We start from the raw sequence: 57671 nt of genomic DNA on the forward strand, positions 1-57671 counted from the left end.
CTTAACCTTTTTCTACCCTTAACCTTTTTCTACCCTTAACCTTTTTCTACCCTTAACCTTTTTCTACCCTTAAAACCGCCACCTTATAGCAATTATGGCTTCTATTTCTGCTGCATCAAATACCCGGAAGGGAAGATCCTACTTTTATCGAAGCCGATGCCAGAACACTGGAAGACTCCAATACAAGCATAGGTAGACTTAGGTGATTGATTAAAAAAAACCCTTTAAACGTTGCAAGAAATTAATTAAAAGAAAATACAATCAGAGAAATACAATTCTGGATAGAGAACTGACCCAGTTAGGTTCAGATGTTTATTCTCCTTCTATCCAGAAGTTCCTGCTGTTTACCCCTGTTCCAGCCACCACTTGAGGACTTGGCCCTTCCAACCTGCTGCACGTAACCTGTGATCCGGTCATACCATTCAACATCATCCCTTTCACCGCATCGGGCGCAGGAATCCTGAAGCCCCCTCATGAGGGTCTTGCACCTGAGACAGAAGCTCAGGGCGTTGCTGTAGGCCCAGAATCCTATGTCACTACCCCTGCAGATTTTCCGTGTGAGGCCCTCAAGGGCAGCGGGGTCGGGTTTTGCCTCGCCGAGCCAGGCGTTGAATATATGGCCGCCTGGTGTGAGGGGGTGGTACTTCTCCTCGATCTTTATCTTCTGTACAATATCCACCTCTGCATTCACGGGCGTGTGGCTTGAATTGGTGTAATAGTAAGCACCACTGGTACCCTGGAGCACAGCCTCCTCAGGGTAGTGCTCATGGTCGAGCATCGCGAACCTGTGGGCAGTGGACTCTGCAGGTGTCTGGAGCACGCTCCACCTCCAGCCTGTCTCCTTCTTGAGTTCAGCTGCGCGCTCATTTATGTGCTCCACAACCCTGAGGCCGAACCTGTTTGATTCAGGGTCCTCTATACCTGAGCCCAGGTGGTACTCCAGCATCTCATTGAGTCCTGTGAATCCAAAGCTCATTGTGGCATTCTCTATCCTGTAGTAGCGCTCACCATCTATCTCCTGGGAGAGGAATGGTAGAAGGTGGTAGTCATCCAGGCAGTGCAGGGCCTGTTCTCTCCTTATCCTCAGGACCTCAACCGCCATGTCAATGTACTCATCAAGGTACTCAAAGAGTTCATCGTCATCCCTGGACTGGTATGCCACCCTTGGAAGGTTCAGGGTTATGTAGGCAAGGTTACCTGTCCTGAGGCAGTCCTCCTCCCAGTTACCTGTCCAGTTATCTGCGAGGCTTGTCCTGCAGCCCATGTAGTTGGCCATCTCACCCCGGTAATCTGCCAGCATGTTTATGAAGTAGGCTGTCCCGTACTTGGATGCCAGTTCATGGACCAGTCCAAGTTCCTCATGGAACTCACCCTTCAGTGTCTCACGCCTTATGGTGTAGATGGTGTTGGGGAAGAGGTGGGGTTTGCCGTCTGCGTCCCCCTCAAGGAGGACCTCTGTGAACGCCCTTGTCAGTAGCCTGGCCTCCTCTGCGAAGTCACCGTACACACCCACGTGCTCACCCCTGGGTCCGTAGGCTGGTTCCTCCTCAAGGAACTCGGGGACCCCAAACTCAAGGTTTATGCTTGTGAATGGCACCTGGCTGCCCCTTGCAGCGTAGGCCATGTTGAGGTTGAATATGAACATCTGGACCGCCTGTTTGATCTTTTCATAGGGAAGGCCAGAGGCGAAGGGTGCCACGAAGACGTTCCAGAGGCTCATTGCCTGGCCACCTGACATGTTCTGCTGTGATGCCAGCATTATCTCCCCTGCATGGTTCATGAGTGTTTCCAGGTGCTTTGGTGGTCCTGCCACAGATGTATGGTCACCTGTACCGTCAACCCGGAGCCCGTGCCTTATGAAGAGCCTGAGGTCATGCTGGAGACAGTTGAGGGGCCTTGCAGCGAAGAATTCGAGGTCATGTATGTGGATGTCCCCTGACATGTGGGCGTCTGCAAGCCTCGAAGGGAGTATGTGGAGGAGCGCGTACTGCTTGAGGGCCTCATCAGCCACGTACTTGTGCACTGTTTCGGGGTTGTGGATCATGTTGGCGTTGTCCCTGGAACCGTTTTCTATGAGGTTTGTTATGTTGTAGACGGGGATACCGAGACGTGTGTACCTTCTTCGGAGGGTTTCAAGGCCGTGTTCTATGAGTTTGGTGTTCACGACCTCTCTTATCATTGGAGCTGTGAGGTACTCGACGTTCAGTTTCTTGAGTTCCCTCCAGACGTCAGATGCGATTTCCCTTGCAACTTCCTCAGAAGCCCCGGCCTCCCTTACAAGGTTGTCCTCAATCTTTTTCTGGTCAAATGTCTCTATCCTGTCCCTTGATGTTCTCACCCTCATCCTGTTGGCTGCAAGGTACCTGTCTGCCAGTTCCTCATCAACCTTCTTGAGGGCATCATAAACCAGGATCTTTATCTCCTTTGTGGTTATTCCATTGTAGACTGACCTTGCAACCTCTGAGGCCACATTCTCGGAGGTCCATAGGCTGGCCCCCAGGTTCAGGAGGGATTTTACAAGTTTTTCATGGCTGAATTTTTCCCTTATGCCATTATTTTTCAGGACACATGTTTCTGCCTTTGTTGGTATGGCAGCCAGAAGACGTGAATCATCAATCACAGGATCACCATATAGCTCCTTTTAAAGTAATCAGGATGTTTAGTATTATGTTTCTCATCATATAAAAAAGTGTCAATGAGCTAAAAAATGGTCTTTACGGGCATCAGATACTCTAAAGTACTCAATTACAGTATTAAAGCCTTTAAATTTTGAAACTGTTCGCATAAAAGAAAAAGGTAGGGTTGTTTCTACTCCATTCTTATCTGCACGGCCCCTATCCTGGGTGCCAGGACATTGTAGAACAGCGCTGAAAGTGCATAGACTATGAATGCATACAGGAATGCCCCGATGGTTACAATCACCAGTAAAATTAGCCCTGTGATGTAGTCTCCGCCGATGGCTGAAACTATGAATGTTATGATCCCTATGATGAGGCCTATAACTGCAGAAATTGACCCTGTGATGAGTCCAAGTGGTATGGCCTCGATCCTGTCTATACTCATGAAGCCCTCACCGGCCTCTGTGAGTTTCAGTTTTATCGCTGTGATCTTCCCTGAGAGGAAGTTGTAGAGGAGCAGTACAATGGCTGTTCCTATGAACGCCGCTATGAAGGTCATTATGGGTGTTATGACGATGTTGACCACTGTACCAAGTGCCGTTGCAGAGCCGACCGCCGCCATGCTTGATGCTGCTGATGGTTCAACCGTCCTTGCAATGCTGACGATTGCGTTGAAGAATACCCACTGAAGGGGGGATACGAGGAGCTGGTATATGAATGTGATGATGGCGCTGACGGCTGAGAGTATGAGAGCGGTGTTCACGATGTCAAATGATTCTATCTGCTCCATGTCAATGAAACTTAGCCTTATACCGCCAAGGCGGGGTGTGAGGCCGTTGTAAATGAATGCCCTCAGGAATGATTCGACTATGCCAAGCAGGAACGCTCCGACAGGGAGAACCACCAGTCCAACAACTGATATTCCAGTGATCAAGCCCTTCAATACTTTCATTTCAGCTGGAAGTGCTGACCCTATTGCACCGGCAAATATCAGGATCAGGAGGGCAAATAGGAATGCCCATACTGCCCCTATCGATGAGTTCATAATGGTGTAGGGGACAACCCTTACAGATTTTATTTCCTTTGGCTGCATATTATCACCGGCCATATTTATGTGGTTATTGAACATATAAAACTTATGAAAACTTTATTTCAGTGTATTAAACACCATCATTCCCCTATAATCCTTGAATGGTTCAGAGCCAGTTTTCTGACTCCTCAAGGACCCTCTGGACTATCCGTGAGGCTGAACCGGTGTAGGTTTCAGGGTTCATTATCTCCTCAAGGTCATCCTCTGTAAGGTGCTCCATGATATCCTCTCTTTCAAGGACCACGTCCTTGAGGTTCATTCCCTTCCTGTTTGCCTCGATGGCGCACTGGCGTACAGCTGCGTATGCGGTCTGCCTACCCATACCCCTCCTTGTGAGCTCCGCCATGAGCCTCTCGGCCATTATAAGGCCGCCTGTGAGCTCAAGGTTCCTTTTTATGTTTTCAGGGTAGAACACCAGGTTGTTGAGCACGTCAAGTGTCAGTTTAAGTATGTAATCGGTTAGTATGCAGGCCTCAGGGAGGATTATCCTCTCAGATGATGAATTTGTGAGGTCCCTTTCATGCCAGAGGGGGTTGTTCTCGAGTGCAGCCACAACGTAGGACCTTATAACCCTTGCTATACCGCAGATCCTCTCAGCTGTTATGGGGTTCATCTTATGAGGCATTGTGCTGCTTCCGACCTGCTTCTCAGGGTCGAATTTTTCACCCAGCTCCATTATCTCCGTCCTCTGGAGGTTCCTTATCTCGAGGGCTATCTTATCGAGGGTGGTGGCTATGTTTGCAAGGACCATTATGAACTCTGCATGGTTGTCCCTCTGGACAACCTGGTTGGATATGAGGACCGGTTCAAGTCCAAGGATCTCAGATACCCTCTCATGGACCTCAAGGCCATCCTCGCCCAGGGCGGCTGTTGTACCCACGGCACCGGTCATCATGCCCACGCAGAGCCTTTCCCTGCAGGCGTCAAGTCTCTCAATCTGTCTGTGTATCTCATCTGCCCACAGGGCGAATTTCATGCCATAGGTTGTTGGGAGGGCATGCTGGCCGTGGGTTCTCCCCATGCACACAAGGTCCCTGTTCTCATCTGCCAGTTTCAGGAGGACCCTTAAAACCTCAACCAGTTTATCCCTCAGAACCCCTATGGATTCCCTGAGGAGGAGGGAGTTGGAGGTGTCAACAATGTCATTGGATGTTGCACCGAAGTGCACGTATTCACCTGCATCCCCCTCGCACTGCTCTGCCAGGGCCCTCACAATGGATGCTATGTCGTGTTTTGTCTCCCTTTCGATTTCGTTAACCCTTTCAGGGGTAACGAAAGCTGTGCTGGCCTTCCTTGCGATCTCGGCTGCGGCCTCCTCTGGTATGATCCCCAGTTCACCCTCTGCCCTTGCAAGGGCGGCCTCCACATCGAGCATCCGCTGGAGCTTGTTTTCGGCCTCCCAGATAGCCTTCATTTCAGGGGTTCCGTACCTGAACTCAACAGGATGAATGGCCATTTTAACACTCCTCAACCAGAGAACCTGAGCACAAGGCAGAATACCGCCAGTATTATGCTCATCACAACGACCTGTTCAGGTGTGAGTTTCGGTCCCTTCGTTTCCTCTTCAAAGTACCTTACAAGACCTGCTCCACTTGGTGGAAGTGTCTTTTTATCCTTCTTTGCCATGAAAAATCACCATGAGTACTGATAGATAATCTATTATATCTCTGACGGTACCATATAATATAAGTTTAAGTTTATCACCTGATAATAGGGAGGAACTGCACCCTGCTGGATGCGTGATTGACCATGATTGATTACTTCAATGAGCTTGAAAGGGAGACTGAACGCCTCTATGAAATTGCAGGAAAGGCAAGGGCTAAGGGCCTTGACGTTAGCACCAAACCTGAGATACTCCTGGCAAAGGACCTTGCTGAACGTGTTGAGGGACTTGTGGGCCCTGAAGGTATAGCCGAGAGGATAAAGGAACTTGAAAGTGACAGGGGACGAGAAGAGGTTGCGTTCCAGATAGCGGCAGAGATAGCATCCCAGCCAGTCCCTGATGATGACCCCTCTGAAAGGGAGGGACTTGCAGACCAGGCCCTCAGGACCGCCCTTGCAATACTGACAGAGGGTGTGGTGGCAGCCCCCCTTGAGGGTATAGCGAAGGTCAGGATAAAGGAGAACTTCGACCGTTCAAGGTACCTCGCAGTCTACTTTGCGGGGCCCATAAGGAGTGCCGGGGGTACCGCAGCAGCCCTTTCAGTCCTTATAGCCGATTACATACGCCTCGCCATAGACCTTGACAGATACAAACCCATCGATAGGGAGATAGAGAGATACGTGGAGGAGGTTGAACTATACGAATCAGAGGTTACAAACCTCCAGTACAGCCCCAAACCAGATGAGGTGCGCCTTGCAGCCAGCAAAATACCTGTGGAGGTTACAGGGGAGCCAACAGACAAGGTGGAGGTATCCCACAGGGACCTTGAGAGGGTTGAGACGAACAACATACGCGGCGGGGCCCTCCTCGCCATGGTTGAGGGGGTGATACAGAAGGCCCCAAAGGTCCTCAAATACGCCAGGCAGCTGAAACTGGAGGGTTGGGACTGGCTTGAGAAATTCTCAAAGGCTCCCAAGAAGGATGGGGGTGAGGATAAGGTTGTTGTGAAGGCCGACAGCAAATACGTGGAGGATATAATCGGCGGCAGGCCCGTTCTGGCTTACCCCTCAAGGAAGGGGGCATTCAGGTTAAGGTATGGGAGATCACGGAACACGGGGCTTGCGGCCATGGGAGTTCACCCCGCCACCATGGAGCTGCTGGAGTTCCTGGCTGTGGGGACCCAGATGAAAATTGAAAGGCCAGGTAAGGGAAACTGCGTTGTCCCTGTGGACACAATAGAGGGCCCCATAGTTAAACTCAGGAACGGTGACGTCATCAGGGTTGAGGATGTTGAAACCGCCAGGCGGGTGAGATCCGATGTTGAGGAGATACTATTCCTGGGGGACATGCTGGTTGCCTTCGGGGAGTTCCTCAGAAACAACCACGTCCTCATGCCCGCAGGCTGGTGTGAGGAATGGTGGATCCAGACCCTGCTCTCATCAGAGGATTACCCTGAGAGCGACCCCCTGAACCTCGCCCACCACAGGTACAGCTGGAATGATCTCAGGGTGGGGGCTGAGGAGGCCTTCAGGATTTCAGAGGAGTACGGTGTGCCCCTCCATCCCCGCTACACCTACTTCTACCATGACGTGACTGTCGATGAACTCAACAGGCTCAGGGAATGGTTGAACACCGGCAGATTAGAGGATGAACTGTTCCTGGACCTTAAACCCGAGAAGCGAATACTGGAGATCCTTGGCGTTCCCCACAGGCAGGAGAAGTCAGGGGTTATCATTGGATACGATGACGCCTTCGCACTCCTCAACACCCTCAAGGGGCCCCTTGAAGATTCAGATGACACTCTGGAGGCCATTAACAGGGTTTCAGGTGTCAGGATAATGAAGAAGGCCCCCACCTACATAGGTACACGTGTTGGCCGGCCAGAGAAAACCAAGGAGCGCAAGATGAGGCCCGCGCCCCATGTACTCTTCCCCATAGGAAAGTATGGTGGAAGCCGGCGTAACATACCCGATGCAGCAAAGAGGGGCTCCATTGTGGTTGAGGTGGGAAGGGCCACCTGTCCATCATGCAGGGTCAGTTCAATGCAGTCCATATGCCCCAGCTGTGGTTCGAGGACAGTGATAGGTGAACCCGGGAAGAGGAAGATCAACCTTGCATCCCTCCTTAAAAGGGCCGGTGAAAATGTATCCGTCCGTAAGATGGATGAGATAAAGGGTGTTGAGGGTATGATATCCTCTGATAAATTCCCTGAACCCCTTGAGAAGGGTATACTGAGGGCCAAGAATGACGTATACACATTCAAGGATGCGACAATCCGCCATGACTCCACCGATCTTCCCCTGACACACTTCACCCCCAGGGAGGTTGGTGTCCCTGTCAGTAAACTGCGCGAGCTCGGATACACCCACGACTGCTACGGGGAGGAACTTGAGAGGGACGACCAGATACTTGAACTCAAGGTCCAGGACGTGGTCATATCAGAGAACTGCGCCGATTACCTTGTAAGGGTTGCGGGTTTTGTTGATGATCTCCTTGAAAGGTTCTATGGCCTTGAAAGGTTCTACAACGTTAAAACAAGGGATGACCTTGTGGGGCACCTCATAGCTGGTCTCGCACCCCATACATCTGCCGCTGTTCTTGGAAGGATCATAGGATTTACAGAGGCCTCTGCATGCTACGCCCACCCCTACTTCCATTCAGCCAAGAGGAGGAACTGTGACAGCGACGAGGACTCGGTCATGCTCCTCCTGGACGCCCTCCTAAACTTCTCAAAGTCCTACCTCCCGAGCACCCGTGGGGGCAGCATGGATGCCCCCCTTGTTCTCTCAACAAGGATAGACCCCGAGGAGATCGATGATGAATCCCACAACATAGACACCATGCAGATGATACCCCTTGAGGTCTATGAGAGAAGTTTCGAACATGCGAAACCAACAGATGTGCTTGATGTTATAGATAACGTTGAAAAGCGCCTCGGAAAGCCTGAACAGTACAGTGGACTCATGTTCTCCCATAACACCTCCAGCATACATGCAGGTCCCAAGGTGTGCCTCTACAAGCTACTCCCCACCATGAAGGAGAAGGTGGAATCCCAGATAAGCCTCGCAGAGAAGATAAGGGCCGTGGACCAGAGGGCTGTTGTTGAGGGTGTCCTCATGTCCCACTTCCTCCCCGATATGATGGGTAACATCAGGGCATTCTCAAGGCAGAAGGTGAGGTGCACCAAGTGTAACCGCAAGTACCGCCGCATACCACTCAGCGGGGAGTGCCGGTGCGGCGGTAACCTTGTGCTCACCGTCTCAAAGGGCTCGGTTATAAAGTACCTTGAGATATCAAAGAACCTCGCATCAAGGTACCCCATAGACCCCTACCTCATGCAGAGGATAGAGATACTGGAGTACGGTGTGAACTCCCTCTTTGAGAGTGACAGGTCAAGGCAGAGCTCCCTGGATGTATTCCTCTAACCCATAATTCCCCCTACTTCTCTCTTAACCTTCTTGCAGGTGGAGTGTATCCCCTGAGTGAGAGTGACAGTGAAACCACAGTGACTGAGCTCAGGGCCATTGCAAGGCCGGCGTACTCTGGCCTGAAAACCACGCCCAGCGGGTAAAGGGCACCGGCAGCCACAGGGATAAGTATCACGTTGTAGGCGAAGGCCCAGAAGAGGTTCTGCTTTATCCTTGAGATGACCTTATCTGCAAGTTGAAGGGCGGCTGCGGTATCAAGTGGGTCATCGCCAACAAGGACCACCTCACCGGCCTCCTTTGCAACATCAGTTCCTCCTCCCAGTGCAATCCCAAGATCTGCCTCTGAGAGGGCGGGGGCATCATTTATACCATCACCCACAAAGGCAACTCCCAAACCACGTGATCTGAGCTCAGATACCCTTGATGCCTTATCCTCAGGCAGGACCTCGGCGATGACGGTGCTGATTCCCACCTCCCGTGCCACCTTCTCAGCCGTCCTCCTGTTATCCCCCGTTATCATTGCTGTTCTGATTCCCATCCTCTCAAGTTCCCCTACAGCGGCTGCTGCGCCGGGTTTTATCCTGTCAGAGACCGCCATAGCCCCCCTAAACTCTCCATCAACTGCAACCATGACGACTGTCTTCCCCTCTGATTCTAATTTCTCAGCATCCCCCGGGATCTCAACACCGTATTCACCCATTAGGGCCCTGTTACCTGCAATTACCTGGTGGGAATTGATTTTACCCTCAAGACCCTTTCCTGGGATGGCCCTGAACTCTTCAACGTCAGGTATCTTCAGGCCCTCCCTCATGGCCCTCTCTGTGACCGCAACTGCGATGGGGTGCCTCGATCTGGCCTCAAGGGCGGCTGCATACTCCAGCACGTCCCCAAAGATGTCTGTAACTTCAGGTTTCCCCTCTGTAAGTGTGCCGGTCTTATCAAATAGTACGCAGGATATTCTACCTGCAACCTCAAGTGCCTCGCCCTTCTTTATGAGTATCCCAAGCTCGGCACCCCTTCCTATGCCAACAGTCACCGCAGTTGGTGTTGCAAGTCCAAGGGCACAGGGACAGGCCACAACGAGTACCGAGATCAGTACTGTGACCGATATTAGAAGACCGGCCCCCTCAACAAGGTACCAGAATAGAAATGCTGCCAGTGCAACCATGAGGACTGATGGTATGAAATAGGACACCGCCCTGTCGGCGATCCTCTGAACCGGTGGCTTTGATGCCTGGGCCTCATCAACAAGCCCGATAATCCTTGAAAGGAATGTCTCATCACCTGTTCTTTCAACCCTGAATCTCAGCACCCCATCGGTGTTTATGGTCCCTGCGATAACCTCCGATCCCCTGTTTTTAAGTATCGGGAGCGGTTCCCCCGTGATCATGGATTCATCGACATATGATTCGCCATCCAGAACCCTGCCGTCGGCAGGTATCCTGTCACCTGGCCTCAGAACAACCTCGTCACCTTCAACCAGTTCATCAGACCTGACCTCAACCTCCTCTCCATCCCTGAGAATGGTGGCGGTGTCAGGCTGGAGTTCCATGAGCCTCCTTATCGCCCCTGATGTCTTTCCCTTTGCTCTTGACTCAAGGTACCTTCCAAGTGTCAGAAAGGATGCCAGCATCAGGGCTGTCTCATAGAACATGAAACTCGATGGGAGAACCCCCGCGGTGCCAAGTAAACTTGAAAGGAAAGCCACCCCTATACCCATGGAGTACATAACATCCATGTCAAGTGTTCCTGATCTCAGGGCCCGCAGTGCACCGCGAAATATCGGTCCGGATACATATGCAAATGGGACCGCAGAGACCAGGAGCATGAAGAGGCCCTCATTTACCGGCAGATGTATACCAAGGTACATCATTGCCATGAGCGGCAGTGAAACACCAAACCCCACAGCTATCCTTTTCAACTTTGGACCCTGATCCTCCTGGATCTCCTCATCACCCTCGGTTCCCATGAATTCATAGCCTAGATCCTCAATGATCCTCCTGAAATCCTCTGCTGATGTGAGGGATGGGTTGTAGGCTATGTATGCCTTTCCGGCTGCAAGGTTGACTGTTGCATCGCTCACACCCTCAAGCTCCTTCAGGGCCGATTCTATCCTCTGTGCACACATCGCACAGCTCATACCCCCTATGAGAACAGCCAGGTGTTCATTGATTACACTGTAACCTGCTTCCTCTATGGCGGCCTCCATTGATTGGAGCCCCACAGTTTCAGGATCATACTCAACAGAGACCCTGCCCTCAACAAGGTTAACCGCAGCATCAGATACTCCTTCAAGCTTCTTAAGTGACTCCTCTATCTTGAGGGCGCATGCTGCGCACCCCATTCCACCTATCCTTATCGTTATCCTCTTCATCCACTACACCCACAAAGTAAGCGAATATCAGTTGCCTGTGGGTGACACGGGCCTCGAGGTGGCCAGGCACCCCCTTAACACGCGCAAACATCAGTCGCACGGGGACCTGTAGATCACACCATCCCGTATAACCCACTGAATATTTTCAGAGTCTGAAAGTTTTTCAATCTCCTCAACCGGATCGGCATCGGTTATAACAATATCTGCTATCTTACCCTTATCCAGAGTCCCTATACGGTCTTCCCAGCCCATGCACTCTGCTGCATGCACAGTTCCAGCCCTCAATGCTTCCAGAGGCTCCATACCTATTTCTGTAAGATAAGAGAGTTCCATGAGATTCCTGCCATGTTCAATAACCCCTGAATCGGTTCCCATGACTATCCTCACCCCCTTTTCATAGGCTGTTTCCATGTTGTCCCTGTGCACCCTGGCTACTTCAATGGCGTCCTTTCTGCTGTATTCAGGGAGTTCACCGCGCATGGCCTTTCTGCAGTTAAGGCGGGTTACAAGGAAGGTTGGTACAAGGTAGACACCTCTTTCAGACATTTCAGCTGCTGTTACTCCATCGATGTATGTACCATGTTCAACAGAATGCACCCCCGCCCTAAGGGAGTTTTTTATGCCCTGGAGTCCATGTGCATGGACCATAACCCTTTTACCTCTGAATGATGCCTCCTCCACCACTGCAGCAAGTTCTTTAACCGTGAACTGTGTATCCAATGGGGAATCCGTGCTGCTCATAACACCCCCAGTTGCCATGACCTTCACAACATCTGCACCTGCCCTAAGGACCTCCCGGGTCTTCCTGCGCACCTCAGGGATGCCATCACAGATACCTGATGGCAGACCAGGGTATATTCTCTCAATGTTCAGTCCCGAGCGGGTGTGGAAGTCAAAGTGTCCTCCGGTCACTGATAGGGGTGTGACACTTATCTGCATGCGGGGTGACTGGATCATGTGGGTTTCAGAGGCCATTCTGACACCCATATCAGCCAGCCCCGCATCCCTTACCGTTGTAACACCCGCATGGAGTGTTTTACTCATGTTTTCAAGTGCCCTGTAGAAGTAGAGTGAGAGGGGATCTTCAAGTTTGCTCTCCACCCTGAATCCATCCTCCATGATATGCACATGGAGGTCTATGAAGCCTGGTAGAATGAATCTGTCTGAGGCGTCAACCACATCAATACCCTTTATGTGCCTCTCAACAGACTTTATTTTTCCTTTATCTATCAGAATGTATCTTCTCTCATGATCTCCTGATTCAAGGTCTACAAGTTCCCCCTTTACCGCGAACCTCATTGAAACACCTGTTAGAATAATATGAACCTCAAGAAAATTATATATTTTGATTGTAACCTATAATTATATGACAGTGGGTGATGTTATGGGTCTTGCATCATTAGTTGGCGATGAAGAAGGGCAGGGCGCAGCCGAGTACATCCTCCTCTTTGGGGGTGTGATCGTTATTTCAATTGCGGCGATACTGATTTACAGGTCATACTTCCAGAGGAGCAACCTGAACTCTGCACAGGACATCCAGAATGTGAGAAGCAACATCAATGGCTCGGATGCCGCTAATGGGAGTGCAAATAATTCAACATCCCCTGGTCCTGTTCCCGAACCAGAACCCATAAAACCACCAGGTAAACCCATAAAACCGCCTGTGGTTCCACCTGTTGAACCCAACCCAACAATATAGGTGTATTATATTGATTGAAGATGAGGCAGGACAGTCATCATCAGAATACATACTTCTATTTGGGGCCATAATAGTGGTTGCGATCCTGGCGCTTGTAATCTACAGGTCATACTTCCAGAGGAGCAACCTGAACTCTGCACAGGATACCGGTGAGGTTCGGAATAATACCGATACCGGGGAAACCGAGGGGGGTGGTGCTCCTCCCGTAAACAACAGTTCAGAGCCGCCTGTGCCACCATCAGTCCCCTGACCTGATACCATACCATGTAATGATGGATGCTGCCATCACTGCCCCTGCAATGTTCATGGAAAGATCCCTCATGGTATCAGAGTAGAGGATGGCGGATGGCTCATAGTAGACCGCATAGCCTGTAATCTCATATAGGAGACAGAAGAGAACCGCTGCTGACACCATGAATGCAAGTTCATCCCACCCATCCAGCCTCTCAAGTGTATCATCAAAAACCGTGGATGCTGCAAGGACAGCCAGGGACCCTGCAATGAAGTGTTCAGCCATGTTAACTGCCACAGGGTCAATGAGGGTCACTGAAGACTTCAGTGCAAGCTCAGCTGGAGGGTAGAGTACCGCTGCAAGATACAGTGCCTCTTTTTTAGGGGACCTCTGAGCAAATCCTGAAATGAAGAGGAATATCAGAAGACCCGCTATGAGTTTAAATCTGAGATGAGGCACTGAACCTGCAACTATAAATACTGCTGTCCACACCACAAGGAAAATCGAGAAGTATTTCCTGCCCATTTAATGGCCTCCAGGTCATTGAATAGCAGAGAGGATCTGTATCATCCTCTCATGCCAAAGATTATATATGGCTGCAAATTTATTATCTCTGGGTGATCAGCAATGGAATTGAGATTCAGCTGTAAGGCAGTTGCTGCAGGTATAATACTCACAGCAGTCCTTGGACCCGTATTCAGATTCGTGATTCCATCATTCACAGGTATACTATCAATAATCGTGGCGGCAGTGGCATGTGGTTACATTGCAGATGGTGAATATCCCGGTGGTGCCCTCAATGGGGCCATAATGGGGGCTGGTGTGGGGTTGATAAACATCCTGATTGTTTACCTTAAAACTGGATCAATGAATGCAGCCATCCTCTCAATACTCCTCTATGCCCTTGCTGGTGATGTGAGTCTCGGGATACTCGGTGGGGCTGCAGGTAGCGTCCTGAGATCCGCCACTGAATCATGACCCCCTGGTGGATGGGGCGCCCAGACCCTGATTTTCTCATTGCCCTGATTTACAGCTGTTCTTAAGGCTGTTATTGTGGAAAAACTAGATCCTGATTTTTCCCTCCACCGCGTCCACCTCAACCTCCACTGAATCCTTTAGGATGTCGGAGAGATCCGCATCTGGCCTGTCAACCATGGGTATGCCTGCCATTATGGCTCCAGTTGCAATTATTGGCTCTGCATTTGAACATATTATGGCCGCTGGTGCGGTGCCGTTCTTTGACATCTGGAATATGACATAGGATCCAACCGTTGAACCCTTACCGCCGGGTATCACAAGGACCTTTCCGCTCATCTTTCTCCCATGCAGTGGGTGCCTGGGGTCAATAACGGTACCGGTCTGGGGGTCAACACCTCCAAGGAAACTCAGAGGCTTATCTGAAATTATCACGGGACCCTTTCCCCTTCCCCTTGAAATGATTCTGCAGCTGATCTCCAAAGTAACCATCTCCATAAGATCTAACAGTTCAGACAACGTCCTTCTTCATTATCTCCCTTAAAACAGAGGTTGCATAGCATCCCTTCGGTATTGAAAATTCAACTGTGATTCCTTCAGGGCCGCTGCTGGCCGAAACATCCCATATTCTGAACCTTATGGCCCTCCTCATACCATGACTCCCAAGCTTAGGAACCTCTATGGAGTTGAAGTCCGCGAGTGAAACACCCTCCTCCTGGAGTATCCTCCTCTCAATCTCCCCGGGCTTTCCATCTGCCAGTGGCACCTTACTACCGTAGAGTGGCGCTGTTGGGTGTGCCTCAAAATTGAGGATCATCTCCTCAACCTCCCCTGGATCCGGGTCATGGATTATGTGCTGCTCATTGTCTATGATGATGTCACCCTCCACGTAGCTGTTTATGCCAAGAGCCACCCTCTCACTGACCGCCCGGTTGAAAAGGTAGGACTGATATGCATGGACGAACATCCTCTTGAGGGGCTTCGGGAGTGCGTGTACCGCGGTTATATAGGACCTTTGGGAGAGTTCTCCCTTTCTGAGGTCCCTGATGAGGACCCTGAGCATCATCCTCTCATACCTCAGTGAGGCAGGCATGAGTTCATATGCACCCTCAAGGTCCCCCATATCATATGCCCGCCTTGCCTCTGATACTAGCTCGGATTCCCCCTCAATTGGGTTTCCAATGTAGGTGTCCACTGCCCCCTTCACATCACCATGCACCAGTGCCCTGCCAACGAGGTGTGTGATTGCCCTGGGGCTTCCGAATCGCTGCCATCCATAATAGTTTGGAACACCCTTCTCCCGGAGCTCATCCAGGGCCTCCCTGGTCTTTTCAAGGGGCTCATCAGCTTCAGGGTCCCTTATGAGAATCTTAAATCTGTTACCCCTTAACTGGCCCATCCTGAGCTTTTTTTCATTGGATGTGACCTTCAGAAACCTGACATTCCTGATCCGGTCCTCTATTGCCTTAACATCTTCAGGGTCTGTATTGCTGACGCATATCCACTGCCTGGTGACTGCGTTCCTGTCCTTCATCCCTGCGAATCCCATTCTCCTCCGGTCCAGGTGCAGTTCCCTTGCGATGTCCAGGAGGACGTCCAGGGTTGTTCTACCCTCCTTCTCCAGCCATATCCATGTGTTGGGTCCGCTTCCGCTTGGCTTGATTAGTGGTAATTCCTCAACCTGGAAGTCCCTGTTATGTACCCTGATCCTTCCGCCGATTCCCTCTGTTGATGTGATGTAGGTTTCTGCATTAAGCATGATTGTACCTCAAAGCTGGAGACTGAACTGTTAACCTCTAGGTATACGGCTTTATCTTCTATCAACTATGCGTTTTGGTCTTCCCTTGACCCTGTAGAATTCAAGCTCCCCGGGTCCTGTGAAGTTGAACAGTATCTCAAAAATGCCCTCTGTATATGCCTCATAGAGGTCTCTCTTATATTTGAAGAATGCCCTTATAAAGTTCTCCCTTATTATATCCGTGGCACAGTTTTCAGGGTCCTCACACTCCAGCGACACCCTCATTGTTATTGGCCCCTCATCCTCGTCTCCATAGAGGAAGGCCTCGTATTCACCTGTTAGATAATCCATGTTCTCCCTCTGGAACACCGCGGCCTCAACGTCGACCCTGTTGAAGGGGTGTCCTGCCACCCAGAAGGTCTCAGCCTCCCTTTCAGGGTTCATTATCCTCATATGGGTCCTTCCACATTTGCACTTCTCCCTTGAGATTACAACTGTGGTGTCCTCGGTGTCATAGTTGAGGAGGAGGGTTCCTGTTTTCTCACCGACAGGCAGGAGCGTTGTGAGGACTATTCTGCCGCACTCACCATCCTCAACGAAGTCCCTCATTGTTGGATCATAAACGTCCAGGTGCACCAGGTCCTCAGGGACATGCAGACCCTCCTTGATATGGCATTCTCCGCACATGGTCCCCTCGGTGCTTCCATAGGTATTGTAGACTTCCACGCCCCATATTTCCTCCACATAATCCCTTGATTCGGGTGCGAAGCTTTCACCGCCTGCAACCAGTCTCCTTATACTTGAATCCCTGGGGTCAAGTCCCTGTTCCTTCATGCGCCTCGCGAGCCTCAATAGCTTGAATATGCTTGCAACTATACCTGTGGGACGGTAGCTCTCCATTATCCTCACAGGAAAGGTGCATTTACCCTCGGGGATTATGGTCATCCCTATCTTCTGTGCTGCCAGGGTCATGGTATTTGCACCCACATTCATGCCATAGGAGGCGCAGACCACAACCCTGTCACCCCTCTCAAATCCCTGGGATACGAATGACCTTGCGTACTTCTCCGCGTACCTCTGCCAGTCCCCCCATGTTAGGAAGAAGGATTTCGGCCTTCCACTGGTACCGCTGGTCTCATGTATGGTGTATATGTCCTCCCATGGGGCGCATCTGAATTCGAAGTCATCCCTTTCAGGGGGCTGGTTTTCCCTAACGGTTTCACCGGTTATTATCGGGAGCTCCCTTAGGTCCTCATGGCTCCTTATATCTGAGGGTCTGATACTGTTTTTCCTGAACCATTTATTGTAGAATGGGGAGTTCTCATAGGCATAGTTCACGGTATATCTTATCCTCTCCTCTATGAGGGCGTCCAGGTCCTCCCGTTCCATGGTCTCTATTTCAGGGTTGAAGTAGTTCCCCATGACAACCACACCTCCAGTTATAGATTGGAGTGCATGGGATAAAGTTTTAATGGGGTGCATGATGATGAATCATTGGGAAGTCATACCGCAGTCAAAGTGTCAGCGGCCATCAGAATTTATGATGAGAAAATTTGAAGGCCCATAAATCCCTTTAAAACTGAAAATAAATGCCCTGACCGGGACTTGAACCCGGGTAATAGGATCCGCAGTCCTACGTGATATCCGCTACACTATCAGGGCAAAATTAGGTCAATAATGAGGTTGTGGTGATCACCTATTAATATTTTTCCATGCCAGCAGTCACCTCCACACATAAAGCCTGAAGATCACAGTGCCCCGGCAGGCCACAGCGGTATCTATGTTTTCCGCATCACCCATTGAACCGCGGGAGGCAACTGTAACCTCTCCTGAACCGTTATCCATGGTCAGGTTGTAGTTCATCCCCTCAAGGGTCATGTTGAGGAATCCTGATGCCAGTGTGGAATTAGGGGACTCTGCAAGTTCCTCGAGTAATGGTTTATCTGCAGGGTAGGATGCCATCGTATCGAGGACATCTGAAGCTCCCATGGTGTCAGCCACAGGAGCCATGTGGGTGTTGATAACTGATGCTGTAAGTATGAAGACCACCGCAAGTCCAAGGACCGCATCCAGGCTTGATATGTAGCCCCCATCATCCATATGGACACCATTCACTTCCCTATGAGTTTAACAACCATGTCCTTTTTCTCTATGGCTCTCCTTGCTGCCTCCTCAACCTTCCTCTTCATCTCCTCAAAGTCATGGGGTGTTTCATCACCAACCATCTTCTTTATCTGTGTGTAGGCGGCCTCACGGAAGAGGGGTCTGAGCTCCTCCATCTCACCATCCCTTATGAGGAGGGGAACACCTGAGTCAGTGACCCTCCCCACCTCAGCTATGGGGACACCTGCACCTTCAACTGCCCTCATTACATCATGGGCGGCATCCTCAGGCGCTATTATCATTAGTGAATCAATGGATACGCCGAGGGGGTCAATTTCAAGGTCCTCAAGCATTTCAAGTACCCTTGGGTTTACCATTGACCTCACAGCCTCGGCATCGAATTCAAGGCCCACCCCGGTGGTTGATGATATCTCATGGGCATCGCCTCTGAGCCCGCCATTTGTGACGTCGGTCATTGCATGGATCACTTCAAGGAGCCCTGCCTCCATTATGGCCCCGGATGCCCTTATGAAGTTCACATCAAGGGTCTCCCATACAACATCAAAGAGTCCATGGTATATGGCGGCTGTTGTAATGGTACCCCCACCTGAGCCCTCTGTAAGGAGTATAACGTCCCCTGGCTCGGCCCTCTTCCTTGCTGTTGGGGGTGTCCCTGAAACCCCAATGGCACCCACCGCACTCACGAGTCTGTCACCGAGGACCATGTCACCACCAACCCTCAATGTGCTCCCTGCAACCACGGGTACATCAACCAGTTCAGAAACCGCCGCGACACCCGCTGTGAAGTCAAAGAGTTTGCCAACATCCCCATCATCTGCAAGGTGGAGGTCGCTTATGAGTGCAACTGGACTGGAGCCCATGACGCAGACATCCCTCAGGGCTGCCCTTGTAACATGGAACCCCCCCAGGAAGGGGTACTCGCTGAGCCTCGAGTGGATGCCGTCAACGGCAGTTGTTATGTAGACCTCCCCATTAGCGGTGTCTGTCCTTACAACACCACCATCATCCTGGGCCTCAGGATTTATGAATGCCCCGGTTTCTGTGCTTGATACGATCTCCGCGATTTTCCTGTGGACAAAGAAGTCTCCCTCTCCCCGGGATCCCACGCCCATCTCGCCCATGCCAACACCTGCAGCGGGATATGATATTATCTCCCTCAAGCCATCGTCCAGAACATCCGTCCCCAGTGTATTTCTCACCTCATATACCACCGCATCGGCCATCCTCAGGGACCTCTCGATGTCGATATCCTTGAATTCCCGTATCCTCTCTGCCAGGATGCTTCTCAGGGATTCCTCGTCCATTTGGTCTATGTTGCGCCTTACAAATCCCTCTATATCCATTGAAAACTCACCGCCTGATTATTTTCCTGAAGTTTCTCAGGATATCCAGTCCCACCTCACCGCTCTTTTCAGGGTGGAACTGGGTTGCATATACGTTACCTGCCTCAATGGCCGCTGTCATCTCAATACCATACTCGGTTGTTGCCGCCACAACGTCCTCTGCCGGTTCTGCATGGTATGAGTGGACAAAGTAGAAGTACTCATCCTCCACGCCATCAAGGAGTGGGGAGTCCCTCCTGGGGACCAGCTGGTTCCAGCCCATATGGGGGACCTTGTTTCCGGGGGGTATCCTCACCACCCTACCTGGTATGACATCAAGTCCCCTGACGCCAGGTGATTCCTGGCTCTCGGATAGGAGAACCTGGAGTCCCAGGCATATGCCCAGGAAGGGTTTGCCCTCCTCTATGTTCCTGATTATTGTGTCCCTTAAATTCTCAAGTTTATTCATTGCACTTCCAAAGGCCCCGACCCCTGGAAGCACAAGGGCATCTGAGTCATTTAGGGATTCCGGGCTGGATGTTACCTGAACATCGGCACCTATCTTTCTGAAGGCGTTTGAGATGCTACGGAGGTTCCCGCTCCCATAATCTATGATGGCTATCAATGGATCACCTGGTATAGTAGTCCTTCACCCTGACGGTGTCATTGAGGTGTGGCGTTGATACCTCATGGAGTATAGTATTCTCCATTGCCACGATTGAGTGTCTCTCACCGGGCTCAATTCTGATGGTGTCGTTCTTGCTGAAGTACTCCTTCCTGTCCTCGAATTCAATGTACCCTGAGCCTGATATTATGTACATGGTCTCATCCTTCTTCTCATGGTAGTGGAAGGAGGTCCTGTAGCCCTCCCTTATGAATAGCTCCTTTGTGAGGTACTTCTCTGTGTCTATTAGGACCTTCTCATAGCCCCAGGGCTTGTCCTCCCTGTTACGGTACTCCTTGCGTATCTCCTCCAGCTCCTTGGATGTGTCTATTGCCATCCAGAAGAGTCCGTCCTCCCTGTAGTAGCCGAGTTTGTTTTCACTTGCCATGAGCGGGAAGAGTGTTTTCTCAATATCACCTGACTCGAAGTCCCCGAAGTCCAGCTGCCCCCTGGAGAAGTACACACCTGCATTTATGTAATAGTCAAGGAGTGGTTTCTCCCTGAAGCTGATTATCTTGTCCCCGCTGAGTTCCACTATACCGTAGGGTGACTGCATCTTGGTTATGAAGATTGTGAGGGGGTAATCTGACATCTCCCCCAGGTGTATCATCTTCTTTATGTTCAGGTCTGCCACCACATCCCCGTTACGTATTATGCACTGTTTATCTCCATCGATGGCCTCCATGCCCAGCCTTATTGCGTTGAGTGTTCCCAGGGGTTTCTCCTCCCTTACATATTCCAGTCTGAGGCCCTTGTACTCATCACCATATCTCTCCTCTATTTTATCCCCAAGGAATCCCGTAAGGAGGTATGTTTTCCTTATACCTGCATTTTTGAGGTCGAATAGCTGTTTATCCAGGATAGTATAGCCCTCTTTTATTTCTATGAGTGGTTTGGGTATTTTTTCTGTTAAAGGTCTCAGTCTCTTTCCAAATCCACCGCAGAGTATCATTCCAACGGTTTCGGCCAATTAAATCACCTTCTCAATGTTTCTCCTCAGGGCATCTCCAAAGTCTGATGCAACGGTGGTGCTCTGTCCCAGGGTCCTTGCATGTGCATCCAGTTCAGCCACCACATGGGTGTATCCTAACTTTCTGAGTGGTTCAACAAGTCTCGGCCCGTCTGTAACGGCGACGGATTCAAGTTCCAGCTCCTCAACAGGCAGGGCATGGGGGACACCTGATACGACTGCAAATTCTATTTTCTCATCCTCCAGTATCTCCGCTGCCCTTTTACCTGTTACAGGGTATTCGTCGAGACCCCCTGTTATGTAATCAACACGGTTGCCTGCCTCCTCTATTTTCACTAGTATGTTCTCTGCATGTCTGCGTATCCTTGGAAGACCTGTGTTTCTGTCGAGATTTGCGATTATAAGAGGAGGGTTATCAGGGTTTACTGAGTTAAACGGGAGTGTCAGGGGATCTGAAAATAGGTATGATGTCTCCTTCTTGGCGTTAAGTACAAATGCAACTCTTTCACCATTTTTTATTGCCTCAAGGACCCTTAATGCCACCTCATCCTTGTCATCACCATAGGAGGGGCGTATGTACTCACCCTGTGCCATTCCCCTTGTCTTCTCAATCTCAGTTGCAAGTTTGAGCATCTCTATCTGCCTCTCGGCCTCCTCCATGGGTATTATTCCCTGCTCTGCAGCCGCTTCAAGGACTATTATGGCCCCCTCGGTGTTGTCACCCTCACCGAATCCTCCATGGGATTCAACCGTTAGAACCTGTGCAGGTATACCTGCCCTCTGGACCGCCTCCCTGAGGTCCTCGCCTATTATCATGCTGGCGCAGGTTCCAACAACACCCACAAGTTCAGGTGAAAACATCTCATAGGCCTTTCTGAGTGTCTCTGCCAGTTTATCCGAGGCCCCGAATATGAAGTCCTGCTCTGACATTGCAGTGGTCAGCACCCTCACCCCATCGGTTTCAAGGAGCCTTCCTGTCCTGAAGCAGCACCCATGGGGGCCGTGGAGAATTATAACGTCAGCATCTAGGTCTCTGAGTGTGTAGAGTGATGCTGCTATTGGGCTGGGTCTTGGATGCAAGTTCTCTCACCTCATAGTTCATATCCATGGACTGATTGATATCCATCACCACAGCGGGTTCTCTCACCCCACAGTTCATATGGACTGATTGATATCCATCAGCTCAGGTTCCCTCATAGTTCATATCCATGGACTGATTGATATTCATTTAAGTCAAATTAGTATATAAGGATGGTTACCATGATCATAGATAACCCTCTGATGGGAATATACCTTGAAAGACCCAACAGGTTCACCATGGCTGTTGATGTTGGTGGTGAAAGGAAGCTGGCCCACCTTAAGGATCCTGGTAGGCTCAAGGAGCTCCTTATACCTGGAAATGAGGTCCTAATTAGGAAAGCCGCTGGAAAGGAAAGGAAAACCGAATTTGATGTCATAGCACTCAGAAGGGGGGATGAATGGGTCCTTGTGAATTCCGGTTTCCACAGTGACATCGCCGCCAGCCTTATAAAATCAGGCCTTATTGAAGAATTTCATGGTTTCGCGGTGAAGAAAAGGGAGTACAGATTCGGGAGAAGCAGAATTGACTTTCTTCTGGCATCAGAGTCTGAAGAAATGCTTGTTGAGGTTAAGGGCTGTACCCTTGTAAATGGTGAGGTGGCACTCTTCCCTGATGCCCCCACACTGAGGGGAAGGCGGCATGTTGAGGAGCTTGCATCTGCACTCTCCATGGGCTATAATAGCAGCGTTCTTTTCCTGGTTTTTGGTGAGAATGCACGTTTTTTCTCTCCAAATATTGAAATGGACCCTGAATTCTCATATGCGCTTAAAGAAGCCCATGATAAAGGTGTGAATGTGATAGCATATTCCTTCCGCACTGTTCTTGACTGTTCTGTGCTTGTTGAGCCCGTAAGGCGGATCCCCCTTATATGGCCATAAGTCCTGTGATCATGAGCCTATGTATTCAATCAGGCGATCTATCTCATGGGTTTTCCCTATCCCCAGAATTATATCGCCTTTCTGGAATACGTAATCCCTGGGTGGGTCTATTATGAGTTCGTCGCCCCGTCCCACACCAATTACTATCACACCTGTCCTCTCATGGATGTCTGCATCAAGGACTGAAATGCCCTCAATGGGACTTTTTGGGGGCACCGGGACTTCAACCATCCTCCTTGTGGATCCCTCTGCAAGGACGTCCTGTACAAACATGGCCTCATAGCCATCATCAATGCTTTTTGACATAAGCCTACCAGATATAACAAATGGCGAGATGACCTGGTCGGCCCCGGCCATCCTGATCTGCTCGATGTTCTCATAGCGTTCGGCCTCGGCTATTATCCTCACATTGGAGTCGATTTTCCTTATCCCCAGTATGCAGTGTATGGTCTCTGAATCAGACCCCATGTCCACTATAACCGCCCTTGCACCCCTTACATTGGCCTTTTCAAGGTCAGATATCCTTGTTGGGTCTCCATGTACAAAGTTGGCACCATTCTTGAGGACCGTCTTCCTGACACCCTCATCCTCAGCGAGCACAAAGACCTCGCTTCCGCCCAGCTCCCTCAGGCACTCGAGTGTGCTCTCACTCCAGCCACATATAACCACATGTTTTGATTTAACCACGTCTATCAGCCCCATAAGCCTCATCTGCTGTCTCTTTATCAGGAGTTCAAGCAGTGTTTCAACTGCAATGGCAAATGTCCCTATACCCAGGACTATGAGGGTCACGGTGAAGTACATCCCCAGTGGTGTTGAGGGACTGTAGTCCCCGTAGCCCACGGTCCCTATGGTCACGAAGGTCCAGTAGAATGATACCGTCCATGATTCACCTTCAATGAAGTGGAATCCGAGAGTTCCGTAGGCGATGACCACCACTGCAAGGAGGAATATCCGTGCAGCAGGGACCCTCATAACCCGGGGGAGGTGTTTCCTTATTATCTCAATTATGAGCACCATTTCCATTACCCTGCCCGGTTATGGGGATCCGCGCCTTGTGAAGAATATGTATGCCAGGACCACGGCAACAATCAGGACAATCACAATAGCTGCAAGAAGCCACCAGCCGCCAGAGCCCCCCTCATCGTCATCATCATCGTCAAGATCGGTTTTGAGCTTCTTTGATGAACCCTTAAATCCACTGAATCCTCCCTTACCCTTGATTGTGGGTTTCACGGAATCTAAGTCCTGTGCAGCGCATGCTTCAAGGGCGCCGGCAAGAAATACCATCAAAAGCATAAGTGCAATCCATCTCATTCAGGCACCTCCTCTGGGATACATTTCTAATTTGCATTATTAAAAAATTTCTGAAATAGTCTGGTCAGCTCAGGATTAAGTTTCCGGTCTCATCTCTGAGAAAAATATCTGATCATCTCAGCCTCCTCTGGATTGACTTCCTCGCCTCATCTGTAAGAAAAACCAGTGGCGCGAAAAGGATGATCATCAGCCATTCAACCGGTTTCAGTGGCTGTGTTCCGAAAACCGGCTGCAATGGGGGCAGATATATGACCATCAGCATCACGATGATGGCGAATATCATGCCCGCAGGTATCCACCTGTTCCTCAGAAGCCCCACCTTCAGTGCTGAGGAGCGGGTGGTCTGTGATGAGAGGAGATTGCCCATCTGGGCCATCACTATACCTGCAAAGACCACAGTGGTGGCCCTCATGTATAGGGGGTCATCCGCCGGGAGGCTCTGACCTGGCACCCATCCTCCAGCTGAGAGCACAAGGAAGTATGCCATCATCACAAGGAATGCCTCAATGGATCCCGTGAAGAGGTACCCCCTGAGGAGGACCTCAAGGTTAAGTAGTCTCTCCCTGACCGGTCTTGGTGGCCTCTGCATCACATCGGATTCAGGTGGGGATCTTCCCAGGGCAAGGGCAGGCAGCGTATCGGTACCAAGGTCTATTGCAAGTATCTGCATTATTGTTATGGGGAGGGGTATCCCGAAGAGCACCATGAGGATGAATGGGACTATCTCTGCGGTTTCATGTGAAAATATGTAGGTTATGAATTTCCTTATGTTCTCATATACCGTCCTGCCCTCCCTCACCGCAGTTACAATGCTTGCAAAGTTGTCATCTGCGAGTACTATGTCAGCGGCCTCCTTTGCAACGTCGGTGTCGCTACCCATTGCAACGCCAATATCAGCCTTTCTGAGGGCCGGGGCATCATTCACCCCATCGCCTGTCATTGCAACTATCTCCTCGGCATCCTCAAGAACGGAGGCTATCCTCATCTTGTGTTCAGGGACTGCCCTTGCAAATATTATGTTCTCCTCCTCAGAGAGTATCCTTAGAAGTTCTGGGTCTCCCATTTCATCCAGTTCCTTTCCCTTTATCACCCTGTAGCTGTCGCCCTCTATTATTCCAAGTTCAGCTGCTATTGCTGCGGCGGTGAGACCATAATCCCCTGTTATCATTATTATCCTTATACCTGCAGTTCTGCACTGCCTCACAGCCTCCTTCACACCCTCCCTGGGCGGGTCATACATTGCAGCCATTCCGACCAGTGTCAGTTCCCTTTCAACGTTCTCCGGCGTGTAATCCTCGAGGTCCTCTGGAAGTTCTCTGTAAGCGAATGCAAGTACTCTGAGGCCCTCAGAAGCCATTCTGTCATGTATATCTATGATGTTCCTTTTTTCATCATCATCCAGTGGTCTGGGTATTCCATCCACTGATATCCTCTCTGATAAATCTATTATCTTCTTGGGGGCACCCTTGACGTAGGCCACTCTTTTACCTGATTTTTCATGGATGGATGTCATTGACTTTCTCTTTGAATCAAAGGGGAGCTCAATTATCCTGGGCATCCTCTCAAGTTCCCCCTCAAGGTCAAAGCCTATCTTCTCTGCAGCCACGAGAAGCGCGCCCTCCGTTGTGTCCCCAATCACATGCCAGCCCCTTTCGTCTCTTACAAGTTTTGCGTCGTTGCAGAATGACGCGGCCCTCATCAGGAGCCTTATCTCCCTTACCTCCCTGTGGGTTACAGTTTTTCCATTGCAGAGGAATTCACCCTCTGGATTGTAGCCTGAACCTGTGACCTCCACGACCCTGTAGGGTATCCATATCTTCCTTACTGTCATCTCACCCCTTGTCAGGGTCCCGGTCTTATCTGTGCAGATTATTGTTGTGGATCCCAGGGTCTCTACACTGGAGAGCCTCTTCACAAGGGCGTTCTCCAGGGCCATCTTCCTTGCTGATGCTGCAAGCGCCAGGGTTACGCTTGGTAGAAGACCTTCAGGTACATTTGCAACCATGAGTCCTATTGCAAAGATCATTGCAGTCTCAAGGGGGAGTTTGACGATGTAGAGGTTGACTGCGAAAAGAACTATGCCCATTGAAACTGCTAGAATGCTTATGATACCTGCAGCGCGGGATATCTGCCTCTGAAGGGGGCTTGGCTCCTCCCTTACCTCCTGTGTGAGGGATGCTATCCTGCTGAATTCTGTATCCCCCCCTGTTGCGAATACTATGGCCTTCCCTGTCCCTGATACCACCTGTGTACCTGCAAATACGATGTTATCGATATCTATATAATTTTCAAATTTTTTAACTGGATGTGATATCTTTCTGACCGGCTTTGATTCCCCTGTGAGCGTGGATGCATCGATCTTGAGCTGGCTGGATTCAACTAGCCTTGCATCTGCGGGGACAGTGTCCCCCTCCTCCAGAAGGATCAGGTCACCGGGGACCACCTCAGCTGCCTGGATCACAGTTTCATCTGAACCCCTCATAACCTTAACCATGACCGGGAGAATATCCCGGAGGGCCTCTGCAGCCTTCTCTGCCTCGTATTCCTGCCAGAAACTGAAAACCGCGTTTATGATTATTACAAGTATGATTGCAACCGCCAGCTGATTGTTGCCTGTGATGAGTGATAATATCGCTGATATCCAGAGGAGGATCGCCAGGACATTGTAAAGGTTGGAGAGAAAGAGAAGTATGTGTGGTTTACCCCTGAATTCCTCGAGTTGGTTGGGGCCATATTTCTTAAGGCGCCTTTCAGCCTCAGGGGGGTCAAGGCTCGCTGGTGAAGTCTCAAGCCTCCTGAAAACCTCTTCCTCGTGAAGCTCATGTATATCATCCATTGCCTTCACCATCAGTTACACTTGAAACTTACCACTCAATTTAATAATTTTCAGTAATATTTAATGTTTCACCATACGCTGTTCCATATGGAGAATGCCACGCCAGTTACACTTGAAACTGACCACTCAATTTAATAATTTTATGTAATACTATCTGCCACATATTATGCTTATTATGTCCCCATCCTCAAGTTCATGATCCGCCGCAACCCTCATCCCCTTCCTTGCATCCACCGCGTGCATGAAGGAATCCCCTATCTCGGTGTGTATCAGGTAGGCAAGGTCCCTTGGGCCTGAACCGCGGGGAACCAGCAGCGCATCAGGGAGAACATTGCCCCTCTGATCAGTGAAGTGATGTTCATCCTCAACCGGGAAGACAACTATCATATCCAGAAGATCAAATACCACCCTGTTGATTGCCTCCTGGACACCCGTGCTCCCGTAGACCTCAAGGACGTTTTCACGGATATACTCAAGGGCTGCCCTCTGCCTGTCGGTGAGCCCTGACCCATCAACAATCTCAAAGTCCCCTGCCCCTGGTGTGTAACTAATAAGCCCGGCCTCTGATGCCCTTCTGAGGGCAAGTTCAGCCTCTGCAGATGCCGGTACCACATGGGGGTAGGAATCCATGAGGCGTTCAATGTTTTTCCGAGCCTCTGGAATGTCGGCCTTGTTTGCAACTATCAGCATGGGCTTTGCTATCCTGAGGAGTTCATCAAGAAATTCCAGGAGTTCATCCTTACCCCATGAGTAAACATCTGCCTCCACCTTCCTTGATGCCTCGATGATATCCTCGGGAGTTATACCTGTACCTGAGAGCTGTTCATGTATTATGCGATTCATATCAAGCTTCTCTGATGCTGCCTTCCTTAAAAGGCGTTCCCAGTTCTTCTCAAGGATGCCGTAGAGCCACATGGTTATTTCGTCCTCAAGGAACTGCACATCCTCCATAGGGTCATGGCTCCCTGGCTCAACGGGTCTTCCCTCCTCGTCTGTTGAACCTGAGGCGTCTATTACATGCAGGAATGCTCTGGCCTGTCTGAGATCATCCAGGAACTTATTTCCAAGGCCCCTGCCCTCATGGGCCCCCGGGACAAGACCCGCCACATCGATGAGTTCCACAGGGATCAGTCTGGTGCCATCAATGCATCGTGAGTTTTTGGGGTTGCACTGGACCCCAAGCTCCTGGCAGGGGCACCTGCAGGATGCATAGGCAACTGCATGGTTGGCATCGATGGTGGTGAATGGATATGATGCCACCTCTGCCTCTGAGAGGGTGGCTGCGTTGAAGAAGGATGATTTTCCAACGTTGGGTTTTCCTGTGACTGCAATCTGAATCATTGTTACCACATTAATAAATGGTCATGAAACAATTATATATGTTGGTCCTGAATAATATCCGTTGAACTGAATGCGCTGGTTGTGGATGGTCATGGTGCTCTATATAGTGGGTATAGGTCCCGGTTCATCTGATTACATCACCCCTGCCGCTGCTGCCGCTGTGGGGGAGTCTGATACTGTATTTGGGAGTAGAAGGGCCCTTGAACTGTTTCCTGATGTGAATGAAGCTGTAGTGGTGGGTGGTGGGGATATGGATGAAAAGCTTGAAATGGCGGCTGAGCTTGCAGTTTCAGGTAAGGTTTCGGTGCTCTCAACAGGTGACCCCGGGTTTTCAGGTGTTCTGAAACCAATTAAGAGGATACTATCAGAAAAGAAGCTTGACGTTGAAATTCAGGTTATTCCTGGTGTGAGTTCCGTCCAGCTCTGCGCTGCAAGGCTCCTTATTCCCTGGGATGATGCTGACATAGTCACATTTCACGGCCGAAGTGAGGAGAATATAGTGCATATTCTTGATAACGGGAGGCCAACGATAATTCTCCCATCAAGGACCCCCTCTGATACCGCCAGGTTCCTTATGGAAATTGGTGTGGATCCAGAAAGATTTGTTGCTGTCTGTGAAAGGCTCAGCTACCCTGATGAAAGGATTGTTAAACTGAAACTCGGGGAACTGGCGGTATCTGAATTCAGCTACATGTCAGTCATTGTGGTATTCTGAAGAGACCTATGAATTTCTTTTAATCTGATGCTGGACCTGATAAATTACACTGAAGCTTTCTATTTCTTTGATGAATTATCTGATTTCAGCTCGGGTACTCCAGTAACTCATGGCACGCCATAACTCTATTTTATTCAGATTTCAGTAAGAAATTTATTTAATAACCAATGAAATGACTGAAATTCTTGAAAAAACAGATGAGTCCCTAATAGGGAGCATATAATACATATAAGTATTCTTTTAATAAAAATTCGCGTTTTAAACTAATATTTCAATGTTTAATGCATTCTAACAGTTCTAAATAAATAATATTTCATTATAGATCTATTTTTCAGTTTTAAAATTAAATAGTAAACTTTATTCATTATAAACAGAATATAAAATGTAATGTTTTCGGGAGGTGATAATCATTGATTCATGTAAAAAGTTTTTCTGCTCTGATCTGCGGGCTCCTTCTCATGCTCGTCCTTCAGGGCTCAGCCTTTGCTGAATCAAATTACACCATGGACTACTCAACCTACCTTGGTGGTGATGTGGTTGATGAGGCCCGTGACGTTTACGTTGATGAATCCGGTTACATCTATGTGACCGGTTCAACTCACGTCAATGGAGCCAAGGATGTCTTCGTGGCCAGATTCAACACATCAAGACAGGTCATATATTACACGACCTTCGGCGGGGGTGGAGACGACTGGGGACACAGAATCATCGCAGATGCAGATGGATACGCCTATGTTGCAGGCGAAATAAGTAGGGCTGGTGTTGAGGGCAAGGATGCGTTCGTGGCACGGATAGACCCCCTTGGCAAAATCGAAAGGATCACATATATTGGCGGATCCAAGTATGACGTTGCAAAGGGTCTTGCAATGGATGGGTCCGGAACCCTCTATGTGAGCGGATACACCATCTCAGAGAACCTTCAGGTAACAGATGATGCTTACCAGAAAATCAATCATGGCGGTTATGATGCATTCATTGCCAAACTCGACCAGGACCTCACCGTTATTTACCTGAGCTACCTTGGAGGATCATGGGACGACTACTGCCAGGGACTTGCCCTTGACAACAACGGGAACATCTACATTGCAGGGTACACCTACTCTGATGATTTTCCGGTAACCTTCGATGCGATCTCACAGTATAAGAGTGGTACGAATGATATTTTCATGTCAAGATTCACACCACAGATGAGCTTTGACTACTCAACCTACCTTGGAGGTTCAGGACAGGACATGTGCCACGCCATTACCTCCTATGGTGGCCTCATCTACATTGCAGGTAAAACCAATTCCACCGACTTCCCCATAACCCCTGTGACTGCATACCAGAGGACAAAGAAGGGCCTTTCAGACGGATTCATCATGGCATTCGATGGTGAGGACGTGACATACTCAACCTACTTCGGTGGAACCGGTGATGATTCAGTATATGGAATTGCACCCGACAGGTATGGAAACCTCTACCTGACAGGTACAACATCCTCATCTGACTTCCCCCTGACACAGGGAGCATTTGACAGGTCACTGAACGGTGTGGATGCCTTTATCACAAAATTCAGCATTCCACGAAACGTCCTCTACAGCTCCTACCTGGGTGGGATCGAAGCGGATCATGGCTATGCTGTTGCTGTTGACCCCTACCAGAACATCTATGTTGCCGGGAAGACCTGGTCAAACAATTTCCCTGTAACATCAGATGCAAGAAAAACTAAACTTACAGGACTATCAGATGGTTTCCTCACAAGGTTCACGCCGTTCTTCATAAGCAACCTCACTGTAACACCTGCAAATGGAACAGCACCTCTATTAATTACAGTGAAAGGTAAAATAACCAACTGGGGGGATGCCAGTGGATGGTACCGCCTCGGCCTCTACGTTAACGGATATGAGGTCTTATGGCAGTGGATAGAGGTGGGATCAAAAACAACAAGGGACTTCAGCTTTGATTATCTGCTCAGAAACAGCCGTACATATTCCGTTACCGTGAACAACTTCCAGCCGTTCACTGTCAGGGCATTCAGCGGCCCGCTCATAATCCCTGAAAATCTTACAGTACTACCACGTGCCGGGACAGAGCCCCTCAGGGTTAACGTAACTGCTGATATTGTCAACTACGGTGATCTTCCTGACACATACACCGCCGGCCTCTACGTCAATGGAATTCTCGTTGATAGCAAAAATGTGACTGTTGCTGCAAATTCAAGGGTCAGGGTATCCTTCAACAGGACCCTTGCCGCTGGTATACATGAAATAACCATAAATGACCTCGAACCCCTCACAGTCAACGTCATGGAGGGTGAAAAGTTCCTTGTGGACGGTTTCAGACTGACACCGGAAAGTGGTCTTGCGCCGCTGAATGTCATGGTCACCGCGAATATCACCAGCATAGACTCAAGGACAAGGAGTTACACAGCCATAATCTATGTTAATGGAGTGGAGGTCCATGAACAGACATTGGATGTTCCTGGTGGAAGCACTGTACCGTTCTCTGCCATGATAACACTCCCTGAAAGTGGAATCTACACCATATCACTCAACAACGCCACTTCAGGCACAGTCAGGGCCCTCAGTGCAGCTAGCTTCAGCCTCACCAATGTAACAGTAACGCCCCTGGAGGGTAAATCACCCCTCAATGTCACCGTGAACGCCACAGTCCGGAACCAGGGAGACCTTCCAGGTGATTTCACCGTTACCGTCTACCTTGACGGTGTCGCATGGGACAGCCGAACGGTCACCGTCCCGGGAAGGTCAAGTGTTAAGGTTTCAATTAAGAATCAGCTCATGGTCCCAGGGGAGTACAATCTCCGTGTTAACTCCGGTGAAGAGGTTAGAATCAGGGTGCTTGATCCTGACCCTGTGTTCGGGGGATTCGCTGTTACCCCCGGAACCGGCGTGGGTACACTGAACGTCACAGCACTCCTCAACGTTACAAACCCCTATGATATGGTCATAGGGTTCACAGCAAGGCTCCATGTCAACAACCAAACCGTCCAGGAGAACACGGTCAGCCTAAACCCCGGTGAAACAAGGGAAATCTTAATGAAAACAACACTGTTGCCTGGAAACTACAGTGTTGGAATAAATGGATTCACAAGGAATGTCAGGGTCCTTAAACCGGCGAATATAACCGCCTCAGATTTAACTGTCACCCCCACATCAGGCTTCAGCCCCCTTGACCTTGCAGCATCAGCTAAACTCAGAAATACAGGGGAGGTCGATGGGGAGTACACCGCAACCCTATACATAAATGGTGCGGCTGTTGATACAAGAACCGTGACAGTCCCTGCAGGCGGAACATCCCAGGTGAGGTTCAACCACACCCTGAATGCTCCAGGAACATACCTTGCCGGCATAGGGGCACTTGCACCTGTAACCGTGAGGGCGCTCAGTGAACCTGTGGTCTCAAACCTCAATGTAACTCCAAGTTCAGGTGTTTCACCACTCGTATTCAACGTAACAGCAAGGATCAGCACAACTGAGGCTGGAAGCGGCAACTACACCGTAAGGCTATACATAGACGGAGTGAACGTTCAGAATAAGACTGTCCAGCTTACCGGACCTGGTGCCTCCACGGTACTCTTCAGGGTGGAGCTCAGTGACCCTGGAACCCATGATGTCACGGTTAATGGCCTTGCACCGGTGACTGTGAGGGTATTGAGGCCTGCCGCATTCACAGTGGACAACCTGGTGGTTTCACCACACGAGGGGGTTCTTCCCCTGACCATCGAAGCATCTGCAAGGGTCTCCAATGTCGGTGACGTTTCAGGCAACCACACGGTAAGACTATACATTGATGGGGTACCTGTTGCATCAAGGACCGTGAACGTGGCTGCTGCTGGGGAGACCACCGTGACATTCAGATACACCATAACACAGCGGGGCAACCATACCGTTACCGTTGACACACTACCCGCTGCAAACGTCAATGCATTGAAACCAGCGACACTTGAAATAGGGTCCCTAAATGTGACACCATCAAGTGCCGTGGGATCAGCAACCGTCGAGGTTGAAGCAGAAATCCAGAACACTGGTGACGTTGAAGGTGACTTCACAGTTCCAGTCTACCTCAACGGCAATCTCATCGGTACCTACACGGTGAGGGTTGGACCCCATGAGGGTGCAGTGCTAAGATTCCAGAGATACATCTCATCTCCAGGTGTGTACACATTCAGCATCAACAACCTGAAAACCGCCACAGTTTACGTGAACCCCCCAAAAAGGACCTACAGATTCACATTCAGAAACACCGGAAGTTACACCACAACAGTGACCTACTATGTCACAGTTTACTCATCAGACGGTTCGAAACTGGCATACAGGACCTACAAATTTACACTGAAACCTGGAGGATCCTACACTGCAACCATCGGCTACTACCCGTACGATGCAAGAATCGTTACAACAAGGAAAATCTACAACCCAAGCAGGTACACGAGAACCATAAGGTTATCTGAGACCTTCAGGGCGGATACACTGTCAGCAACCCTCAGCCACGCAAAGACGATCAGGGGTTACAGTTACGCGTACATAAGCAGGACATTCAGGGTGGTTGATATGCGAATAACCGTAACCTGATTTTATTTATTTTTTTATCTGAAAAGCAACTAATTCCTAAATATGCGAATAACCGTAACCTGATTTTAGTCTATCTAAAAAGCAATTACTTCTTAAAATAGTCTCTCAAAATAGTTAAAAATGAAGGTTTTATTCGAACATCTTCCTCATGCACCTTCTTATGGTACCCTCTGCTGCCTTTCCACCCATGAGGTTTTTGAGTTCATTTGCAAGGGCCTGGGCTGCTACGAGATCCGTGTGCCTGATTTCACCCTTATTTATCCACTGGATAACCTCATCATCAAGGTCAGAGAGTGTGTTGATTGCAGCATCCAGTTCCTCCTGCTCCTCAAGGAGGTGCATTGACCTTGCACTTCTCACAAGGAGCTCAGGGTTCATGGCCTTGAGCATTCCATTAACACCTGATGTTTCAACAAGGGATGCTATTGTCTGGAGTGTCATGAGGATCTGCTTCTCAACCATCTCCACAGGTGCCTTGATTATCTGGGTACCCACGTAGTAGTAGTCAAGGACACCTGAAAGTGTTACGGCAGTTACAAGGGATCCCATATCGGCAACTGCACTTGATACATCTGCAGGTACAACGTATGCTGTCTTACCACAGCTTTCTGCAAGTTCAACACACCTTGAAATCTGTTCATCTGTGGCTATGTCAAGTTCACTGCTTGAGTGTCCCCCTATGACGTAGTGGCCGTGCTGTGGTGTTCCAGGGACAGCTGCAGGGTGCATTGATGCTATACCCAGGTCCTGACGGTCCCTTCGAAGTTCCCTTTCAAGGACGTAGTAGAGGACCACCGGGGATACGGTACAGGTGTTGGCTATAACAGCGCCCTCTGGAAGGTGCTGTGTTATGTCCTTGGCTATATCGAAGGTCTTTTTACCGAATGGTGTGAAGAGAACTGCCACCTCTGCCTCGCTGGCTGCCTCAGCATCACTTTCTATTACGGTTACACCTGCATCCTCAACAACCTTCCAGTGTGCATCATCCAGCATCTCCCTTGCTGGCTCTGCTAGCACAACGTCATGACCTGCCTCTGCAAATTCAATTGCCATCCTGCTTCCGCCGTAGGGTGCCTCACCCCCGTATTTTTCAGGCAAGTTCAGCTGGTCCACATAAAGTTTCTGATTACCCGCGCCATAAACTGCAACTTTCATAGTGCTCACCTAACGTTAATATATTGTTAAGTAATTTGAAGGAATATTATAAATTTTGGCATTTGATTCTTTAAAAAAAATAAGACCTAATATAACCTTAAAATGAACTTAATGCTTCAATATAACCTTAAAATCTAATAAATCATAGGTTAAAAATTTTATCGGTTTTTAAAGCCTTCAGACAGGTTTTATCTAAAAATAATGGTGTTTGAGGTTAATTACTTTTTAATATTATGAGCCTCAAACATATTATATTCCAATCAGGCTGGCTCAGGTTCGCCATAGAGTTGCCTTGCGATCTTTTCAAGGGTTTCGATACCCTTGGCCTCCTCCTTGAGGAGTGGGACCTCTGCAACCACCTGGTCACTGAATTTCTCACGTATCTGCTTCAGCCTTTCCTGCTGCAGTTTCCTCCTGGCATTGCAGAACTCACAGTCACTGTCCTCAGGCAGCACCTGGTTGACGATGACACCATCTGCATGTATGCTGTACTTCTCAAGGGCCTTCATCGCCCTCTCGGACTCGTATATGGACATCTCCTCAGGGATCACAACCATCTTGAATGAGGTCCTCTCAGGGTCTGACATGACCTCCCTTGCAGCGTTTATCTGTTTCTTGGTGGCCTCCATATCCTGGAGGGCCCTGTCCTCCTCTTCCTCGTCGCCCATGAATGGGAGTATATTCTTGAAGGCCTTTGCCATGCTGCCGATCTGTCTCCTTATCTTGATCATCTTCCCAACCCATGAGTCCATGAGTTCAGGGAATGAGAGGAGACGGAGTGTGTGGCCCGTAGGTGCAGTGTCAAATATCACGATATCATACTCATCGGTTGTCATGTACCTCAGGAACTGGTCGAATGCTGCGGCCTCATCGATACCAGGGGACATTGATGCCATGTCCATCTGGTCCTGGAGCATGTCAAGTCCCATTCCAGGGTTCATTGATGCCTGTTCTCTTAGCTTTGCCTGGTACTCCTCCATTGCAACCTCAGGGTCTATCTCAACCGCGTAGAGGTTATCTGTTATCATGGTTGGTGTGTGACCTATCTCCCTCTCAAGGGAATCTGAAAGTGAGTGTGCGGGGTCTGTTGAGATAACCAGTGTCTTCTTGCCTGATCTGGCCATCCAGAGTGCTGTTGCGGCTGATATGGTTGTTTTACCAACCCCTCCCTTTCCACCTATGAACACGAATGTTGTTTTGCCCTTATTGAACTTGAAAAGATCCTTAAATGCCATTGTACTCCTCCTGTAAGAATCCGTGATGCTGATGAACACCTTCACATGTTACCTTACATTGATTTATATGGTTATATAAAATATACCCTACTTACTTTTAACCATTGCTACTGTGGAGAGGGTGGTTTCATGAGACATGTTCCAGGGCTTGGTCCCCACGTGAGGGAGAGGATAGAGGAGTTCATAAAGGCCAAAGTGGCTGATAGCAGGACAGATGGCGTTGTGATGGGTCTCAGTGGGGGTGTGGACTCTTCAACTGTCGCCTACCTTGCAGCAGATGCCCTTGGCCCTGAGAGGGTTCTTGGTATAATCATGCCATCTGACACAACACCCCCCGAGGACCTTAAACATGCAGAACTTGTTGCAGAGGAAACCGGCATAGAATATGAGACCGTGAACATTGAACCCATTCTGGAGTCCTTCGGTGGTATGTGCGGTCACCGGGCCAGCAGACTTGCTGTGGCGAACCTCAAGCCAAGGGCAAGGATGATGGTCCTCTACTATCATGCAAACTCCATGAACCGGCTTGTGGCCGGTACCGGTAACCGTACGGAGCTCCTTGTGGGTTACTTCACCAAATACGGTGATGGGGGAGTCGACATACTTCCAATTGGAGGTCTATACAAGAAACAGGTCCGTATGCTTGCAGAGGAGCTTGGTGTTCCATCTGAGATAATATCCAAGGCCCCATCAGCCGGCCTCTGGCCCGGCCAGACCGATGAGGAGGAACTGGGGATAAGCTATGATGTCCTGGATGAGATCCTCTTTCTGCTGGTTGATAAAAAAATGAGGGTTCCTGAGGCCGCAACTGAACTTGGAGTGCCTGCTGAAGAGGTTAAGAGGATACATTGGATGATCCGCGCAGCAGGGCACAAGCTCAGGCCCCCTGAAATAGCCGATCCAGGGGTGATCTGATGTTCACGCTGATATACATAACGACCTCCGGTCAGGAGGAATCCGCAAGGATCGGGCGTAGACTTGTTGAGGAGAGACTCGCGGCCTGTGTGAACATCATACCCTCCATAAAATCATTCTACCACTGGGAGGGCTCCCTTGAGGAGGATGAGGAGTCGGTCCTCATTGTTAAAACAGCCAGTGAATTAACCCAGCAAATAATTAAAAGAGTGAGGGAACTACATAGTTATGATAATCCATGCATAATTTCAATTCCCATAACAGGGGGATCCCGTGATTACCTTGAATGGTTAAATAATGAAGTCAAAAAGCCATGACGGCGGTGATTCAGTGGATATTGAGAGTAAATGGCGCGATAAGTGGAGAGATGCAGGAATATTTCATGCTGACCCCGATGACAGAGAGAAGATCTTCCTGACAGTTGCCTATCCATACCCCAGTGGTGCCATGCACATAGGACACGGAAGGACCTACACGGTCCCGGATGTCTATGCACGTTTCAAGAGGATGCAGGGATACAACGTCCTCTTTCCCATGGCCTGGCACGTCACAGGGGCCCCAGTAATAGGGATAGCCAGGAGGATACAGAGAAAGGATCCATGGACCCTCAAGATCTACAGGGAGGTCCACAAGGTACCCGAGGAGGAACTTGAACGCTTCAGTGACCCTGAATACATCGTTGAATACTTCAGCAGGGAGTACCGTTCTGTGATGGAGGATATGGGTTACTCCATAGACTGGAGGCGTGAATTCAAAACCACTGACCCCACCTACAGCAGGTTCATACAGTGGCAGATAGGGAAGCTCCGTGACATGGGCCTTGTTAGGAAGGGTGCCCATCCAGTGAAGTACTGCCCTGACTGTGAAAACCCGGTCGGTGACCACGACCTCCTGGAGGGGGAGGGTGTGGCCATAAACCAGCTCACACTCCTCAAGTTCAGAATAGATGATTCCTACCTTGTTGCGGCCACCTTCAGGCCCGAAACCATCTACGGTGCAACCAACCTCTGGTTGAACCCGGAGGAGGAGTACGTGAGGGTACGGACAGGTGGTGAAGACTGGATAGTAAGCCGTGCCTCCCTTGATAACCTGTCACACCAGAAGCTGGACCTTGAGGTTGAGGGTGATGTGGACCCTGAGGAACTCATTGGAAGGGAAGTTGAAAACCCTGTGACAGGAAAAATGCACCCCATACTCCCAGCCTCATTTGTTGACCCTGAATATGCCACTGGAGTGGTATTCTCTGTACCCGCACATGCGCCTGCAGACTTCATAGCACTTGAGGACCTCAGGAGAAACTCTGAACTGGTTGAGAGGTATGGTCTCAGTGATGTGATTGAGGGCCTCGAACCCATCAATGTTATCACAGTTGAGGGCTACGGGAGGTTCCCTGCCGCGGAAGTCATCCAGAAATTCGGGGTTGAAAGTCAGGAGGATGAACGCCTTGAAGACGCCACAGGGGAACTCTACAAGGTTGAACATGCAAAGGGTGTGATGAGCAGACACATCCCTGTTTACGCTGGAATGAAGGTTTCTGAGGCCCGTGAGGTCATAGCAGATGAACTGAAATCTGAGGGCCTGGCCGATGAGATGTACGAGTTTGCAGAGCGCCCTGTGATATGCCGCTGCGGTGGAAGGTGCGTTGTGAGGCTCATGGAGGACCAGTGGTTCATGAAGTACTCTGATGAGGAGTGGAAGGAACTGGCCCACAGGTGCCTCTCTGCCATGAAGATAATACCCGGGGAGGTACGGTCCAACTTCCAGTACTACATTGACTGGCTGAATGACTGGGCATGTTCAAGGAGGATAGGTCTCGGTACAAGGCTCCCCTGGGACGATAGGTGGATAATAGAGCCCCTAACCGATTCAACCATCTACATGGCCTACTACACCATCGCCCATAAACTGAGGGGGATGGACCCTGAGAAACTGGATGATGAGTTCTTTGATAGCGTCTTCCTTGATGAATCCGGAGAGGGGGCTGAACTCAGGGAGGAATTCAGCTACTGGTACCCCCTTGACTGGAGGTTATCTGCCAAGGACCTCATAGGTAACCATCTGACATTCCACATATTCCATCACTCCGCCATATTCCCTGAATCCCACTGGCCCCGGGGTGTCGTTGTATTTGGAATGGGCCTCCTTGAGGGTAACAAGATGTCCTCATCCAAGGGTAACGTGATACTGCTGCGGGATGCAATAGAGAGGCACGGCGCGGATGTTGTGCGCCTGTTCCTCATGTCATCTGCAGAGCCCTGGCAGGACTTTGACTGGAGGGAGAATGAGGTTACAGGGACCAGGAGGCGCATCGAGTGGTTCAGGGAATTCGGTGAAAGGGTCTCTGAGATATGGGAAGGTGAACTGGTCCTCTCAGAGCTTCCTGAATTTGAGCCGGAAAGCTTCGCGGGTAAGTGGATGATCTCTCAGCTCAACCACAGGATACGCGAGGCCACAGATGCCCTTGAATCATTCCAGACCCGTAAGGCAGTGCAGGAGGCCCTTTATCTCCTGAAAAAGGATGTGGATCACTACATGGCCCGTGTTGATGGCCGTGTGGACATGGAGGTTAAAATGGTGCTTGCACATGTTCTGAGCGCCTGGATAAGGCTCATGGCACCATTCACTCCCTACACAGCCGAGGAGATGTGGGAGAGATATGGTGGTGATGGTTTCGTATCAGAGGCCCCATGGCCCGGCTTCAGGGAGGACGCCATAAGCAGGGAGGTTCAGGTTGCAGAGGAGATGGTTCAGAACACCGTCAGGGATATTCAGGAGATCATGAAGATACTGGACGCCCGGCCTGAGAGGGTGCACCTGTACACATCACCACCCTGGAAGTGGGATGTCCTGAGAATAGCATCTGAGGTTGGAAAGCCAGATATGGGTGCTATAATGGGGAGGGTTTCAGCCTCCGGTGTCCACAGCAACATGAAGGAGGTCTCGGAATTCGTGAGGAGGATCCTCAGGGATGCAGGTAAATCTGAGGTCGTTGAGGTGGATGAGTACAGTGTACTGGTTGATGCCAGTGACTACATAAAATCAGAGGTTGGGGCTGATGTGGTGATCCACCGTGATGCGGACTACGACCCTGAAAACAAGGCCAAGAATGCTGTTCCCCTTAAACCCGCAATATACCTTGAGACATGAGGTTAAAGGGGACATTAATTTTTTTATTTATCCGTGTCTGACCCTTCTTTATTGAAAAAATAATATAATGGCTTGGGGATTATAACGCTTATTTTATCAGATGCTGGCTTTCACTGGATGTTATCTGAAGATTCAACCCTGTTTTCAAGTGTTCCCACGCCCTCAACGGTGGCCCTTACGGTGTCTCCTGGTTTCATCTCTCCGACACCGGGTGGTGTGCCGGTCGCAATGACATCACCAGGCTCCAGTGTCATGATCTCTGATATGAATTCAACCAGTTCCTGCACGGTGAATATCATGTTGGATGTGCTGGATGACTGCCTGAGTACTCCATTGAGTTCAAGGGATATATCAAGGTTGCTGGGTTTGATATCAGTTTCTATGAATGGCCCTATGGGGCAGAAGGTGTCAAAGCTCTTTGCACGCGTCCACTGTCCATCACGCCTCTGGAGGTCCCTTGCAGTTACATCATTGAGTACCGTGTAGCCTGCTATGAATTCATCCGCCTCCCCTGCATCAACGCACCTCGCTCTTTCTGATATAACCGCTGCAAGTTCAACCTCATGGTCAACCTCCGAGGACATTGCAGGGTATACTATTGTATCACCATGACCTATGACCGCCGTTGGTGGCTTGAGGAATATGACCGGTTCATCAGGGATGTCCATTCCGAGTTCAGCTGCGTGGTCCCTGTAGTTGAGACCCACACATATAACCTTGGAGGGTGAAACTGGGGGGAGGATCCTCACATCCCCCATATGATGTTCTGAGATAACCTCTGGATCCTCAAGGAGGTAGTGGTCACTTTCAACCTGAAATACCCTTTCTCCATCTGTAAAACCATAGAGAACCCTTCCGTTATCTGAAAAGCGGAGGAACTTCATTGATACACCTCATGGGATTATCCTCTCAATTGGCACAACCAGTATATCCCTTGCCCCCACGGCCTTGAGCCTGTTCACCAGGTTGAAGACCTCCTTCTCATCCACAACCGCATGGACAGCCACAACACCATTATCAGATAGTACCTCCGAGACCGTGGGTCCTGTCATGCCTGGCATGAGTGCCCTCACACGATCAAGGTTTTTCCGGTCTATGTTCAGCATGACGAGCCTGCGGCCCTCTGCATCTATAACTCCCCGTATCCCTGTTCTGAGTTCCTCTATCAGCTGTCCCTTGCGTCTGTAACTTTCAGGGTTTGCTATGAGTTTCACTGAACTCTCAAGAAGTGTGTCAATGACCTTCAGGTGGTTCATCCTGAGTGTGGTGCCGGTGCTGCTGAGATCGGTTATGAGGTCCGCCACGCCGATGAATGGCGCTATCTCTGTGGAACCTGTGAGTTCAACTATCTCGGCCCCTATGTTCCTTTTCCTGACGTAGTCCTCTGTTATCCTGGGAAATTCTGTTGCTATAACCGCACCGTCAGGTATGTCCTCTGGTTTCTCGATGGAGGAGTCCTCGGGGGCTGCCAGTACCAGGCTGGCCCTCCCATAGTTGAGGTCCTCAAGGATTTCAACCTCACTGCCCCTCTCCACTATGAGGTCGTACCCTGTGATACCAAGGTCGGCCGCCCCATCTGCAACGAATTCGGGTATATCGGCTGCCCTGCTGAACATGACATCGATCTGGGGGTGCTGTGTCTTTGAAAATAGCTTTCTGTTAATTGTATCCTTCAGCCCCACGCCTGCGTTTTCGAGTAGCCTTATTGCAGGTTCGCTTATCCTTCCCTTTGAGGGAACCGCTATTCTTATCTTCATTCAATCCCTCGATGACTCAAATATTTATTGTGAATGCTGTACAATGCATCTCATCTGCAGAATCACATCACTTATATCTCTTTTTAAGGAACCTATATAATAGCTTTAGATTCATCCCAGGTTATAAGTTAAAACTTATAAGTTATAAGGTGATCCGATGGAGAATGAGAGCATACTGATACATGGCGCCCAGGTCCTTGACGCAGCAGGCCCTCGCAGGGGATCGGTTCTGGTGGAGGGTAACATCATAGAGGAGGTTTCAGACACCCTGAGTCCCGGTGACGCTGACACCGTCATTGATGGCCACGGAAAACTCCTCATCCCTGGTCTTGTGAATACACACACCCACCTCTCAATGACACTGTTCAGGGGAATGGCAGATGACCTCCCCCTTGACAGGTGGCTGAATGACCACATATGGCCAGCCGAGGCCCACCTCAACGGGGAGTACTGCCATGCAGGGGCCCTCCTTGGATGCGTGGAGATGATAAGGTCAGGTACAACAACCTTCAATGACATGTACTTCTACATGGACGACGTGGCCCGTGCAGTGGATGAGGCTGGACTGAGATGCGTTCTAAGTCACGGGATGATAGACCTGGGGGATGATGATAAAAGGCGGGCTGAAATCAGAGAGAGCCTCAGGATAATCCGTGAATGTCATGGAATGGCAGATGGACGCATAAAGGTTGCCCTTGGACCCCACAGCCCCTACACCTGTTCAGAGGAACTCCTCCGGGAAACTGCCCGCCTGGCAGCTGAACACGGTGTTGGTATCCACATCCATGTATCTGAAACAGAGGATGAGGTCAGGGAGGTTTTAGAGGCGCATGGAATGTCCCCTGTTGAGTACCTGGATGCAACAGGCGTCCTTGGTCCGGGGACCGTGGCAGCCCACTGCGTCTGGTTGAAGGAAAATGAAATGGAAATCCTCTCAGAGAGAATGGTGAAGGTCTCACACAACCCCTCAAGCAATATGAAACTGGCATCAGGCATCTCACCTCTACCTGAACTCATGGGGAGGGGTGTTAAAGTCTCCATCGGGACAGACGGGGCCGCCTCAAACAATAACCTGGATATGTTTGGGGAGATGAAGACCGCCTCGCTGCTCCAGAAGGTCAGCCTCCACGACCCAACAGCACTCCCTGCAATGGATGTGTTCCGGATGGCAACAGTGAATGGTGCTGAGGCCCTGGGATTTAATTCTGGCCTCATAGAGGAAGGTAGACTGGCGGATATTGTGGTTTTAAACACCCGCAGGCCCCACCTCACACCCTGGAGGAACCCTGCCTCACACCTTGTCTATTCTGCCAGTGGCGCGGATGTTGATACTGTGATATGTGATGGAAGGATTCTGCTACTTGAGGGTGAACTGAAGGTGCTGGATGAGGAATACGTCATGGAACTTGCACAGGGTGCTGCAGAGGAGCTCACCTCAAAACAGTAGGTGTGGGAAGATGATCGCACTATTCGACATCGACAAAACCCTCATACACCGCTCAGAGGTCCATGAGGAGGCATTCAGATATGCTTTCAGGGAGGTCTACGGTGTTGATGCCGCCGTTGACCTCATAGATTACCACGGAAAAACAGACCCTGCAATAGCCAGGGAGGTCCTCAGCCTCCTGGGCCTGGAATCAGGGGATATAGAGGAAGGAATGGATGACTTCCTCCATGAACTTGTAGCTTATGTGGGGGAAAATATCCAGTACGATGATATCCGCCTTATAGATGGTGTTATGGGGTTCCTTGAGGCCCTCAGATCCATCGATGCCTTCATGGGAATTGTCACAGGAAACCTTGAGGACATAGCCCTTATGAAGCTCGAGAGGGCGGGTATTGCAGGTTACTTCTCATTCGGGGGCTTTGGGAGTGACAGCCCCATAAGGGAGGAGCTCACAGAAATCGCGGTTAAAAGGGGGCTTGAGGTGGGTGCCCCCGGAAGAATCGTCCTCTTTGGTGACACACCCCACGATATGATGGCCGGGGCCCATGTGGGTGCCCTTAAGATTGGAATAGCAGCCGGAAGGTACGGGGAGGCAGAGCTCAGATGGGCTGGGGCTGATTATGTATTCAGGGACTACCGCAGCCCTGAGATAATGAGTATAGTGACTTCTGAGCAGTTTTAACTTACCTGATTATCTCTTTATGAACCGCGGCTCTCCCTTCCTGTTGAGTAATATGCTCCTTTTCCATTCCGGGCGTGTTTCAGGGAAATCCTCCCTGTAGTGGGATCCCCTGCTCTCCTCCCGTATAAGAGCTGAGTGGGTCACCAGTGATGCTGTTATGAGCATGTTCTCAATTTCGAGGGCCTCCAGGAGGTTGCTGTTAAATCCTCCTCTTTCAGGGACATCCAGGTCCCCCAGTTTATCCATCAGCGTGGAAATCCTGGACATTGCAGATTCAAGTGACTTCCGGCTCCTCACAATTGCAACATCACTCCACATCGCCTCATGGAGTTCATCCCTTATCTCAGCTGGCCTTATAGATCCATCGCGGACCATACCCTTAATCCGCTGTTCCTCATCCTCAATGAGTGACCTGACCTGTCCCATGGATGAATTCATGGCGTTTTTTGCAGCCGATATACCAGCCCTCCTTCCGAATACCTGTGTATCTGCCAGGGCATTTCCTCCGAGCCTGTTGGCACCATGAACACCACCTGCAACCTCTCCTGCTGCGAAGAGGTTCCTGAGGCTGGTCCTGCCCCACTCATCTATCCTGACACCCCCCATGAAGTGGTGTGCTGTGGGTGCAACCTCCATTGGCTCGGACCTTATATCCACGCCCACATCCAGGAACTGGAGTAGCATGGTCTCAAGTTTCTCCTCTATAACCTCAGCCGGGAGGTGGCTCACATCAAGGTAGACACCGCCGTTCTCTGTCCCCCGACCCTCCATTATCTCGGTGTATATGGCCCTTGCAACCACGTCCCTTGTTGCAAGTTCGCCACGGGGGTCATAGCGGCCCATGAACCGTTCACCCTCACTGTTGAGGAGTATGCCGCCCTCGCCCCTAACGGCCTCAGTTACAAGGACCCCCCTTCGTGACTCGGGGTATACCATGCCGGTGGGGTGGAACTGGACCTGTTCCATGTCTATGAGGTCAGCCCCTGCCTTCCAGGCGATTGCAAAGCCATCACCACCCTTCTGCATGGTGTTGGACGTCACCGGGTATATGTGGCCTGCCCCCCCTGATGCAAGTATGGTGGAGGATGTCCTGAAGGCCACAGGCTCCGAATTCCTGATGGATACGCCCATGGCGCCAAGGACACTGCCATCCTCAACAAGGAGCGATGTTATCATAACCTCATCGATGGTCTCTATATCCCTCCTTATAACCTCCTCCTTGAGGGCCGTGATCATCTCATGGCCTGTCCTGTCCCCATGGTAGCATGTCCTCCTGTAGGTCTGGCCGCCGAAGGGTCTCTGATCCAGGAGGCCTGACTCCTGGCGGTCAAAGAGTGCACCATATTCTTCAAGGTCCCTCAGCCTGTCAGGAGCCTCGTCCACCAGTATACGGACAAGTCTGGGGTCGTTGATGAATCCCCCGCCCCTCATTGTATCCTCAAAGTGGACATCGGGAGTGTCATCCGGATCAACGCATGCGAATGCAGCGTTGTATCCACCTTCAGCCATTCCTGTGCATCCTGATTTGAATGATAATCCCTTTGAAACTATGATTGGTGTCAGTTTGTGTTCAGAAACCTCAATTGCTGCCCTGCAGCCGGCTCCGCCTGAGCCTATTATGAGAACATCGCATTCATAAAGCTCGCTTTCCATGGAGATTATTTTCAACATTCATTATTATAAGGTTTGGCAGTCAATATGTTAAGGTGATGAACAGGGAAGTGAAACATCACCCTCTGTTAAAAGTTGATGATCAGAAAAGTGAAGCCCTTCAACTGGCCAATTTAATAGAACGAATCATCTGCTGAGGGGTGATGAACCCGGCTCATCGCACTGGATGATGATCTCTTACATATACCATAAAGATCACGGGGGTTCTATTTGAAGAAGAAGGATATAGTTAAACTATCAAGGAGGGACTTTGAGAGGGCATGGCTTGAGAGCGGGAAGCTCCTTAAAAAGCCCCACCATGACCTGCAGTATCCCCGCCTGAGGTTTGGTGTGGGAAAATCTCACGTCCTCTATGACACCATCTGGATGATAAGGGAGGCCTACCTCAGGCTGGGGTTCAGTGAGATGGTGAACCCGGTATTCATAGACGAGGAGCACATATACAGGCAGTTCGGCCCGGAGGCTCCGGCGGTCCTCGACAGGTGCTTCTACCTGGGAGGGCTTCCAAGGCCTGACATAGGCCTTGGCCTTGATAAGATCCGGATGATAGAGGATATGGGAGTTGAGGTGACAGAGGACAGGATTCAGGGCCTCAAGGAGGTCTTCAGATCCTACAAGAAGGGTGATATCTCAGGGGACGACCTCGTCCTTGAGGTATCCGGGGCCCTTGAGGTTGAAAGCCATGAGGCCCTAAGGATCATCGAGAGGGTGTTCCCTGAGATAAGGGACCTCAAACCCGTTGCAGGGAGAACAACCCTCAGGTCCCATATGACCTCCGGGTGGTTCATATCCCTCCAGAAAATACATGACAGGTACCCCCTCCCCCTGAAACTATTCTCAATTGACCGCTGCTTCAGGAGGGAGCAGAGGGAGGATTCAAGTCACCTCATGACCTATCATTCAGCCTCATGCGTCGTTGTGGATGATGAGGTTCCCCTCGACGTTGGGAAGGCAGTGGCCGAGGGCCTGCTTGAGCACTTCGGATTCTCAAGGTTCAAGTTCCTGCCTGATGAGAAGAAATCCAAGTACTACATTCCCGGGACCCAGACAGAGGTCTACGCCTACCACCCGGGCCTCAGGGACTGGGTTGAGATTGCAACCTTCGGGTTATACTCCCCCATAGCACTTTCAATGTACGGTATAGACGAGGAGGTCATGAACCTTGGGGTGGGTGTTGAGCGTGTGGCCATGATACTCAACCAGGTGGATGACGTCCGGGAGATGGTCTACCCCCAGATCCATGGCCCCTGGAGGCTCAGCGACAGGGACATCGCCGGCATGCTCAGGATAAACCTCCACCCTGTAACATCAGATGGGAGGATGCTCATGGAGAGGATAATTGAAACCTGGAGGGCCCATGCGGACGCAGATTCCCCATGCAGCTTTGAGGTTTACAGTGGGGAATTCCTTGGTAGGAGGATCAGGGTGGAGGCAGTTGAGGATGAGGAGAACACACGGCTCCTTGGACCCGCGGTCTGGAACACCATCTACATCCACGATGGCAACATACTGGGTGTTCCACCCGGGACTGAACTGGACAACGAACTCATAGCCAGAGCCCGGCGGGATGGCCTCAACACGGGGATAACCTACATGGATGCCCTTGCAGCCGAAGCAGCCTACAGGGTGGAGGAGATGGCTGTAAGTGGCGCCGATGAGGTTGAGGTGAGGAGCACGATAGCAAGGTCCCTCTCTGACCTGAACCTCATCCTGGATGATGTGGCCATGAGGTACATAACGAGCAGAAACCGTGAGATAGACCTTAGGGGCCCCCTCTTCTCAACTGTAAGGGGCAGGCTGGAGTGAGAGGATGATCATAACAGGAAGGGTCAGTTCAGGTTTCGGTGAGGGCGCATACTTCATGACAAGGGACGTCTACCTTGAACAGTTCAGGAAGAAACTGGGTTTCGAGCCATTCCCCGGCACCCTCAACATAGAAACCGGTGACCCTGAAATCGTCGGAGAACTTCGCCTTAGGGCTGATAAAATACATGGTGGGGGCGGTTTCGGGGATGTGCTCTATGTTAGGGCCGTGCTGAACGATGAGGTTGATGGCGCCATTCTGTTCCCTGTTAAAACCCATCACAGGGACGTGTGCCTTGAATTTGTTGCACCGGTGAACCTCAGAAAAACCCTTAAATTAAGAGATGGAGATACTGTTAGCCTAAAGATAATGGATGATGAGTCACCAGATTAATTGAGTGATACAACAGAGTCGTGATCATATGATTCAGGAAGCCCTTAAAGCACTCAGAAAGGGAGAAATGGTCCTTGTATTCGACGCGGACAACCGTGAACGGGAAACAGATATGATTGTTGCTGCCGAAAAAACAACCCCTGATCACATCAGGGTCATGAGGAACGATGCAGGTGGCCTCATATGTGTACCTGTATCCTGGGAGAACTCAGAAAGTCTCGGTATACCCTACATGACCGATATAATGAATGAGGCCTCAGGCCGCTACCCGGTACTCAGCAGACTCTCACCCCATGATATACCCTACGATGAAAAGTCGGCGTTCTCCATAACAGTGAACCACCGGAGGACATTTACAGGAATAACCGACAATGACAGGGCCCTGACCATAAGGGAGCTTGCAGAGCTCTGTAAAAACAAAAAACACCATGAGTTCGGGGATCTTTTCCGATCACCTGGCCATGTCACCCTCCTGAGGGCCGCTGATGGCCATGTGACCAGGAGGAGGGGCCACACCGAGATGAGCATAGCACTCATGGAGATGGCAGGACTTGAGGGAGTTGCGGTCTGCTGTGAGATGATGGATGACAGGACCGGTAATGCGCTTTCAACGGATGACGCCATGAAATATGCGGAGGAACACGACCTCATATTCATGAGCGGAGCAGACCTCATTGAATCATACATGGAATTCAGATCTTAGAGGTGTTTCTTATGGATAGGCTGAAGATAGGAATCAGTGGACTTGATGACACAATAGGCGGCTTCCCCATGGGCAGATCCGTCCTTATAACCGGGGAACCCGGATGTGGGAAGACAATCTTTGGATTGCGTTTTGCAATAAGTAGCTGCATGGAGGGATACAACACGGTCTATATCACAGCCGAGGAGGACGCCAATGACCTCCACATCCAGGCAAACTCCTTTGGCTGGAATACCCAGGAACTTGAGGAGAGGGGACTCCTCAACTTCATTGAACTGACCGGTATAAGGGCCGGGATAACAGAGGCCGAGCTCAGCATGGACATGGACCCAATGAAGGGCAACTTCACCAAGATAATACACGACATCCCCCCTGAGGCTGAGGTGGTTGTGATAGACAGTCTCGGGGGCTACACAGCCAAGTTAACAGCATATGAGTTCAGGAACCAGTTTGACCTCCTGGTATATGAGCTCAAGCAGAGGGGGATAACCTCTGTCATCATACTTGACAGCGCAACCTCCAAGGAATTCAATGAACTTGCCCTCTTCTCGGTCTATGGTGCCATAAAGCTCGGCAGGAGGGAGAACCCCTACACAGGTCGAAGGGAGCGTATAATGGACATAGTTAAGATGAGAAGCACCAAGACACCCCTACAGTTCCTCACCTATGAGATAGGCGGAGAGGAGGGTATAACAATAACAGAGGGGGAGGAGATCCCTGAGGAGGATCTTGAAATTTAACCCCACCACCACTATTTTTTTATCACCTAAAAAATAACCTAATTTTTCCTGAATCTTCTCATTATCTCCTCAAGGTCAGTGTATCCCCTGAATTCTGGTTCTGCTGCTTTAGATATGAGAAGATCCACGTCAAGGTTCTCCTCAACAGCCTCCATGGCCCTCATGCAGAAGTCCTCAAGTTTTATCTCAACCTCGGGGGTTCCGCCCCTCCTGCTCATCTTAACCCGGGGCAAAGGAAGGTACCTCCCCCCTGAGGCCCTCTCGAATATATCCATGTCATAGACCCTGTTGAGGATGGCATGGGGGACCTCAACCCCAAGCCTCTCAAGGACACTTATATGGGCGTCCAGGTCAACAGCCGCAGACTCCACCCCGCCCCTGCTGCAGCCGGCCACCATTATAACCGGTATTCCCGCTGCAAGTGCAATTTCGGCCCCGGAGTAGGGCACGGTTTCATTGAGGAGCCCTGTTAATATGCTCATAACACCTTCGATCAGTATTATATCATACCTTCCCCTCACCGATTTCAGGGCATCCTCAAGGTCCATCCAGCCAAGGTGCCCTATCCTTATGGAGGAGTGTTTCTCCATTGGCTCCTTTATGAGGTAGAGGGCCGGTACTATGTCCCTGACATCAGGGCCCACCTTCATGACCCCCACCCTGAGACCCCTCTTCCTGAGGGCCCCTGCAAGGCCGGTGACTATGAAGGTCTTCCCTGCATCCGAGCCCGTGGATGCTATCATGATTGCTGGCGGGGTATTCCTGGTCTCGCTTCCTCTTTCCTCAACGTTTATACCTGTTCCCACACCTATCTCTGACCTCAGGGTTTTTCTGAGTTCCCGGTTCTTCTCCATTATCCTCTCCCTTGCATCCTCACCGGCGCCCAGAAACTCCAGTATGTTCTCCACAAGGGCGGGGTTCTCATCCAGTGCCCCGTGGACCATGGTACCTGCGACGTTTCCATCATCACTGCAGACACCCGAGGTTACCTCAAGTCTCCTGTCCCTGTAATCGGCCCTCCTTATTATTGAGCGCATTATCTCAGGTGCATCCCCCCTTATCTCACCGTAGGTGTGGCAGTGAAAACCGGTTACCCTCTCACCGGTCAAACCTGCGGTGAGGAATGACTCCCCGGTGACAAGGGCCTCCACACGGTCGTTACTTATCATTGGGTGGAATGATACATTCAGGAGCCCCAGACCCTCCCTGTATATGGGGCACGGCGATTTTCTCCCTATATCCGTCCTCTCTGCCAGTGCCTGGAACCCTGAGCAGATGCCAAGGACAAATTTCCCCTCAGCAGCCATCCTCCCTATCTCTGATCCAAGGTCCGCTGATAGACTCCCTGACTCAACTATGCTCCCACCGGGTATTATGATGCCATCCAGGACCCTGTGGGCCCTCTCACCATTCACGAGGCCATTCTCCTTAACCAGGTCGGTGGGTAGAAATCCAAAATCCTCAAAGGCCGGCACAGAGCCCCTCAGATATGCAAGTCCAATCCTCATGTAAACTCACTCTAAAGGGAGGCTATACCCCTCATTGCAGAGAGTATCATTCCATCGTCCCCTGGCTTTGCCTGGAGCTGCAGGCCCACAGGAACCCCATTAACGTCACCTGCAGGCATGCTTGCAGCGGGTATACCTGCAAGGTTGGCTATTACTGTGAGGACATCGTATGCATACATCTCCATTGGTTCAAGTTCCTCTCCAAGCCTGTGGGGGAGTTTCGGGACTGTGGGGCCCAGTATGATGTCCACGTCCTTCAGGAGCCCCTCTATCTCCCTTCTTATGAGTGACCTTGCCTGGAGGGCCCTCCTGTAGTATTTACCAGATAGTTCCTTCTGGCTGATGTAGGAACCCATGTGTATCCTTCTGAGCACCTCAGGGCCGCATACGTCCTCTATCCTGTGTCCATACTTCCTGCCATCATACTTTCTTGTGGCTGAGAAGAACTCAACATAGTTTATGAGGTAATAGGTTGGGAGGCAGAGGTCGATGTAGCCAAAATCAACTTCCACTATCTCAGCCCCCTCATCCTCTATCAGGTCAAGTTTCCTCTGGATGGCAGCATCTATTGAGTCATCGGTGACCTCAAGGAACTGCTTCACGACCCCGAAGCGAATATCCTTCAGTTCCCGATCCACGCCGAGTTCCCGGTCCTCTGCAATGGTTGTTGGGTCGGTGGGGTCATGGCCTGAGATCACCTCAAGGGTCAGCTGAAGGCCGGATACGTCAGCTGCAAGGGGCCCTATCTGGTCGAAGCTCATGGCAAGATCAAGGAGTCCCTGCCTTGAAACCAGCCCATAGGTTGGCTTGAACCCCATAACCCCACAGTGAGAGGCAGGGTTCCTTATGGACCCCCCTGTATCTGATCCCAGTGCAATATCGCACATCCCGGCTGCAACGGCAGCTGCGCTTCCCCCACTGGAACCGCCGGGTATCCTTCCAGGTGCAGAGGGGTTGTCTGTGGGGCCGAAGAATGAGGTCTCCGTTGAACTCCCTGCTGCGAATTCATCCATATTGGTCATGCCGATTATTATCCCGTCCTCTTCCTTTATGCGCCTTATGACGGTTGCATCATAGCTGCCAGTGTAGTTTTCAAGGGTCCTGGATGCAGCGGATACCGTGAAGCCCTCCACGTTGATGTTGCTCTTAACCCCCACGACTAGTCCCGCCAGTTTACCTGTCCTTTCACCTGAGGCTATCCTTGAGTCTATCTCCTCAGCTTTCTGGAAGGCCTCATCCTCCCTGACCTCTATAAATGCGTTTACATCATCATTTTTTGCCCTTATTGTCCTGATGAACCTTTCAAGGTTCTCTGATGCGGTCATGCCATGATCCTTAATCATTTCAACCTTATCCCTGATTTCCATTTCCAAACACCTGTATACTATCATTAAGTAAACCGATTATCATGAAGAGCTGCATTTGAGGGTCCTCTGCCTTCCCAGGATGGTTATCCTGAGGTATCTTCAGATGCCAGGTCACCCTCCTATCTGGGTTTAATTTCATTTTCAATATTAATAAATGTGAAGATGTCCAAGATCTAGGATATGGAACCATGGATGGAAAGGGTGAAGTGATGGAGAAAACCATTATACTCAAAAAAAGTGATGTTGAGGGTCTTCTGACCATGGAAGACTGCCTGAAGGCTGTTGAGAACGCATTTGTCCAGGATGCCCTTGGCCGCGTCCAGATGCCCCCCAAGATGTACCTATTCTTCAGGGAACACAATGGGGACCTCAGGGTGATGCCCTCCTACCTTGAGGAACTTGAAATGGCGGGTGTTAAGTGCGTGAATGTCCACCCCTCCAATCCCCGTGAACATTCCCTCCCTACTGTCATGGCTGTCATAGAGCTTGTCGATCCAAGGACCGGGTTCCCCCTTGCACTCATGGATGGAACCCACATAACCGATATGAGGACCGGGGCGGCCGGTGGGGTATCCGTGAAGTACCTTGCAGATCGGGAGGCATCAACACTTGGGATGGTGGGTGCCGGGAGACAGGCCTGGACACAGCTCATGGCCATCAGCAGGGTCGCGGACCTTGAGGAGGCCTACGTGTACTGCAGGACACCCTCCCAGCGAGAGAAATTCGCAAAGAGGGCCTCTGAGATCTATGATTTCAGGGTCAATCCTGCACGGGATATCAGGGAGGCTGTGAAGGGTATGGATGTGGTTGTAACGGCCACGCCATCAAGGAAGCCGCTGGTGAAGGCTGACTGGATAACGCCAGGGACCCACATATGTGCCATGGGGGCAGATGCCCCTGGAAAGCAGGAGCTGGACCCCCTCATACTCAAAAGGGGGAGGGTATTCTATGATAACTGGGAACAGGCATCCCACAGTGGAGAGATAAACGTACCCCTCAGTGAGGGGCTGATCACAGAGGAGGACCTTCAGGGAACAATAGGGGATGTGATAACAGGTAAAATTGAGGGTAGAAGATCAGGTGAGGATATAACAGTATTCGATTCAACCGGACTCTCACTGCAGGACGTTACAACCGCCTGGATGGTCTATGAGAGGGCCTCTGAGTCAGGGCAGGGCCTGGAGGTTGACCTGCAGGGCTGAGAAAGATGCTATAAAACTCTGATCTCCAGGTTTTCGTCCTTCACTGCCCCGAGAAAAGATGCTATATAGGATGGTGAACACAGTTAGTTACCGGAGCTGTGATATCATGTACCCCACCAGGACATCAATGCATGAACTCCTCTTAAGGATGGACCATGTGTTTGAGAGGATAAGGATACTCGGGAGGACCAGGGCCCTCAGGAAGGATGAGATAGAGGAGATTGACCGTCACCTCACTGAGATCATGAAGATACTGAACAGGTACAATTAGGCTGGAAGAATGCTCAGTGTAATCCTATTTACCATAACATCCTTCATCATAGGCCTCTCAGGGGCAATGGCCCCTGGCCCCCTTCTCACCGTCACGGTCTCGGACTCCATTCAGGGGGGTTTCAGGGCAGGGCCCCTCCTTGTCACCGGCCACATCCTGGGTGAGGCCATCCTTGTTGTTCTGATATTCATGGGTATGGGCTACCTACTCTCATCAGAGTCCGCATCCTCATTCATTGGGATTGCAGGTGGCTCCGTCCTCATCTGGACCGGAATCAGGGGTCTTAGGTCTGGGGACGAAACATTGGGGGATATTGAAGCAGGTGGATCGGTCCTCAGGGGAGCAGTGATAAGTTTTTCCAACCCCTACTTCTTTATATGGTGGGGTGCCGTTGGGGCCGCCCTCATGTACAGTGGAGTTGAACTTGCAGGTGCTGCTGGACTTGCAGGTTTCCTGGTGGGTCACTGGTCATCCGACCTAGCCTGGTACAGCCTGGTATCTTTCCTATCATCCAGGGGATCATTTGATACATCTGGGAAGGTCTACAGGGCGATTATGGTGGTATGTAATGGGTTTCTGATTATGGTGGGAGCCTACTTTTTTGTTAATGCTTTAATTTGAATATATAAACGGTACGGCCTCAAATCATTAATACCATGAAATGCATAGTATTAATTGATGAAGGCGGCTGTTTTTGATAACTCAGGGACACTTATAAGAAGGTACAGGGCCCTTAAAAACCTGAAAACCGGTGAAATATGTGACAGGATGAATTCTCTTGATATTGTGGATTACAGGGACAGAAGGGCCCTCGTTGTGCTTCAGACTGACCCCGCAACATGTATAGTTAATGCAAAACCTGACCAGACCATCCATGAGTTCATAAAGAGGAATAATATAGATTTCGATGTCAGCTACGCCAACACAGCGGTTACCTCTGATGAGATCATGGATATCCTCAGTGGTGACCCTGCAACTGTCAGGGACATACAGGACACCATAGATGCCGTTTCCAGGAGGGACTACAACATACAGATATGCAGTGGATCCGGCTTCATAGTCAACGTTGACAGAAACATGGTTGACTTCACAATAACTGCAGGTGGAAAACTCTTCCCTGAGGTCCCTGAGGTTGTGGATGAACTCAAAGAGAGAAACATCCATATATACATTGCCTCGGGGGACCGCCGGGGGTCACTGAGGGAACTTGCAAGGATCATCAGGATACCTGAGGAAAACGTCTTTGACACCGCCGACACCGAGAGGAAGGCAGAGATAATCCAGGAGCTGAAGCGAAGGTACAGCAGGGTCATGATGGTGGGTAACGGCCTTAACGATATCCTTGCATTGAGGGAGGCTGACGTGGGGGTTCTGACACTCCAGCAGAGGGAACCTGTTCCTCAGAGGCTGATTGATGCTGCTGACCATGTTGTTGATAACATAAGGGAGGTTCTGGATATAGAATTCTAAGGTTTTAGGTTCTGGATATAGAATTCTAAAGTTCTAGGTTCTGGATATATTCTGAAATATGGGGGGCTGATATTGAGTGAACTGTGCATTGTGCAGGTGAATGACACCCACGGATACCTCAAATCCCACCCGGAACTCTTCTGGGAGGGCAGAGACATAAGGTATGAGACCCTGGGGGGCTACCACCACATAGCAGGCCTTGTGGATGAGATGCGTGAAGAGGGACCCACACTACTCCTTGACTGTGGTGACACCATACACGGCACATACCATGCCGTGAAGAGCGAGGGTGCCGCCCTTATCCCTATCCTCAATGAAATGAGCTTTGATGCAATGACAGCCCACTGGGAGTTCGCTTATGGACCCAGAAGATTCATGGAAATATCTGAAAAACTGAATCACCCGGTTCTTGCAATAAACTGCTACCATGAGGGGACAGAACGCCTTGCTTTTAGACCATATGAGATAGTGGAGAGGGGTGACCTCCAGGTGGGTGTTGTGGGGATAGCATCCAATATAGTGGATAAGGTGATGCCCCCACGGTTCAGTGAGGGCCTTGAGTTCACCCTTGGACGTGATGAGCTCCCATACTGGATAGAGAGGCTCCGTGACGGGGAGAGGGTCGACCTCGTGGTGGTCATATCACATCTGGGGTTCCCCCAGGAGTGCCAGCTGGCGGCGGATGTTGATGGCATAGACGTGCTTCTGAGCGCCCACACCCACAACAGGCTTGAGAGGCCCTTCATTGTCAATGACACCATCATAATACAGTCAGGGTGCCACGGCTCATTCATTGGACGCCTTGACCTTGAGGTTGATGGTGGTGTCCGGAAATTCAAACACGAACTTGTAAGGGTCAGGGGGCCGTCAAATGAGGATGTTGAGGAGATGGTCATGAGGGCGGCTGATGTGGACAGGGACTACCTTGAGGCCACCGTGGGTTCAACCAGGACTCACCTCAACAGGTACACCATACTGGAGTCAACCATGGACAACCTTCTCCTCAGGGCAATAATGGATGTGGGTGACTCTGAACTTGCATTCTCCAATGGATGGCGCTACGGTGCCCCGGTACCCCCTGGGGATATCCGGGTTGAGGACCTCTGGAACATGATCCCTGTTAATCCCCCGGTATCCCGTGTTGAACTTCTGGGGAGGGAGATCCTGGAGATGATGGAGGAGAACATTGAGCTCACATTCTCCAGGGACCCCTACAGGCAGATGGGTGGCTACCTCAAGAGGTGCCTGGGCCTTGAGATCTACTTCAAGATAGAGAACCCTCCAGGTAGCAGGATACAGAAGATATTCGTGAATGGAAAGCCCCTTGAGCCGGATAGAACCTACAGTGCAGTTTATGTAACCAGTCAGGGTGTGCCATCACGGTACGGTGAGAACCACGAGGAGATGGACATAAGGGCCGTTGACGCGCTCAGGGAGTACGTTGAGAAGAACAGCCCGGTTGATGCCCAACTCGATGGGAGGATAACGCCAGTATGATTGTCCTCATGCGAGGAATACCCTTTGAATATTGTACTGAAGCCATTAGGGATAGCACTGTATGACTTTCTTCAACTGTAATTGTGAACCGGGGTGATCATGATGGGTGATGAGAGGATTTGCCGTGTGGTCTTCCACCTTGATGAGGATGACGATGAGAGGGTTTTGCTGCTCCTTGCCAATGTGAGGAACCTGATGGCAGACATTCAGAATGTTGAAATTGAGGTTGTGGCATACTCAAAGGGTGTCAGTGCCCTCATGAGGGACTCAGAGTACTCAGATATGATCGGTGAGCTCATTGATGATGGTGTCAGATTCGCTGCCTGTTCCAACACCATGAAGGCGCTGGGTATAACCTCAGGAGACCTTGTTGATGGTGTTGATGCAGTATCATCGGGCGTGGGTGAGATTGTGAGAAAACAGACAGATGGATGGGCCTATATAAGGCCCTGATATCCTGGAGGAACCCAAATATCCCCGTGGCGTGCGTCACTGATTTCATGCCTATATAAGGCCCCGATATCTAGAGGAACCTCTTGAGGATCATGATTGCATAGGCAATGGAGCTGTACTCTGGTGTGAATGGTGTCATCAGGAGTGCCACAATTGCTGCAAATGGCATCAGGAGGTTCCTCTTAAGTGACCTAAGGTACTGGTCCCTTTCAACATCCATGAGCCCATTCTTATACGCATAGAACCAGCTTGCAGATAGGAGAAGACCTATCATCAGCATGTTAACATGGAATATGACATTGGATGTTACAAATCCACTATAGTCTCCTGTGAGTTCCGTTGAGAAGGGCACCATGGCCACGAACATCAGCCAGAATATATTTATCCACAGGAAACCCGTGTCAACCTCCTTCAGGCTTTCAAATTGCATGTGGTTAACCCGCCAGAAAATCCCGAGGAGGAGGAAGCTTAAGCAGTAGATGTAGATCCTGGGGGCGAGGAGTGTGAGGTATGAAGCCATTGAGGACTCTGTTATGATCCCCTCTGGCACCTCAATACCGAGAACAAGGAGTGTCATCGCAATGGCAAATATTCCATCCACAAGGCCCTCAATTCTGTTCTTCTTCATGTTTCATGCCTCAATAAAATGATTCCAGGAGTCTCCTGCTTTTTATG

Annotated in this window: 50 protein-coding genes and 1 tRNA gene (1 of these 51 running past the window's edge); 22 read left to right on the top strand and 29 right to left on the bottom strand. The window is 50.4% G+C overall.

Going from position 1 to position 57671, the window contains the following annotated elements; all coding sequences use genetic code 11:
* Positions 1-304: 304 nt before the first annotated feature.
* The 4 genes from nrdD to L5462_RS01110 all read right to left on the bottom strand — a co-directional run bounded on the left by nrdD (position 305) and on the right by L5462_RS01110 (position 5334).
* Positions 305-2620, bottom strand: coding sequence for an anaerobic ribonucleoside-triphosphate reductase (nrdD, locus tag L5462_RS01095; RefSeq protein ID WP_237779001.1), 2316 nt, complete (start codon positions 2618-2620; stop codon positions 305-307).
* A 188-nt stretch (positions 2621-2808) separates the two neighbouring features.
* On the bottom strand, positions 2809-3711 hold the full coding sequence (locus tag L5462_RS01100; protein WP_237779002.1) for a hypothetical protein: 903 nt from the start codon (positions 3709-3711) through the stop codon (positions 2809-2811).
* Between the two features lie 103 nt (positions 3712-3814).
* Positions 3815-5164 carry an adenylosuccinate lyase gene (gene purB / locus L5462_RS01105; protein WP_237779003.1) on the bottom strand — a complete coding sequence of 450 codons (1350 nt, stop codon included), beginning with the start codon at positions 5162-5164 and terminating at the stop codon, positions 3815-3817.
* Between the two features lie 11 nt (positions 5165-5175).
* Positions 5176-5334, bottom strand: a complete 159-nt coding sequence (locus L5462_RS01110; protein WP_013294958.1) for a preprotein translocase subunit Sec61beta — start codon at positions 5332-5334, stop codon at positions 5176-5178.
* Between the two features lie 123 nt (positions 5335-5457).
* Between L5462_RS01110 and polC the strand changes: the two genes are divergently transcribed.
* Positions 5458-8736: a DNA polymerase II large subunit gene (gene polC / locus L5462_RS01115; protein WP_237779004.1), complete on the top strand. Its 3279-nt coding sequence runs from the start codon at positions 5458-5460 to the stop codon at positions 8734-8736.
* 13 nt (positions 8737-8749) lie between these two features.
* On the opposite strand, the gene L5462_RS01120 is transcribed toward polC, so the two are convergent.
* Together L5462_RS01120 and L5462_RS01125 are read right to left on the bottom strand one after the other, a co-directional pair.
* A complete protein-coding gene (locus tag L5462_RS01120) occupies positions 8750-11113 on the bottom strand; it encodes a heavy metal translocating P-type ATPase (RefSeq protein WP_237779005.1) in 2364 nt (787 codons plus the stop codon).
* A 90-nt stretch (positions 11114-11203) separates the two neighbouring features.
* Positions 11204-12412 carry an amidohydrolase family protein gene (locus L5462_RS01125; RefSeq protein ID WP_237779006.1) on the bottom strand — a complete coding sequence of 403 codons (1209 nt, stop codon included), beginning with the start codon at positions 12410-12412 and terminating at the stop codon, positions 11204-11206.
* A gap of 67 nt (positions 12413-12479) precedes the next feature.
* Between L5462_RS01125 and L5462_RS09290 the strand changes: the two genes are divergently transcribed.
* Both L5462_RS09290 and L5462_RS09255 read left to right on the top strand, forming a co-directional pair.
* A complete protein-coding gene (locus tag L5462_RS09290; protein WP_370636995.1) occupies positions 12480-12812 on the top strand; it encodes a hypothetical protein in 333 nt (110 codons plus the stop codon).
* Between the two features lie 10 nt (positions 12813-12822).
* On the top strand, positions 12823-13062 hold the full coding sequence (locus tag L5462_RS09255) for a hypothetical protein (RefSeq protein WP_255772474.1): 240 nt from the start codon (positions 12823-12825) through the stop codon (positions 13060-13062).
* Here L5462_RS09255 and L5462_RS01140 read toward each other — a convergent pair.
* Entirely contained in the window at positions 13051-13569 is a 519-nt protein-coding gene (locus L5462_RS01140) for a hypothetical protein (protein ID WP_237779007.1), read from the bottom strand. The genes L5462_RS09255 and L5462_RS01140 overlap by 12 nt on opposite strands.
* Positions 13570-13671: 102 nt before the next feature.
* Between L5462_RS01140 and L5462_RS01145 the strand changes: the two genes are divergently transcribed.
* Positions 13672-14022, top strand: a complete 351-nt coding sequence (locus L5462_RS01145) for a DUF5518 domain-containing protein (RefSeq protein ID WP_237779008.1) — start codon at positions 13672-13674, stop codon at positions 14020-14022.
* A gap of 84 nt (positions 14023-14106) precedes the next feature.
* On the opposite strand, the gene L5462_RS01150 is transcribed toward L5462_RS01145, so the two are convergent.
* The 9 genes from L5462_RS01150 to cfbD all read right to left on the bottom strand — a co-directional run bounded on the left by L5462_RS01150 (position 14107) and on the right by cfbD (position 21917).
* Positions 14107-14511, bottom strand: a complete 405-nt coding sequence (locus L5462_RS01150; protein WP_237779485.1) for a DUF126 domain-containing protein — start codon at positions 14509-14511, stop codon at positions 14107-14109.
* 19 nt (positions 14512-14530) lie between these two features.
* Positions 14531-15778, bottom strand: coding sequence for a tRNA pseudouridine(13) synthase TruD (gene truD / locus L5462_RS01155; protein ID WP_237779009.1), 1248 nt, complete (start codon positions 15776-15778; stop codon positions 14531-14533).
* 51 nt (positions 15779-15829) lie between these two features.
* On the bottom strand, positions 15830-17179 hold the full coding sequence (gene ftsA, locus L5462_RS01160; RefSeq protein WP_237779010.1) for a coenzyme F390 synthetase: 1350 nt from the start codon (positions 17177-17179) through the stop codon (positions 15830-15832).
* A gap of 168 nt (positions 17180-17347) precedes the next feature.
* A tRNA-Arg gene (locus tag L5462_RS01165) sits at positions 17348-17419 on the bottom strand.
* Between the two features lie 60 nt (positions 17420-17479).
* On the bottom strand, positions 17480-17857 hold the full coding sequence (locus L5462_RS01170) for a hypothetical protein (RefSeq protein WP_237779011.1): 378 nt from the start codon (positions 17855-17857) through the stop codon (positions 17480-17482).
* A gap of 11 nt (positions 17858-17868) precedes the next feature.
* Positions 17869-19224, bottom strand: coding sequence for an AIR synthase-related protein (locus L5462_RS01175; RefSeq protein ID WP_237779012.1), 1356 nt, complete (start codon positions 19222-19224; stop codon positions 17869-17871).
* Positions 19225-19231: 7 nt separating this feature from the next.
* The gene (gene hisH, locus L5462_RS01180; RefSeq protein WP_237779013.1) at positions 19232-19828 is read right to left on the bottom strand and encodes an imidazole glycerol phosphate synthase subunit HisH; all 597 of its coding nucleotides are present in this window, start codon (positions 19826-19828) and stop codon (positions 19232-19234) included.
* 4 nt (positions 19829-19832) lie between these two features.
* Entirely contained in the window at positions 19833-20837 is a 1005-nt protein-coding gene (locus L5462_RS01185; protein ID WP_237779014.1) for a sugar phosphate nucleotidyltransferase, read from the bottom strand.
* Entirely contained in the window at positions 20838-21917 is a 1080-nt protein-coding gene (cfbD, locus tag L5462_RS01190) for a Ni-sirohydrochlorin a,c-diamide reductive cyclase catalytic subunit (protein WP_237779015.1), read from the bottom strand.
* Positions 21918-22097: 180 nt separating this feature from the next.
* On the opposite strand from cfbD, the gene sfsA reads away from it, so the two are divergent.
* Positions 22098-22796, top strand: a complete 699-nt coding sequence (gene sfsA, locus L5462_RS01195; protein ID WP_237779016.1) for a DNA/RNA nuclease SfsA — start codon at positions 22098-22100, stop codon at positions 22794-22796.
* 9 nt (positions 22797-22805) lie between these two features.
* On the opposite strand, the gene L5462_RS01200 is transcribed toward sfsA, so the two are convergent.
* From L5462_RS01200 to L5462_RS01215, 4 genes are all read right to left on the bottom strand, one after another.
* Positions 22806-23816 carry a TrkA family potassium uptake protein gene (locus tag L5462_RS01200; protein ID WP_237779017.1) on the bottom strand — a complete coding sequence of 337 codons (1011 nt, stop codon included), beginning with the start codon at positions 23814-23816 and terminating at the stop codon, positions 22806-22808.
* 18 nt (positions 23817-23834) lie between these two features.
* Positions 23835-24113 carry a hypothetical protein gene (locus L5462_RS01205; RefSeq protein WP_237779018.1) on the bottom strand — a complete coding sequence of 93 codons (279 nt, stop codon included), beginning with the start codon at positions 24111-24113 and terminating at the stop codon, positions 23835-23837.
* A 112-nt stretch (positions 24114-24225) separates the two neighbouring features.
* Positions 24226-26949 (bottom strand): cation-transporting P-type ATPase, encoded by a 2724-nt coding sequence (locus tag L5462_RS01210; RefSeq protein ID WP_237779019.1) that lies wholly within the window; start codon positions 26947-26949, stop codon positions 24226-24228.
* A 150-nt stretch (positions 26950-27099) separates the two neighbouring features.
* Positions 27100-28290, bottom strand: a complete 1191-nt coding sequence (locus L5462_RS01215; protein ID WP_237779020.1) for a redox-regulated ATPase YchF — start codon at positions 28288-28290, stop codon at positions 27100-27102.
* A gap of 91 nt (positions 28291-28381) precedes the next feature.
* Between L5462_RS01215 and L5462_RS01220 the strand changes: the two genes are divergently transcribed.
* Together L5462_RS01220 and L5462_RS01225 are read left to right on the top strand one after the other, a co-directional pair.
* Positions 28382-29005, top strand: a complete 624-nt coding sequence (locus L5462_RS01220; RefSeq protein WP_370636996.1) for a cobalt-precorrin-7 (C(5))-methyltransferase — start codon at positions 28382-28384, stop codon at positions 29003-29005.
* Positions 29006-29415: 410 nt separating this feature from the next.
* Positions 29416-33579, top strand: coding sequence for an SBBP repeat-containing protein (locus tag L5462_RS01225; RefSeq protein ID WP_237779022.1), 4164 nt, complete (start codon positions 29416-29418; stop codon positions 33577-33579).
* A 129-nt stretch (positions 33580-33708) separates the two neighbouring features.
* On the opposite strand, the gene L5462_RS01230 is transcribed toward L5462_RS01225, so the two are convergent.
* Both L5462_RS01230 and L5462_RS01235 read right to left on the bottom strand, forming a co-directional pair.
* A complete protein-coding gene (locus L5462_RS01230) occupies positions 33709-34734 on the bottom strand; it encodes a H(2)-dependent methylenetetrahydromethanopterin dehydrogenase-related protein (protein ID WP_237779023.1) in 1026 nt (341 codons plus the stop codon).
* Positions 34735-34994: 260 nt separating this feature from the next.
* Complete coding sequence (locus L5462_RS01235) at positions 34995-35969, bottom strand: TRC40/GET3/ArsA family transport-energizing ATPase (protein ID WP_237779024.1); 975 nt, start codon at positions 35967-35969, stop codon at positions 34995-34997.
* Positions 35970-36098: 129 nt separating this feature from the next.
* On the opposite strand from L5462_RS01235, the gene L5462_RS01240 reads away from it, so the two are divergent.
* From L5462_RS01240 to leuS, 3 genes are read left to right on the top strand one after another with little or no spacing between them, the layout of a single operon-like run.
* Positions 36099-36884 carry an NAD+ synthase gene (locus L5462_RS01240; RefSeq protein WP_237779025.1) on the top strand — a complete coding sequence of 262 codons (786 nt, stop codon included), beginning with the start codon at positions 36099-36101 and terminating at the stop codon, positions 36882-36884.
* Positions 36884-37201: a divalent-cation tolerance protein CutA gene (gene cutA, locus L5462_RS01245; RefSeq protein WP_237779026.1), complete on the top strand. Its 318-nt coding sequence runs from the start codon at positions 36884-36886 to the stop codon at positions 37199-37201. Before L5462_RS01240 ends, cutA begins: the two co-directional genes overlap by 1 nt.
* Complete coding sequence (leuS, locus tag L5462_RS01250; protein ID WP_237779027.1) at positions 37182-40031, top strand: leucine--tRNA ligase; 2850 nt, start codon at positions 37182-37184, stop codon at positions 40029-40031. The genes cutA and leuS overlap by 20 nt, the downstream gene beginning before the upstream one ends.
* Before the next feature lie 110 nt (positions 40032-40141).
* Here leuS and L5462_RS01255 read toward each other — a convergent pair whose 3' ends face one another.
* On the bottom strand, positions 40142-40915 hold the full coding sequence (locus L5462_RS01255) for a fumarylacetoacetate hydrolase family protein (RefSeq protein ID WP_237779028.1): 774 nt from the start codon (positions 40913-40915) through the stop codon (positions 40142-40144).
* A gap of 9 nt (positions 40916-40924) precedes the next feature.
* Positions 40925-41788: an ATP phosphoribosyltransferase gene (gene hisG, locus L5462_RS01260; protein ID WP_237779029.1), complete on the bottom strand. Its 864-nt coding sequence runs from the start codon at positions 41786-41788 to the stop codon at positions 40925-40927.
* A gap of 157 nt (positions 41789-41945) precedes the next feature.
* Between hisG and L5462_RS01265 the strand changes: the two genes are divergently transcribed.
* Both L5462_RS01265 and L5462_RS01270 read left to right on the top strand, forming a co-directional pair.
* A complete protein-coding gene (locus L5462_RS01265) occupies positions 41946-43235 on the top strand; it encodes an amidohydrolase family protein (RefSeq protein WP_237779030.1) in 1290 nt (429 codons plus the stop codon).
* 10 nt (positions 43236-43245) lie between these two features.
* Positions 43246-43917 carry an HAD family hydrolase gene (locus L5462_RS01270; protein ID WP_237779031.1) on the top strand — a complete coding sequence of 224 codons (672 nt, stop codon included), beginning with the start codon at positions 43246-43248 and terminating at the stop codon, positions 43915-43917.
* A gap of 9 nt (positions 43918-43926) precedes the next feature.
* Here L5462_RS01270 and tfrA read toward each other — a convergent pair whose 3' ends face one another.
* A complete protein-coding gene (tfrA, locus tag L5462_RS01275; RefSeq protein WP_237779032.1) occupies positions 43927-45570 on the bottom strand; it encodes a fumarate reductase (CoM/CoB) subunit TfrA in 1644 nt (547 codons plus the stop codon).
* 228 nt (positions 45571-45798) lie between these two features.
* On the opposite strand from tfrA, the gene sepS reads away from it, so the two are divergent.
* From sepS to L5462_RS01295, 4 genes are read left to right on the top strand one after another with little or no spacing between them, the layout of a single operon-like run.
* Positions 45799-47394: an O-phosphoserine--tRNA ligase gene (sepS, locus tag L5462_RS01280; RefSeq protein WP_237779033.1), complete on the top strand. Its 1596-nt coding sequence runs from the start codon at positions 45799-45801 to the stop codon at positions 47392-47394.
* A 4-nt stretch (positions 47395-47398) separates the two neighbouring features.
* Complete coding sequence (locus tag L5462_RS01285) at positions 47399-47785, top strand: CTP-dependent riboflavin kinase (RefSeq protein WP_237779034.1); 387 nt, start codon at positions 47399-47401, stop codon at positions 47783-47785.
* A 28-nt stretch (positions 47786-47813) separates the two neighbouring features.
* The gene (gene ribB, locus L5462_RS01290; RefSeq protein WP_160322825.1) at positions 47814-48488 is read left to right on the top strand and encodes a 3,4-dihydroxy-2-butanone-4-phosphate synthase; all 675 of its coding nucleotides are present in this window, start codon (positions 47814-47816) and stop codon (positions 48486-48488) included.
* A gap of 11 nt (positions 48489-48499) precedes the next feature.
* Positions 48500-49228: an ATPase domain-containing protein gene (locus L5462_RS01295; protein WP_237779035.1), complete on the top strand. Its 729-nt coding sequence runs from the start codon at positions 48500-48502 to the stop codon at positions 49226-49228.
* 38 nt (positions 49229-49266) lie between these two features.
* Here L5462_RS01295 and L5462_RS01300 read toward each other — a convergent pair whose 3' ends face one another.
* Both L5462_RS01300 and gatA read right to left on the bottom strand, forming a co-directional pair.
* On the bottom strand, positions 49267-50736 hold the full coding sequence (locus L5462_RS01300) for an AAA family ATPase (protein WP_237779036.1): 1470 nt from the start codon (positions 50734-50736) through the stop codon (positions 49267-49269).
* 11 nt (positions 50737-50747) lie between these two features.
* A complete protein-coding gene (gene gatA, locus L5462_RS01305) occupies positions 50748-52103 on the bottom strand; it encodes an Asp-tRNA(Asn)/Glu-tRNA(Gln) amidotransferase subunit GatA (protein WP_237779037.1) in 1356 nt (451 codons plus the stop codon).
* 209 nt (positions 52104-52312) lie between these two features.
* Between gatA and ala the strand changes: the two genes are divergently transcribed.
* From ala to L5462_RS01335, 6 genes are all read left to right on the top strand, one after another.
* On the top strand, positions 52313-53305 hold the full coding sequence (ala, locus tag L5462_RS01310; protein WP_237779038.1) for an alanine dehydrogenase: 993 nt from the start codon (positions 52313-52315) through the stop codon (positions 53303-53305).
* Positions 53306-53411: 106 nt separating this feature from the next.
* On the top strand, positions 53412-53576 hold the full coding sequence (locus tag L5462_RS01315) for a hypothetical protein (protein ID WP_237779039.1): 165 nt from the start codon (positions 53412-53414) through the stop codon (positions 53574-53576).
* 9 nt (positions 53577-53585) lie between these two features.
* Complete coding sequence (locus tag L5462_RS01320; protein ID WP_237779040.1) at positions 53586-54197, top strand: LysE family transporter; 612 nt, start codon at positions 53586-53588, stop codon at positions 54195-54197.
* 57 nt (positions 54198-54254) lie between these two features.
* Complete coding sequence (locus tag L5462_RS01325; protein WP_237779041.1) at positions 54255-55046, top strand: HAD family hydrolase; 792 nt, start codon at positions 54255-54257, stop codon at positions 55044-55046.
* A 72-nt stretch (positions 55047-55118) separates the two neighbouring features.
* Positions 55119-56543, top strand: a complete 1425-nt coding sequence (locus tag L5462_RS01330) for a bifunctional UDP-sugar hydrolase/5'-nucleotidase (protein WP_237779042.1) — start codon at positions 55119-55121, stop codon at positions 56541-56543.
* Between the two features lie 102 nt (positions 56544-56645).
* Complete coding sequence (locus L5462_RS01335) at positions 56646-56996, top strand: DsrE family protein (protein ID WP_237779043.1); 351 nt, start codon at positions 56646-56648, stop codon at positions 56994-56996.
* Positions 56997-57066: 70 nt separating this feature from the next.
* Here the strand turns inward: L5462_RS01335 and L5462_RS01340 are convergent, their stop codons facing one another.
* Both L5462_RS01340 and L5462_RS01345 read right to left on the bottom strand, forming a co-directional pair.
* On the bottom strand, positions 57067-57624 hold the full coding sequence (locus L5462_RS01340) for a TMEM175 family protein (protein WP_237779044.1): 558 nt from the start codon (positions 57622-57624) through the stop codon (positions 57067-57069).
* A gap of 10 nt (positions 57625-57634) precedes the next feature.
* Positions 57635-57671, bottom strand: partial view of a sugar phosphate isomerase/epimerase gene (locus L5462_RS01345; RefSeq protein ID WP_237779045.1) — the final stretch only. 710 nt of this gene lie beyond the right edge of the window; only the last 37 of its 747 coding nucleotides appear in the window; its start codon lies off the right edge, out of view — the gene reads right to left on this strand; its stop codon occupies positions 57635-57637.

The sequence above is a fragment of the Methanothermobacter sp. K4 genome (assembly GCF_022014235.1).
Taxonomy (GTDB): Archaea; Methanobacteriota; Methanobacteria; order Methanobacteriales; family Methanothermobacteraceae; genus Methanothermobacter.

Excerpts from the sequence above, each read along its gene's own strand:
- L5462_RS01100 (WP_237779002.1), bottom strand. The coding sequence starts at position 3,711 with ATGCAGCCAAAGGAAATAAAATCTGTAAGGGTTGTCCCCTACACCATT.
- purB (WP_237779003.1), bottom strand. The coding sequence starts at position 5,164 with ATGGCCATTCATCCTGTTGAGTTCAGGTACGGAACCCCTGAAATGAAG.
- L5462_RS01110 (WP_013294958.1), bottom strand. The coding sequence starts at position 5,334 with ATGGCAAAGAAGGATAAAAAGACACTTCCACCAAGTGGAGCAGGTCTT.
- polC (WP_237779004.1), top strand. The coding sequence starts at position 5,458 with ATGATTGATTACTTCAATGAGCTTGAAAGGGAGACTGAACGCCTCTAT.
- L5462_RS01120 (WP_237779005.1), bottom strand. The coding sequence starts at position 11,113 with ATGAAGAGGATAACGATAAGGATAGGTGGAATGGGGTGCGCAGCATGC.
- L5462_RS01125 (WP_237779006.1), bottom strand. The coding sequence starts at position 12,412 with ATGAGGTTCGCGGTAAAGGGGGAACTTGTAGACCTTGAATCAGGAGAT.
- L5462_RS09290 (WP_370636995.1), top strand. The coding sequence starts at position 12,480 with ATGACAGTGGGTGATGTTATGGGTCTTGCATCATTAGTTGGCGATGAA.
- L5462_RS01140 (WP_237779007.1), bottom strand. The coding sequence starts at position 13,569 with ATGGGCAGGAAATACTTCTCGATTTTCCTTGTGGTGTGGACAGCAGTA.
- L5462_RS01145 (WP_237779008.1), top strand. The coding sequence starts at position 13,672 with ATGGAATTGAGATTCAGCTGTAAGGCAGTTGCTGCAGGTATAATACTC.
- L5462_RS01150 (WP_237779485.1), bottom strand. The coding sequence starts at position 14,511 with ATGGTTACTTTGGAGATCAGCTGCAGAATCATTTCAAGGGGAAGGGGA.
- truD (WP_237779009.1), bottom strand. The coding sequence starts at position 15,778 with ATGCTTAATGCAGAAACCTACATCACATCAACAGAGGGAATCGGCGGA.
- ftsA (WP_237779010.1), bottom strand. The coding sequence starts at position 17,179 with ATGGGGAACTACTTCAACCCTGAAATAGAGACCATGGAACGGGAGGAC.
- L5462_RS01170 (WP_237779011.1), bottom strand. The coding sequence starts at position 17,857 with ATGGATGATGGGGGCTACATATCAAGCCTGGATGCGGTCCTTGGACTT.
- L5462_RS01175 (WP_237779012.1), bottom strand. The coding sequence starts at position 19,224 with ATGGATATAGAGGGATTTGTAAGGCGCAACATAGACCAAATGGACGAG.
- sfsA (WP_237779016.1), top strand. The coding sequence starts at position 22,098 with ATGATCATAGATAACCCTCTGATGGGAATATACCTTGAAAGACCCAAC.
- L5462_RS01200 (WP_237779017.1), bottom strand. The coding sequence starts at position 23,816 with ATGGTGCTCATAATTGAGATAATAAGGAAACACCTCCCCCGGGTTATG.
- L5462_RS01205 (WP_237779018.1), bottom strand. The coding sequence starts at position 24,113 with ATGAGATGGATTGCACTTATGCTTTTGATGGTATTTCTTGCCGGCGCC.
- L5462_RS01210 (WP_237779019.1), bottom strand. The coding sequence starts at position 26,949 with ATGGATGATATACATGAGCTTCACGAGGAAGAGGTTTTCAGGAGGCTT.
- L5462_RS01215 (WP_237779020.1), bottom strand. The coding sequence starts at position 28,290 with ATGATTCAGATTGCAGTCACAGGAAAACCCAACGTTGGAAAATCATCC.
- L5462_RS01220 (WP_370636996.1), top strand. The coding sequence starts at position 28,382 with ATGGTGCTCTATATAGTGGGTATAGGTCCCGGTTCATCTGATTACATC.
- L5462_RS01230 (WP_237779023.1), bottom strand. The coding sequence starts at position 34,734 with ATGAAAGTTGCAGTTTATGGCGCGGGTAATCAGAAACTTTATGTGGAC.
- L5462_RS01235 (WP_237779024.1), bottom strand. The coding sequence starts at position 35,969 with ATGGCATTTAAGGATCTTTTCAAGTTCAATAAGGGCAAAACAACATTC.
- L5462_RS01240 (WP_237779025.1), top strand. The coding sequence starts at position 36,099 with ATGAGACATGTTCCAGGGCTTGGTCCCCACGTGAGGGAGAGGATAGAG.
- cutA (WP_237779026.1), top strand. The coding sequence starts at position 36,884 with ATGTTCACGCTGATATACATAACGACCTCCGGTCAGGAGGAATCCGCA.
- leuS (WP_237779027.1), top strand. The coding sequence starts at position 37,182 with ATGAAGTCAAAAAGCCATGACGGCGGTGATTCAGTGGATATTGAGAGT.
- L5462_RS01255 (WP_237779028.1), bottom strand. The coding sequence starts at position 40,915 with ATGAAGTTCCTCCGCTTTTCAGATAACGGAAGGGTTCTCTATGGTTTT.
- hisG (WP_237779029.1), bottom strand. The coding sequence starts at position 41,788 with ATGAAGATAAGAATAGCGGTTCCCTCAAAGGGAAGGATAAGCGAACCT.
- L5462_RS01265 (WP_237779030.1), top strand. The coding sequence starts at position 41,946 with ATGGAGAATGAGAGCATACTGATACATGGCGCCCAGGTCCTTGACGCA.
- L5462_RS01270 (WP_237779031.1), top strand. The coding sequence starts at position 43,246 with ATGATCGCACTATTCGACATCGACAAAACCCTCATACACCGCTCAGAG.
- tfrA (WP_237779032.1), bottom strand. The coding sequence starts at position 45,570 with ATGGAAAGCGAGCTTTATGAATGCGATGTTCTCATAATAGGCTCAGGC.
- L5462_RS01285 (WP_237779034.1), top strand. The coding sequence starts at position 47,399 with ATGATCATAACAGGAAGGGTCAGTTCAGGTTTCGGTGAGGGCGCATAC.
- ribB (WP_160322825.1), top strand. The coding sequence starts at position 47,814 with ATGATTCAGGAAGCCCTTAAAGCACTCAGAAAGGGAGAAATGGTCCTT.
- L5462_RS01295 (WP_237779035.1), top strand. The coding sequence starts at position 48,500 with ATGGATAGGCTGAAGATAGGAATCAGTGGACTTGATGACACAATAGGC.
- L5462_RS01300 (WP_237779036.1), bottom strand. The coding sequence starts at position 50,736 with ATGAGGATTGGACTTGCATATCTGAGGGGCTCTGTGCCGGCCTTTGAG.
- gatA (WP_237779037.1), bottom strand. The coding sequence starts at position 52,103 with ATGGAAATCAGGGATAAGGTTGAAATGATTAAGGATCATGGCATGACC.
- ala (WP_237779038.1), top strand. The coding sequence starts at position 52,313 with ATGGAGAAAACCATTATACTCAAAAAAAGTGATGTTGAGGGTCTTCTG.
- L5462_RS01315 (WP_237779039.1), top strand. The coding sequence starts at position 53,412 with ATGTACCCCACCAGGACATCAATGCATGAACTCCTCTTAAGGATGGAC.
- L5462_RS01320 (WP_237779040.1), top strand. The coding sequence starts at position 53,586 with ATGCTCAGTGTAATCCTATTTACCATAACATCCTTCATCATAGGCCTC.
- L5462_RS01325 (WP_237779041.1), top strand. The coding sequence starts at position 54,255 with ATGAAGGCGGCTGTTTTTGATAACTCAGGGACACTTATAAGAAGGTAC.
- L5462_RS01335 (WP_237779043.1), top strand. The coding sequence starts at position 56,646 with ATGGGTGATGAGAGGATTTGCCGTGTGGTCTTCCACCTTGATGAGGAT.
- L5462_RS01340 (WP_237779044.1), bottom strand. The coding sequence starts at position 57,624 with ATGAAGAAGAACAGAATTGAGGGCCTTGTGGATGGAATATTTGCCATT.